Source organism: Oceanisphaera litoralis, assembly GCF_016907015.1.
Lineage (GTDB): Bacteria > Pseudomonadota > Gammaproteobacteria > Enterobacterales > Aeromonadaceae > Oceanimonas > Oceanimonas litoralis.
Genome location: NZ_JAFBBE010000022.1, coordinates 1 through 55,089 on the forward strand (window position 1 = coordinate 1; position 55,089 = coordinate 55,089).

Here is a 55,089-nt window from a genome sequence, read left to right on the forward strand (position 1 = left end):
GATCATGAGCTGCCGTGCCGTCGAGTTTGGTTCAAAGACGGGTAGTCTACCCGCGAGGCCGCGCCAGCTCTAGCTCATATGAGGGGATGGCTAAGGTTTTAGCGATTGCTGGTTTCGGATGCGACGGGATAGTCGATCCCTCATCTAAGCAAGATAAAGCCAGAGAGCAATTTAGCTTAGGGGAGAAATATCATAACGGTGATGATGCACCAAAAAGCTACGAGAGAGCGATTAGCTATTACGAAAAGGCGGCCGAATATGGACATGCCGAGGCTCAATATAGCCTAGGGAAGATGTACCACACTGGAGATGGGGTAGAGCAGGACTTCCAGCTTGCGGAAGCATGGTACCGTAAATCTGCCGAACAGGGATTTGCTAAAGCGCAGAACAATCTAGGGGGGATGTACAGGGAAGGTAAAGGGGTACCACAGGACTTCCAGTTAGCATTGGATTGGTACCGCAAGGCTGCCGAACAGGGGCTCGCTCAAGCTCAATTTAACATGGGTGCTATGTACTGGACTGGTGACGGTGTCCCTCAGGACTTCCAGTTAGCATTGGATTGGTACCACCGGGCTGCCGAGCAGGGGCTTGCTCAAGCTCAAAACAGCTTAGGGGTGTTGTACTGGAATGGTGATGGTGTTCCGCAGGATTTCAAACAGGCAATGGATTGGCATACCAAGGCCGCCGAACAGGGCCATGTTGGAGCTCAAGTAATCTTAGGAGGCAGGTATTACATTGGTGGAGAGGTTCCGCAGGACTACCAGTTGGCGGTAAAGTGGAACCGCAAGGCTGCCGAGCAGGGGGTTGCTGGAGCTCAACTCATTCTGGGACTGCTGTATAGCAACGGGCTTGGCATCCAGCAAGACGATGAACAGGCAGTAAAATGGTACCGTAAGGCCGCAGAACAGGGGAATAAAGATGCCCAGCTTAACCTGGGGAATGCTTACTATGTGGGGAGTGGAGTCCCAAAGGATGCCCGACTGGCGGTGGATTGGTACCGCAAAGCCGCTGAACAGGGTGATGTAGATGCGCAGTTTAACTTAGGAGCATCTTACATCAGGGGTGATGGCGTACCGCAAGATCACAAACAGGCGTACGCATGGCTATCGACTTCTGTTGCTAATGGTAATGAGAAAGCCAAAAGAGACCGTGACCATGTAGCTAAGCAGCTTTCTTTTGATGGTTTAACAGAAGCGCAGGCTATCGCAGCTAAGTACTTTGAGTCGTATCGACCTTAGATGATGCAGTAAGCATGTATTTTTAGGAATTTAGCGTTCACTAACTTGGCATTTTAGGACTTGAGGGTTAATCTGGTTAGAAAACTAAATACATTAAAGCCGCCTTGTTAGGCGGTTTTTTTGAAGGTTTAATGTCAGGGGAAACTCACTCAATAGGGATAAAATGAAAATTATTTTAATAATCAAGTTATTAGTCATGGCCTTTGTTTTGTCTGGCTGTAGTAGCTCAGTAACAGAAAGTTTTTTAGATACTGTTTTATCTAAGCATAGGGTTGAAACTATATGCAATCCTAGTAATTTAGAGTGCACCTTAAGCTCTGAGCAATATGGTGATATATCCTTAACTTGTAATCCTGATTATTATAGTGTGCCAATAAAATCCTCGGGTCTATTTTCTACATCCAAATTCATACTTAGAGGAGGTGGAGTAGTACGCCACATAGTTATATCAAAAAACGGAAGCGATGATAATTTTTATAAAGCAATGATTAGCGACAAGCCAATAATGTTCTACCCTCCCAATGAATCAATCAAGGAAATAGTATTCGATAGAGGGGAATTAAATGAAATAGACAAGCTCTGTCGTGGTGAATTCGCCGAGAGACAAAAAATAATCGTAGAAAATAACAGGTTGCTGGCCATTAAAAAAAGGCAAGAAAAGGAAGATGCCGAGAGAGCCTTCCAAAATGAAATAAAAAAAATAGCAACCCGATATGGAGTAAAACCACTTAAAGAAAGATTAGAAGTTACTAAGTTAGTTATGAGTTCAAATTTACTAGCGAATAAAAATATTGCCTTTGCCAGTTACGGTGCCAGACTTTATAAAGTTAAGCAGGCACTAAACAACAACACATATCTCGTTATTGCAGATCACCCATGGGTGGCAACTAATACTATGCCACTAATGATAAAATCTAGTAAAACCTTATACGAAGGTACTCATATACATAACTTCATTGGAGTTTACCATGGGGTTACTACCTACAGAACTATTCGTGGTTCGACGAAACAAGCAGCAAAAATAACAATAGTCAAAGAGTTATAAAAGGACATTGTGATGCTTAAAAAAATAACTTCAGCTTTGTTTGTGTCGCTATTAATATCGTTCAGCAACCAAAGCTTCTCAGCTGGCCCACCTGATCATGGTGAGACAAAAGAAACATTAGAAATAATAAAAAAAGCAGATGATAAGTATAGATTAAAAGACTACAAAGGTAGCATTGAGCTATACCTATCCGCAGCAAAAAAAGGCAGCCCATCAGCTCCAATTAGAATTGCAAATCTTTACATGCGCGGGGTTGGTGACATTAATAAAGATTATAGGAAAGCAAAAAAATTTTATGAGATGGCCATAAAAAACGGTGACTTACGCTCATTTAATTTTCTTGGGTCTATGTATGAAAATGGTCGGGGAGTAGTGCAAAACTATGAAAAGGCAGTAGAATTCTACGAGCAAGGAGCCAATGCTGGAAACATGGTATCCTATGCAATATTAGCTAGATTATATAGTTCAGGAATTTATTACGATAAAGACGAAGAAAAAGCCACTGAGTTATACATTAAGACAGCAAAAGCAGGCGATAGTTACTCCCAAAGACGCTTAAGTTATCGCTATGAGCATGGGGTGGGCATCCCCAAAGACTTAGTGCAAGCCTACATTTGGGCATCATTATCTGTGGCCAACAGCAAGTCCCACCATAATCCTGACTTTGCTATTAAAGAGAGGGATAGAATAGCAAAAATGTTAGATTCAAAAACTCTTATTGAAGCTCAAAACTTGGCACTTAAATATCAGGAAGACATGAACAAGTAACACAACTATGGTGTGGTTGGGATTACTCCATGAAGGGAAGCCTCCTGTGAGTGCAGCAATCAGTGCTGATGTCATCAACCAGGCCTTGTTGATCAAATCAAAGCCGAGACAGCCTGTCCCTAAAGGGCTTTCCGCCCTTAACTGACCGGCTGACGAACAGGCATACCAAGACCTATGACTTTGTTCATGACCTTAACACCGGCCAGGATTTCACCGACTTGGCCGTTGTAGTTACGCAAGCTCAACTTGGGATTAACCAACTGCTTGTATCGGGACATCGCCGTTTCCGCCAGCGACCGCTGATGGTAGCCAGACGTGGTTTTCCAGTCGGACAGGTGACCTGATTTCAGCGCAGTAACGGCCTCGTTCCTTGGATGTCCTTCATCCCAATAACCGGCATTCTTGCGAGGTGGAATGGTCGCTTTGCTGCCTTTCCGGAGCAGTAACTGATGGCACTCCTTGGTATCGTAAGCTCCATCACCCGAGACCTGGTGCAACCGGCGCCGAAGCGGGTTGAGCAGCGTCGGCAGTACCTCGTTATCCGCCACGTTTTCCAGGCTGACTTCAGCGGCAATCACCTCGTGGGTTCGCGCATCGACCGCAAGGTGCAACTTACGCCAGACCCGGCGCTTACCCTTGCCATGTTTACGTTGTTTCCATTCGCCGTCACCGAACACCTTCAGCCCGGTGGCATCGATAACCAGATGAGTGACCGCGCCTTTACTCGGCAAGCGGTACTTCACGTCCACGGTTTTGGCGCGTTTGCTGATACTGCTGTATCCCGGCGAGGTCAGCGGCACGTCCATCAGCTGAAAAACGGAGTTGATAAATCCTTCCAATGCCCGCAACGGCAAGCCGAAGAAGGCTTTGAGCGTCAGCGCCGTTTCAATGGCACTATCGCTGTATTGGAAACCGCGACCCCAGCGGCCATGGTGCTGATGACAATGCCACTGTTCGATGGCCTGTTCATCAGCCCAGAAGGTAAGTGAGCGACGATTAATCAAGGCTCGATTGTACTGCCGCCAGTTACTGATGTTGTGTCGTGCCTTGCCCATTGTGCTGCTCCCGAGTCCGTTCGTCAGGAGATCAGATCACGGAAGAAGCAGATAGTTCCCTGATTTAGGAAACAACGCCACGATGACCCCCTACCTTCTGGGCTATCTGAGAAAACGAAATACCTTCTGCAAGAAGAGTCGATATTTGGTATCGTTTCCCCTCGGTCAACGGTTGGTAACTCATGGTAATTCAGCTTTGATTTGGGCGATGAGAAGCATACCACTATCAGCGGTTGGCCTCCTTTCGCCTCAAGCCATGAGTGTTGCACTTACTATATGCATTCCCAGGTTACTACAGTCGAGCCATAAAGTTCCGCTACATTGGAATGAGTAAGCTAGTCATTTTATATAGCCTCGCTTGGGTCTTTCCCCGCACAGGTATTACTTGGTTCATTAACCGGTAAAATCGTTCGCTATGGTTACACTTGATGCAGTGCACTGTCAGCGTGAGGCGCTGGAGAAAATTCAGGATAAAAAAAGCCCATGTGGTGGTACAGGTAAAGCACAATCAGCTCAAGCTACGGGAGGCGGTTCAGTCTCAGTTTCAGGCCGTTTTCGATGCCGGTAAAGAGAAAGTCGTTGTCGAGCACAAAGAAACTGGTCATGAGCGCAAGGAAGAGCGCTATGTCTTTCAATTGAAAGCGAAACTGCCTGAAGAACTGACAGAGAAATGGCCGACTATCCGCAGCATCATCGCCGTTGAACGGCACCGTACCATCAATGGTAAAGGGACAGTGGATACTTCTTACTATGTCAGCTCAATGTCACCCAAACATAAGCTGCTGGGACACTATATCCGTCAGCTCTGGCGTATAGAAAACGGCCAGTATTACGTGCTGGATGTCGTGCTCAACGAAGATGCTTCACGGATTGCCACAGGATACGCTGTCGAAAACATGGCCTTGTTCCGGCGGTTTATCATGAACATCCTCAAGCAAAGCGAGTGTGGCTCACCGAGTCAGCACAACAAGCTGAAACGGGCCAGTTGGAACGACGATTACCGGGCTCAACTGTTCTTTGGTTAAATTAACAGCAAAGTATGCTCTCGCCCTGGGTGTAGGGTAAGCCTTCCGTTAAGAGAGCAGCTTCCCTATTGGGTATGCATGGTCAGAATACGAAGGTGCGGGCGGTCTATTGCCCAAAGCGGCTGTACCAGCGTAGCCTCCAAACGTTTAGCTAAGATGTCTTTGGCGCGAAATTAACAGTGTTTATTATATGAGCAGGTCGAGAGGATTTAGATATGATTTGTTATCCAGCTGATGTGAGAGAAGATGAGATAAAAGCAATTAATGACTACTGGGTAACGTGTGATGCATCTGCCAGAGGGTTTTTATACACCGTAAAGGAAATAGATGCTTGCCATAAATCTGAAGGAGTTCGCTTCATTATGGCTTTAATAAGGAATTGTAGTTTTTTAACTTCCCATTCCGCTTTTAGTTGTGAGGAATGTCAGTGTAAATCTCCAGTTAATAGTAGAGCTGGCTACCGCGATCGAATGAGGAATTTTAATGGCTTCGTATGTCGTGAATGTTTAGATGTAAGAGAAAATAAATTACTTGGAGATGCCCGTCAGACTATACAGCGATATAAAAATGACCACCTTCAAGAAACATTTAATTTGGAATCTCTTTCATTTGAAGAAACTCTTTTCTTGTTAGCACTCTTAGCTGGTAGAGTTAAAAATGATGATTGTTTCTTATATGAGTCACCGGAGGATATTTTAATAACAGGCATTTCTACAATTGACATGGATATGCTGACTTCTTTTCTTCGTAAGGGGGTCATAACTTATATATATGAATTGCCAGTAGAGGTTAAAAGTGCAAGTAAGTTGCTGCATGGTGACTCTGAACGGTTGATATATGATAAGAAATATAAAAGATATCGTCATCCTGAACGGGTGAAAATAGGTATATATCTTAACCATCCAAAACTAAATGGTGAGGTTGTGGTGTCGAATGTAAATGCCATACTTTATCAAAAACTACAGTCAATCACTTTATCTATTAATGAAGTGGCAAGCATTAATAATATTATTAAAGAAATTCAGTTGTATAAATTATATCAACTTGTACAGGAGATCAGTAAAGAGTATGTGCTGCCAATCGATAATTCAAATGTGCTAAATGCTCTTTTAGAACACTTGTCAAAAAAGTATTCTCCTCTCAGTGTTAATTTTACGTTTAATATGCAGGCCAAAGAAACCATCGTTTACATGCGAAAAAAACCTGCACCTGATTATATTGAAAAAAATTACTTTACAAAGTTTGTCGGAGACTATGTCCAGCACGTAGAAAGTAAGGGGTGGAAATTGATGAAAAATTGGTCTTTACCACCCACTGTCCTTACTTCATCTTTTGAAGCCATTTTTTCTAAGGTCTACCTCAATGAGCATTTTAATTGGAACATGCTCTCAGCCAGCGAGGTTGTTGCGCTTTGGCTGAAAAATGTGCGCCTTTCAGAAAGCGCACAAAATTTACTTACCGAGGATGATGGAACTCAATAAAAAAGTATACTTAATTGGTATTGTACTATTTTTTATTTTAATAAAAACAATAAGTTAAATGTCATAGTATGGTTTTTGGGGTTACTTCCGTATTTCGGCGTTCTCGCTGCGATCGCCGAGGGCGGCGGCTTCCGACACCGACTGGGTGACGGCGGGGCGTTCCACCTTCCACAGATGTTTGAGCTCTTCGTCCAGCTTGTGCCAGCCGGCGCGGGTGATCAGGTTGGTTTTCATACGGGTATGTTCAATGGCCTGACAGGTGTCGGCTATTGTGTCCCAGCAGTGCAGAAGAAGAAAGCCCTGAGGGGGTAAGCAAGGGGGATCGTGCTATGGCGGCTAATGCCGTGTCATCAATGGGGCTTGATGTGATTCGTGAGGCTGAAGTGATAAGGGTCATACACTGAATGTATGCCCCTTCTATTTTGTAAACATGATTTCTGTCAACGATGCTTAGTTATAGTCGTACTTCTGTTCAATCTCTCTTTTTGCCTTGACGTACCCTATGCTATCCAGCTCACCGGTGGTTACTTTATCATCAAGCATGGAGATTTCTTTTCTTTTGTCTCTCAGGATTTTTTGTTTGGTGATGTCATAGTTGATTGCCATGGCCCCTTCATATCCGCTGACGGGATCCCACAGTGCAGAAAGGGGCCATAGCAAGAGGTTGACGACGCCAAGAGCGGGCTCACGGGCATAAAAGGATCCGCCGCCGGGAAGGATGCCCAGCGCGGCACCAGCAGAGGGGTTCTTTTCTTCTATCAAGACGTTGTCATACTTGAACGCTTGGTACTCCCGCTTTTGCATGGAGTTTAATTGTGATGCACATCCTGTGGTCAGTGATGTAACCAGAGCGAGCGTTAATAAAGATTTCATTTTCTCATCCCGAAAAAGTGATTTTTATATGGTGAACAGCTTGGTTGCTGAAATAAAACTCCATTTTATGTCAGGTAATCAGTGGTTTTAATAAAACAGAAAGTCAGGACCAGGATTGATCCCTTATTTAAGTGGTGCGCAAATTCCGTTACATGACTGATTTCGCCATATGGAGTCATTCGAATATTATCCAAAGTGTAACGATGAGTCCATGGCCTCTATGGATTCGTCATGAATAAATGATTGGAATAGTCCCTGCTTTACTTCCAGATGGACACTTGTTGTCAATCAGCCAGGCCCGGTTGGCGACGTAGCTTGATGCGGACTACGGCAGCCGAAACGGTCAGCCCATGGGCAGGAAAATCGCCGGTCATCTGGCGTCGCTGGCCCGCCATCTCAAGTTTGTTCTATTACGACAGCAGTCGTTTCTGCGGCCAGGGCTCGACCAAAAATCCGGTGTAGCCCCGGCCCTCATGCCTTCTGTGCCGCGGTTTGATGCAGGCACAGCTCGGCAATCTGCTGTGCCTTGGCAATACTGATGCCGTGTTTGAAGTCGTGAATCAGCTCGTGATCCGCTTCGTGCAGCGTAATACAGGGTCTGTGGTTTGCATCGAGGGGGTGAACGCTGGTGGCCAACGCATAGGTGTTTGAATACCAGGGCAGGGAATTGCACAGCCAGCCAAAGTAGGCGGCATTGATGTCGGGTTGGGCATGGTGGGCCCGATAGTGCTGATAGCTTTGTCGGCTTAGCGACACCCAAACGCCCCAGATAAAGGGCTGGGCCATTCCGTGAATAGGAATATCCAGCACCACCCGTATAAAATAATGCTCACCCTCTTCATCCTGGTAATGACACAGATCCTTTCCCAGGCTGCCACGGGCCTGAACGTCCGGCGGCTGTTCCAGATAAGGATCGGGCGCCCTAAAGGCAAAACTGGGTGAGCCTTCATGTCGCTCGCCACAAGATGTGCATGTAAAGCCAAAGATCCCTGACATATGAAAATTCCTTTTCAATCAAAATGATAAATCCGTATCATCTTTTTCCATGGTGACGTTCGGGTCTCAGTCAGCCCGGAGGAGATCGAAGACCCTGAATCGTTATGTTTGTTTGAGTCCCATTACCATAGCAAGTGGATGACAGATGGCAACTCAATCGAAGCTGATTACCCGAAAGTGCGGGTTGTCGATATTGGCCGTCATGCGGCTAATGGTTGCCAGGGGCACCAGATGCTCCGCGTCATGGTCCCGTATCCTGATGCACTCCTGTCGTAGCTCGTTACGGGCGGTATCGAGGGCGATGCCCACCAGTTCGGCTCCGGATGTGAGCGTCAGGATCACCGGATACCGGTACAGGCAGGCAATCTCGATATAATCGTGTTGTTCGCAGCTCATCATGGTGTCGTTCTCCAGAAAACCTCACCCCTCACCCCTCACCCCTCACCCCTCACCCCTCACAGCGTCAGCCCAAATGATCCAGCGGCAGGGCGGTGTCGTGCTTTATTCGCCGCAGTACGAAGCTGGAGCGCACGCCGGTCACGCCATCCAGTCGGGTCAGCTTGCCCAGCAAAAACTGCTGGTAGTGCTCCATGTCGCGCACTATTACCTTTAGCTGATAATCGGCCTCGGTGCCGGTGATCAGGTCGCATTCCAGCACCTCGGAAAAGCCGTTGATGGCCGTGTCGAAGGTCTCGAATCGTTCCGGGGTGTGCCTGTCCAGCGAGATATGAATATAGGCCAGCAGGCTCAGGCCCAGTTTGTTGGCGTTGAGCAGGGTAACGTGGTCGGCGATAAGGCCGGCTTCTTCCAGCGCCTTGACCCGGCGGGAGCAGGGCGAGGGCGACAGCCCGATGCGCTCGGCCAGCTCCAGGTTGCTGATGCGGCCGTGGCGCTGCATCAGCTCCAGAATACGCCTGTCGGTACGATCCAGTTGCAATGGCTTGCTCAAAATATTCACCTGATGAAATGATTGTTCTTGATATGGAGTATAAGGGGTGACTTGTTGCTTAAGGAAGGGGATTTGGCATTTCATTCGCAACCACTCACCCCGGCATAAGGGGTAAGATGGTTTCACCTTCTGGGAACAGACAGACCGATACCCTCGGAGCCTGTCGCAAACCGGGATACCAGACCGGTAAGCACCACAAAGGCCACACTCGAAGCGGGTGAAAGGCCGGGAGCCAGGGCCACAAGCCCCAAGCAGGACACAAAAAGCCAGCCGCCAGGGCTGGCTTTGGTGTTTCTGGGGGTGATGCGTAGCGATGAGCATGCCGGCCCGTTGGCCGGGGGCTGCTTTGACGTGGCCAGAGAGCTTTGGCAGCCATAAGCCCCGATGCACGGGGTATTCGATGATGTTCTATGATTGAGGCCTGACTTGGCTGTTTTTATAGATCCATGGCGAGTGAGCGGTCCGAACGACGTTGGCGAGGGGGCATGGTGGGCCAGGATGGCCTGTTCACCCGATAGGGCGGTAATCAGGATGAGCATGGATATGCGATTAAATCAGGATCAGGACGCATTGCCGAACGGAACGACAGATGTCGCCACCGAAGAGGCGCCGTACTGGGACTTCCTCTGTGCGCAGGCGGCCGCCGAGGCGAGCGCGGCACTGGCCTGTTTTGCTTTTTTTCACGATGGTGAGCCGGCGTCACCGCGAGTTGTGGGCAGTCGTTTCCGCTCCTGCTCCGCATGGCGGGACGCACATTACCAGACCCTCTGGCAGCAACAACGGTTTTATTGCGCCATTACCGGCACCGACATCGGCCTCGATACCCGTGCTTCTGGTCATTATCTGGCGGTACCGGTATCGCGTGGGCGCCTGCGCGGGCTGTTGTTGCTGGAGTATACCGAGCCGCCTGTGGCCCTGGCGCCGGCGAGGCGCCGGGCTCTGGACGTTCTGGCCGCGCATGGGGCCCTGCTTTGGCGCGAGTTGCGGCGCGAGCGGGAGCTGAATGCGCACCAGCATAAACGGGAGGGGGCTTCCCGGCGTCTGCTGAGCCGGCTCAAGTCGCTGTTCAATCAGGCTCCCATACTGATCAACGGTTTCAATGCCCGGGGACGCTGCATTTTATGGAACGACGAATCCGAACGGGTATTTGGCTGGAGTTTCGAGGAGTTGCAGCATCATCCGGCCCCCCTCAGCCTCTTCTATCCCGATCCGGAAGAGCAGCGTCGGGTGATGGAGACCTTTGGCGCCCATAACAGTTCGGAGTTCAGAGAGTGGCGGCCCTTTGACCGGGCCGGTCGCCGACTGACCACGCAGTGGGCCAACATCATGCTGCCCAATGGCGACATGCTGTGCGTGGGACACGACATCAGCGCACAGAAGGACATCGAAAACCAGCAGCGGCTGGCAGCCCTGGTGTTCGAGTTCAGTTATGACGGCATCATGCTGACCGATGCCGATAATCATGTGACCCATGTCAATCCGGCCTTTACCCGCATTACCGGTTACCTGCCCGAGGAGGTGGTGGGACGCCCCCCGGATCTGCTGCGGACCGAGGACGATGAAGACGACTTTGGTGCCGAGTTGCGTCGACACCTTGAAACCCGGGATGACTGGCAGGGCGAGTGCCGCAGCCGGCGCAAGAATGGTGAAGCCTATTCGTTGCTGCTGGCGGTGTCCGTGATCCGAGACAATGATGGCCAGGTGCTGCATCACGCGGCGATTTTCTCCGATATTACCTATCTGAAAGAACACGAAGCGGAGCTGAAGCGTCAGGCCTGCCACGATGTATTGACCCGGATACCGAACCGGTTGTTGTTCGGTGAACTGCTGGAGCGGGCCATTTCCTCGGCGGTGCGCAGCAAGGGCAAGCTGGCGGTCTGTTATCTGGATCTGGATGGATTCAAGCAGATCAACGACAGCCTGGGGCATGCGGCCGGTGATCGCCTGCTGGTCGAGGTAAGCAAGCGACTGGGCCTGATTACCCGTAGTTGTGATGCCCTGGCCCGTCTGGGTGGTGACGAGTTCGCCCTGCTGTTTACCGGGCTGCACAATGATCTGGAATGCGATGAGATTCTCGAACGGGTACTGGTCGTGATCCGTGAACCTCTGGAGCTGGATGGCCAGCAGGTCCGGGTATCGGCCAGCATCGGTGTGGCCCTGTATCCGCAGGATGCCGATGAAGCCGAGTTGCTGTTGCGCTACGCGGATCAGGCCATGTATCAGGCCAAGAAGCAGGGCAAGAATACCTATGTGTTCTTCGACGCCGAGCTGCATCGGCAGGAACATCAGCGGCAGCAGCAGCTGACACAATTGATCCATGCCTTCCGGCAGGGGGAGTTTCTACTGTATTACCAGCCCAAGATCGATCTGTTCAGCAGGCAGATGATAGGGCTGGAAGCCCTGCTGCGCTGGCAGCATCCTCGGAGGGGCATAGTGGAACCGGCGGAATTTTTGTCGATTATTATCGGCAGCGCCATGGAGTTCGAGCTGGGGCGCTGGGTGATCGAACAGGTACTGGAGCAGATGACGCACTGGTGTCGGCAGGGGGTGCAGTACCGGATCAGTTTCAATGTCAGCGCCGGCCAGTTGATGCACCCGGACTTTATCGATGAGCTGGGTCGGCTGTTGAGCCGGCATCCCGAGGTGTCGCCCTCGTTGCTGGAACTGGAGTTTCAGGAGAGCGCGGTACTGGCCGATATTCACGGTGCGGTCGCCGTGCTGGAGCGGTGTCGGCAGTTGGGACTGAGTATTTCGTTCGACAATTTCGGCACCGGTTACTCTTCGTTGTCCCACCTCAATCGACTGCCGGTCGATATCATCAAGATTGATCGCAGTTTCATCTGCGATCTCTTGTCGAATGCCCATGATGTCAGCATGGTGGAAAGCGTGGTACAGCTGGCCGCGGCGCTGAGAATGACGGTGATTGCGGAGGGGGTGGAGAAGTCGGAACAGGGCGAACGGTTGCAGCAGCTCGGTTGCCACTATGTGCAGGGCTATGGCATCTCACGACCCATGCCGGCGGAACAGGTGGGGGTCTGGTTGCAAGGGTGGAACGACAAGCTGCCGCCGCAGTGAAATGATAGCGAGCGTGGGAACCGAATCTAAAAAAAGACCCCAGCCTTGGCTGGGGTCTTTGTTGATAACGCGTTTAGCGGGAATTACAGCTGGGGGCCGGCGGCGACCAGGGCCTTGCCTTCTTTGGTGTCGGTGAACTTGTCGAAGTTGTCCACGAAGCGCTTGGCCAGATCCCGTGCCTTGACGTCCCACTCGGCCGGGTCGGCGTAGGTGTTGCGCGGGTCCAGAATGGAGGCGTCTTCCACACCGTTCAACGCGGTCGGTATCGCCATGTTGAAGTAGGGCAGCTGAACGAACTCGGCATCTTCGATGGAACCGTCGAGGATGGCATTGATGATGGCACGGGTTGCCTTGATGGAAATCCGCTTGCCGGTACCGTTCCAGCCGGTGTTGACCAGGTAGGCTTCGGCGCCGGCGGCGTCCATGCGCTTGGCCAGCACCTCGGCGTACCGGGTCGGGTGCAGGCTCAGGAAGGCGGCACCGAAACAGCTGGAGAAGGTCGGCGTCGGCTCGGTAATACCACGCTCGGTGCCTGCCAGTTTGGCGGTAAAGCCGGACAGGAAGTGGTATTCGGCCTGCTCACGGGTCAGCTTGCTCACCGGGGGCAGTACACCGAAGGCATCGGCAGTCAGGAAGATCACCTTCTTGGCATGACCGGCCTTGGATACCGGCTTGACGATGTTGTCGATATGATGGATGGGGTAGGAGACACGGGTGTTCTCGGTCTTGGAACCATCATCGAAGTCGATGGTGCCGTCTTCTTTAACGGTGACGTTTTCCAGCAGCGCATCGCGGCGGATGGCGGCGTAGATTTCCGGCTCGTTTTCCTGGCTCAGCTTGATGGTCTTGGCATAGCAGCCGCCTTCGAAGTTGAACACGCCGTCGTCGTCCCAGCCATGCTCGTCGTCGCCGATCAGCTCGCGCTGGGGATCGGTGGACAGGGTGGTCTTGCCGGTGCCGGACAGGCCGAAGAAGATGGCCACGTCGCCGTCTTTACCCACGTTGGCGGAGCAGTGCATGGAGGCAATGCCCTTCAGCGGCAGCAGGTAGTTCATCATGGAGAACATGCCTTTCTTCATTTCGCCACCGTACCAGGTGCCGCCGATCAGCTGTACCCGCTCGGTCAGGTTGAAGGCCACGAAGTTCTCGCTGTTCAGACCCTGTTCTTTCCAGTTGGGGTTACTGCACTTGGCGCCGTTCATCACCACGAAGTCGGGCTCGAAGCCGGCCAGCTCGGCGTCGGAGGGGCGGATGAACATGTTCTTCACGAAATGCGCCTGCCAGGCCACTTCGGTCACGAAGCGCACGGCCAGGCGGGTATCCGGGTTGGCACCACAGTAGGTGTCGACCACGAACAGACGCTTGCCGGACAGCTGCCTGGTGACCAGGGCTTTCAGCTCGACCCAGGTTTCCTGGCTCATCGGCTTGTTGTCGTTCTTGCCCTGATCGGCCCACCAGACGGTGTCGCGGGTGACATCGTCACGGACGATGTATTTATCCTTGGGAGAACGGCCGGTAAAGATACCGGTGTCCACGGCAACGGCGCCCAGGCTGGTTTCCACGCCTTTTTCGTAGCCTTCCAGATCCGCACGGGTTTCTTCTGCGAACAACAGTTCGTAAGAGGGGTTATGAAGGATCTCGGTAACATCGTTGATACCGTATTGCGAAAGGCCTAGTTGCTGAGCCTGGGACGTCATTATTATCTCCTGGTGCAAAGGGTTGGATAAGCAGAGTGAAGGAATAATTGATGGCGGCAGCCTATCAGGAATTGCGAGGCATTTAGGGGATCAGTGTCAAAATTTAGGGTTTAGCACGACAAATTAAATAAAAAGGGGCACAAAACCCCTCTTTATTGCACTGGGAATGTCAATGAAGTGTTGGCGAGTCATTAAACAGGTTTTGCAATGCGGCCTCATCGAACTGATATTGCTGGCCGCAATAATCACAGTGCATGTCGATTTTACCTTTTTCCTTCACTATATCGTGAGCCTCTTGCGGGCCAACCTGCAGCAGCGCCTGTTCGCATTTTTCCCGCGAGCAGGTGCATTGAAAGGTGACTGGCTGCGGATCGAACACCCGCACCGCTTCCTGATGATAGAGGCGATACAGAATCTCGTGCGCGTCCAGATTCAACAGCTCGTCGGCCTTGATGGTGTGAGTCAGGGCCTCGAGGTGGGTAAAGTCGCCGTTCTGGCCACCGGGCAATTCCTGCAGCAGCATGCCGGCACAGCGAGGCTGCTCGTGCTGCACATCGGTAAACAGCCAGATACGGGTGTTCAGTTGCTCGGACTGGGCAAAGTAGTTTTCCAGGCTCTCGCTCAGGGAGTGTTCTCCCAGTTCGACAATGCCCTGATAACGCTCGCCGTTATCGGGAGTAATGGTAATGGCCAGATAGCCCTTGCCGACGATGTCGGCCAGTTTGTCGCTGTCGGGTACTTCGCCTTCCCAGCGGGCCACGCCACGCAGCTGCTGCCGATGGTCGCCGTTGATCACGGCCAGAGACACGGGGCCGTCACCCTGCAGCTGTACCGTGATATGCCCTTCAAACTTGAGGGTGGCGGTCAGCAGGCTGGTGGCGGTGAGCAGCTCGCCCAGCAGCCGTTGCACCGGTGCCGGATAGGCCTGGGATGCCAGCACCTGATGAAAGCTCTGCTGCAACTGTACCAGCTCGCCCCGAACCTGATAGTTGTCGAACAGATAACGATGAAGTTGATCGATGTGAGTCATAAAAAATCCTGTATGGGCTGAGTGCCGTGATCGTCTGTATATTCGTTATATATAGTGTAAGTCGTTTGTCGCTGGTGGTTGCCAGACCCCGGCCGTTCGGTCTGCGGGGCGGAAGCCTTGTCCCCTGGCCGCATCAGTTATTCTGCTTGATTTTAAGCAGGGTGCGCCGCTCCTTTTTGTCCGGCCGGCGTTCGGGGCTGGGGGCAAACTGGCTGTTGAATTTGCGGGCCTCGGCGTTTTGATCGCGTTTCTTGACGCTGTCTTCGGTTTCCCGGTACAGACGCTGAGCCTGCTCTGCCTTGCCTCTGTGTTCCGACAGTGCCAGCACCACGACTTCCTTTTCATCGTTACCCTGACGCAGACGGATCAGGGCGCCGACTTCCACCTGCTTGCTGGGTTTGCTGCGCTGGCCATTGTAGTGCACCTTGCCGCCGTCAATCATGGTGCGGGCCAGGCTGCGAGTCTTGTAGAAGCGGGCGGCCCACAGCCATTTGTCCAGGCGGATGGATGGGTTTTCTCCGTTCATTGCGCTCGCTCTCGTTAAAACCGAGCCAGAATTATACCAGATGCCCGGGTCCGGAGCGTATATCGGTGCCGGCAAAACCCGGGTTCCGGCAACTTGTGGGCAGACGTTTACCGAGAGTTACGATAATCTCTGATCAGGGTGAGCGAAAAGACGGAAACAGCCATGGCGGACAAGAAACAAAAACCCGAGATACTGCATACGGAATTGGTGGCACAGAGCCGTCTTTTCAAGGTGGAATCGGTTCATCTCCAATTCAGTAACGGTGTGCAACGGGTGTATGAGCGTATGCGTAACAGCGGTCGTGGCGCCGTGATGCTGGTGCCGCTGCTCGATGAGCAGACGATATTGCTGATCCGCGAATATTCCGCCGGAACCCACAGCTATGAACTGGGTTTTCCCAAGGGATTGATCGATCCGGGTGAGGACGCCATGGAGGCGGGCAACCGGGAGTTGATGGAAGAAATCGGCTACGGTGCACGGCAACTGACGCCGCTGAAGCAGGTGACCCTGGCACCCGGTTATTTTGGCAGTCGTATGGATATTTTATTGGCGCGGGATCTGTATCCTGAACGGCGCGAGGGGGATGAGCCGGAGCCGCTCGATGTGGTGCCCTGGCCACTGGACCAGCTTGACCAGCTGATGGCCCGGCCCGATTTCAGTGAAGCGCGCAGCATCTGTGGCCTGTTTTTACTACAGGACTGGCTCAATAAAGAGGAGTAAGCATGGATATCTATGCCTTGTTGCCCGGTGTCATCGCGGCTGCCCGCGAATCCGGTAGGCTGATCCTGGCGCTGTACAACAGTGGACAGTACCAGGCCGAGAGCAAAGACGACGCCAGTCCGGTCACCAGTGCCGATCTGGCCGCCCACGATTATCTTCAGCAGACGCTGCGAGAGCTGGCCGATATACCGGTGCTGTCGGAAGAAGGAAACAAGGTGCCGCTGGCCGAGCGCAGCCGCTGGCCCCGTTACTGGCTGGTGGATCCGCTGGACGGCACCCAGGAGTTCATCGCCGGCAGCGGTGACTTTTCCACCATGATAGCGCTGATCGAAGACGGCAAGCCGGTACTGGGCGTGGTGTACGGGCCTGTGCATGACCTGATGTATTATGCGGTACGTGGCCACGGCGCCTTCAAGGAAGCGGACGGCAAGACCCGACGCATCACGGCACGGCATCATGATCCGGCCGAGCCGCTGACCGGGCTGCGCATCACCATCAGCCTCCGGCAGAATCTGGACTGGGTTCGCTCCCGGCTGACCCCCTCGCTTGACTATCAGTTGGTGCCGCTCGGATCTAGTTCGCTCAAGTCCTGCCTGGTGGCAGAAGGCGGCGCCGACATGTATATGCGCATCGGCCCCACCGGCGAGTGGGACACCGGTGCTACCCAGTGCATCGTGGAGGAGGCGGGTGGCCGCTTGCTGGATCTGAACCTTGAACCGCTCAGCTACAACCGGCGCGACAGCATGGTCAATCCCAACTTCATTACCCTGGGGGATGCGGGGCTGCCCTGGTCGCGGATTCTGGTTCAGCCGGCGTAACCGCCGAACACCACCACAGCCGAAGCAACACCAACAGCGACACCAACAACCACACCAAAAACAACGCCAACAACACCAACAACAACGCCGCCGCAGGCTGAACCTGCGGCGGCGTCATCATCGAAAGGCAGAACCGGCTCCGGCCCCCTGGTGAGGGGGCCGGAGCCGTTGTTTTAGCCGAACACGGACAGGGCGACGAAGGTGCCGCCGATGGCCACGCCGGAAATCATCAGCCAGATCACCAGGTAACCCATGATGTCACGGGCCGACAGGCCGGCTACGCCCAGCAGGGGCAGGGCCCAGAACGGCTGGATCTGATTGGTCCAGCCGTCACCCCAGGTGAAGGCCATGATGGTCTGGGCCGGATCCGCGCCGAGGGCATGGGCCGCCTCCATCATTATCGGGCCCTGGATGGCCCACTGACCACCGCCGGAAGGAATGAAGAAGTTCACTATGCCGGCCGAGAGGAAGGTCAGCAGCGGAAAGGTCTCCAGAGTGGCGATGGAAATGATGGCCTCGGAAAACTCGGTGACCAGGCCGGAGTTGGTCATCATGCCGGCGATACCGGCATACAGGGGAAACTGAATGATGATACCGCGGGCCGCGCCCACCGCTTTTTCGGCGGCATGCAGGTAGGCCGACGAATTCTTGTGCAGGAGCAAACCCAGGGCGAGGAAGATAAGGATAACGGTATTCAGGTTGAGGCTGAACCCCTTGGTGATCGCCTCTCCAACCAGGTAGGCCGCGGCCAGCAGTCCCAGGAACAGGGTCGGGAAGCGGCTGTTTTCAATGCGGTCCGAGGGGGTCATATCGGCGTTGCTCTGCGCGGCACTGCCGGCATCATCGCCCTTGTCCCGCAGCTGGACCAGGTCTTTTGGCTGCTTCTGCAGCATAAAGAAGATCAGCAGCAGCGCCAGCAGGGCGGCGGTCAGGGAGATATTCCACCAGGAATAGAGGGTCTCGGATACCGATACGATGCCGATGGCGTCTTCCATGAAGTGCCCCGGGGTGGCGATCACCAGAGGGATGGAGGTGGACGGCCCACGCACCAGCTCACCACCGTAAGCGGCGGCCACGATCAGCGGGAAATGCAGCCCGGCCACCCTACGTCCCATTTCACGGGCGAGGATGGCGCCAGCCACCATGCCGAAGCCCCAGTTCAGGTAGTAGCAGACAAAACTGACCACTATGGTCAGCACCAGTGCCTGGCGCGGGGTGCTGGCCTGTGCGGTCAGGCCGCTGAGCAGGGATTGCACCACAGGGGTCAGCGCCAGCACATAGCCGGTCAGCAATACCAGCACCATCTGCATGCCGAACTTGAACAGGGAAGAAAAGCCGCTTCCCCAGTAGCCGGCCATATTCATGGCGGATTCGCCGGTGATGGTCATGCCCATCAACAGGACAATCAGGGTCAGCATCACGGCCAGTACAAAGGCGCTGGGTAAATAGCGTTGTACCAGGCGGACTGAAAAGTTGGTTACCGCTTCCATATTTGGTTTATTCCTTAACTGTTAGATTCAACTCAATCCAGTTCCTGGCCTGACGACACCTCGACAGCGCCTCGCACAGCAGGACTCACGCTGCAGGATTGAAGGCGGGCAGCCGCAACTCGATGGCAATGGGTGGCATTCAGGATGGCATTCAGAATCAGTCTTGAGTGTTCGCTATGCGAACCATAGTTCGCAAGCCGGTTATGTTCTATGAAAGGGTTTATGAGCGTCAAGTTAAATTTATGCTGATTGCGGATTCGATAAAGACCGGATTCCATCAACACCACCAACACCAACACCTATACCAACACCACCAACACCACCAACACCACCAACACCTATACCAACACCAACAACCACACCAAAAACAACGCCGCCGCAGGCTGAACCTGCGGCGGCGTTGAGTTGTCAGCCATGGCCGGTTGCCGTCAGTGGGATTGCTTGGTCATTTTGTCGAGAAAGCCCATGGTAAAGGCCGACAGCACAAAGGTCAGGTGGATCACCACATACCAGAGCAGCTTGTTGTCCGCGATGTTCTGGGCGTTCATGAACACCTTCAGCAGGTGGATGGAGGATATCGCCACTATGGAGGCCGCCACCTTCATCTTCAGGGAGCCGGAGTCCATCTTGCCCAGCCAGTTCAGCTTTTCCTGGTTTTCATTAATATCCAGCTGGGAGACGAAGTTTTCATAGCCGGAGATCATGACCATCACCAGCAGGCCACCGACCAGCGCCATGTCGATCAGCGACAGTGTGACCAGGATCAGATCCGCTTCGGCGATGGCGAAGATATGGGGCAGCAGGTGAAAGACTTCCTGGAAGAACTTGATCGCCAGGGCCAGTACCGCCAACGACAGCCCGAAATAGATGGGGGCCAGCAGCCAGCGCGAGGCATACAGCAGGTTTTCGAAAATGCGTTCCATGGTGTCAGTTTGCCTCGTGGTTATTCTTCGTCGGCGGCGTAATCTTCTATCTCGATACCCAGCTCGGTCATGATGGCCCGGGCGTGCGCGGGTATCTGATCGGGTACGTCTTTGCGCAGGTCTTCATCCTGAGGCAGGGGCTGACCGGTATAGGCATGCAGAAAGGCTTCGCACAGCAGTTCGCTGTTGGTGGCATGGCGCAGGTTGTTGACCTGGCGACGGGTGCGTTCGTCGGTCAGTATCTTCAATACCTTGAGCGGTATGGACACGGTGATCTTTTTGACCTGTTCATTTTTCTTGCCGTGCTCGGCGTAAGGGCTGATATAGTCGCCGTTCCATTCAGTTTTCATTATTTACCCGCATCAAGGTTAAAAATCCGAGCCGAATTGTAACCCCTACATTTTTTATTGGCAATCCAACAGCAAAGACCTGTAGACGTCCGGAAGGCTTGACGGCTTGTTTCGGCTGGGTTACTGTGCGCGCTTTGGACGTTCAGTATCATCAGGTTGCCATAGTGCAAAGGAGAGGATATGCCAGATTACCAGACCCAGACTCACGCCGTTCGCACCGGCATCGATACCGATACTCAGCATGGGGCCGTGGTGCCGCCGGTTTACCTCACCAGCACCTATTCTTTTGCCGATTTCGATCAACCGCGTCAGTTCGATTATACCCGCTCCGGTAACCCGACCCGGCAGACGCTGATCGATGCCCTGACCCGGCTGGAAAAGGGCGCCGGTGCCGCCGTGACCTCTACCGGCATGGGCGCCATCAACCTGATCATTACCTCTCAGCTGCAGGCCGGCGACGTGCTGCTGGCGCCCCACGACTGTTACGGCGGCAGCCACCGGCTGTTCAACGCCCTGGCGAAGAAGGGCAACTTCAAGGTCGAATACGTGGATCAGACCGATACGGCGGCGCTGACGGCGGCCCTGGCCCAAAAGCCCAAAATACTGTGGATCGAGACGCCGTCCAACCCGCTGCTGCGGGTGGTGGACATAGCGGCGCTGTGCGCGGCGGCCAGGGCCGTGGGCGCCCTGAGCGTGGTCGACAACACCTTTCTGTCACCGGCACTGCAACAGCCGCTGACCCTGGGCGCCGATCTGGTGGTGCACTCCACCACCAAATACATCAACGGTCACTCCGACGTGCTGGGGGGCGCCGTGGTGGCCGCCGGTGCCGAACTGGCCGAAGAGCTGCGTTGGTGGGCCAATTGTCTGGGTCTGACCGGTTCGCCCTTCGACAGCTACCTGACCCTGCGCGGCCTGCGTACCCTGGGCGTGCGCATGCGCCAGCACTGCGAAAATGCCGAGGCGCTAATCACCTATCTGCAGGGCCGCCCCGAGGTAACCGCCATCTATCATCCCAGCCTGCCCGGCAACCCGGGTCACGAAGTGGCGGCGCGTCAGCAGCTGGGCTTTGGCGCCATGCTCAGCTTCGAGCTGAATGTGGACGAAACCGACATGAAGGCGTTCCTGAAGCAGCTGAAACTGTTCTGCCTGGCCGAGTCGCTGGGCGGGGTGGAAAGCCTGATTGCCCACCCGGCCACCATGACCCACGCCGCCATGACCGAAGAGGCCCGCCTCGTTGCCGGTATCAGCAATCAGCTGTTGCGGGTGTCGGTGGGTATCGAGGATGTACGCGACCTGATCGACGATTTCGATAATGCATTCAAGGTGTTAGGCAAGTAATGATCCAGCAGCAGAACAACAGCGACAGCCATCGGCGTCCGGTCCATAAGTTTGGCGGCAGCAGCCTGGCCGATGCCGCCTGTTTCCATCGGGTGGCCGACATCATCCACAGCCAGGGGCAGGTCGATGCGCTGATCGTGGTGTCGGCATCGGGCAAGACCACCAACCGCCTGATTGAGCTGCTCAACCTGTTTGTCAGCGGTGACAACGCCGCCGCCGCCACCCTGGAAGGGGTATACAGTTTTCAATGCGGGCTGATCGAAAGCACCCTGAATGAGGCCGAGGCCGCGCCCCTGCTGGCGGCGCTGGCTGAAGACATCGGCACCATCGCCACCGTACTGGAAAACCACCGCCTGGATGACTATCAGCGCAGCCTGATCCAGTCATTCGGTGAACTCTGGTCTTCCCGACTGCTGGCCAGCCTGCTCGGTAGCCGGGGCCTGCCCGCGGTCAGCCTGGATGCGCGTCGCTTTCTGCGGGTATCCGGCTCGCCGGTGCAGGTGGACGAGGCGCACTCGCGCCGGCAGTTGCAGGATATTATGGCCGAGCATCCGGAGCAGATCCTGGTGGTCACCGGCTTTATCGCCGCCGATGCCGAAGGTCGTACCCGCCTGCTGGGACGTAACGGCTCCGACTTCAGCGCCACCCTGCTGGCGGCACTGGCCGACAGCCCGCACACCACCATCTGGAGTGATGTGCCCGGGGTGTTCAGTGCCGATCCCCGCCGGGTAAAGGAAGCGCGGCTACTGACCCGGTTGTCGCTGCCGGAAGCCGCCGAGCTGGCCCGGCTGGGGTCGCCGGTATTGCACAGTCGCACCCTGGGGCCGGTGGGCAGCAGCCAGCAGCAATTGATGCTGCGTTGCAGCTATCATCCGGACGACGGCCATACCCGTATCCTGCGCCAGCACCCGCGGGAGCCGGGCGCTCGCATCGTCACCTCGGTAGACGATGCCGTGCTGGTGGAAATGACCATACCCGACCGCTATCAGGACAGGGTGAATGCCCTGACCGAGTGGCTGACCCGACGCGAGCTGGCACCGCTGGCCTGCAAGCGTCGCCCCGAGCACAAGCTGTGGCAGATTGTCTACACTCGGGAGCAGGCCGAACAGGCCTTCTCGCTGCTGCGGGATCATCAGCCCGGCGGCGGCTTCGAAGGCCTGCAGCAGCGGGAAGGTTTCTCGCTGGTGGCGCTGGTAGGCAGGGACGTGACCGCTCAGGCCGAGCAGTGCCTGCACTTTTATCATGCCCTGAACGAACAGCCGCTGGAGTTTATCCAGCCGGCCAGAAACGGCCTCAGCCTGGTGGGAGTGGTGCGCAAAATCGTGCTGGAGCCGCTGTTGTTACGGCTGCATCAGAGTTTGTTCAGCCGGCCGAAGCGCGTTGGCCTTATCCTCTTTGGCCGGGGCAATATCGGTCAGGCCTGGCTCAAGCTGTACCAGCAAGAGAAGGCGCGGCTGGAACAGACCCTGAACGTGCAGCTGACCCTGTACGGGGTATTCGACTCCAAAGGCGCCATGCTTGCCAGCCAGGGGCTGGAAGTGCAGCAGGTGCTCAACGACTTTCAACCCGCATCCATGGTCTGGCCCGACTGGCTGGAAAACCTGGCAGAGCACGGGTTCGACCAGCTGGTGGCGCTCGACTTCACCGCCTCCGACACCCTGGTGCAGTATTACCCGGATCTGGTGGAGCAGCATGTGCACCTGATTGCCGCCAACAAGCTGGCGGGGGCGGCGGAGCAGGGCTTCTACCTTCGTCTGAAGCAGAGTCTGGCCGAACACAGGGTGCAGTTCCTCAGCAACGCCACCGTTGGCGCCGGATTGCCGGTGCAGAGCAGCCTGCGACAGCTGCTGCAGTCGGGCGAACAGATCCGCACCATCAGCGGCATTTTTTCCGGCACCCTGAGCTGGCTGTTCCAGCATTATGACGGCAAGCAGCCCTTCTCCGAGCTGGTGTTGCAGGCCTGGCAGCAGGGGCTGACCGAGCCGGATCCGCGTCAGGATCTCAATGGTCGGGACGTGCAGCGCAAGCTGGTTATTCTGGCCCGGGAAGCGGGCTTCGATCTGGACCCGGAACGGGTCGAGGTCAGCGATCTGGTGCCCGCCTCGCTCGCCAATCTGGAAAAAGACGCCTTCTTCGACCGGCTGGCCGAGCTGGATCAGCCGCTGGGCGAGGCCCTGGATCGGGCCCGGGAGCAGGGTGGTGTGCTGCGCCATGTCGCCCGCTTCGATGCGGCCAGTGGCGAGGCCAGCGTGGGCCTTGAAGTGGTGGCCGGCGATCACGCCTTCGCCCATCTGCGCCCCGGCGACAATGTCTATGCCATCGAAACCCGGCACTATCGGCAGAATCCGCTGGTGATCCAGGGACCGGGCGCCGGGCGGGAAGTGACTGCTGGCGCTATGCAGGCGGATCTGTGGAGCCTGCTGGCCGGCCTGTGAGCTGATGTCGCGCTACTGATCCCAAAAGGGGCCCTGGGGCCCCTTTTGTCGTTTTACTTCCTGATCAGCCGGTAGACGAACAGCAGGGCCAGGGCGCCGATAATGGCGGTGAAGAAGCTGCCGAGGTTGAAACCGGTGACAGAACCAAAGCCGAGGCGGGTGCCGATCCAGCCGCCCACGAAGGCGCCGGCGATGCCCAGCAGCATGGTCGTGATGAGACCACCGCCGTCCCGTCCCGGCATCAGCCACTTGGCCAGCATGCCCGCCAGTAACCCGAAAACAATCCAGCTTAATATACCCATGTGATCTTCCTTGTGTCGACGATAGGAGTAACAGCCGTTCCCATTAAACGGGGACGGCTGTTACTACAGCCTAGTGGTAGTCAGGCGGCAATCAAAGCCCGGTGATTATCCCATTGATAAGCCGAATAAAAGCCGAATAAAAACGTTGCTGCGCCTCACTCGGCAATATCGGCGATGACGGCGTCGAGCAGGGTCTGCAGGCTATCGGCGGTCATGCCGAGCGACAGCCCCCGCTTGCCGCCGGACACCAGAATAAAGGGAAATGCCTGCGCCGAGGCGTCCAGTACCGTGGGCAGCCGCTTCTTCTGGGCGAAGGGGCTGATGCCGCCCACCTTGTAACCGGTCAACCGCTCCGCCTTTGCCGGCGGCATCATCTCCAGCTTCTTTACCCCGGCGGCCCTGGCCAGCCGCTTGAGATTCACCTTGCCGGACGCCGGCACCAGAGCCACCACGGCGCCCTGCTCGCCTTGGGTGAGCAGGGTCTTGAACACCTGCGCCGGGGGCACTTTTAACTGTTCGGCGGCGTGGGCACCGAAGTCGTCCAGGCTGGTGCACTCATAGGGGTGCAGGGTAAAAGTGGCCTTTTGCTGTTCCAGAAACAGAATGGCGGGGGTCATGGCGGTTCCGTGAATTGAACGGGAGGTATCAATCAGCTTACTTGATTATTACATCTCATTAACGCACCCTGTTCAATCAAAGCTCAGGACCCTTGTCCCTGGTACTGGCTGCGCCTCCTGATGGGTGCGGGTCTCGAGAAAATGGCCGGCCCCCTTGTGGTTGGGCTGGCCCGGTCAGGGGAGATGACACCTTGAACATACCAGAAGGAATCCGGTTATGAATAATTCCGCCTGTCTGAGTGACTGGGAGCAAAGCTCACCAGGCATTTCGGAAGTGGCTTCGCGGCTGCGTTTCTCCTTTCAGAGCGGCCAGATATGGCTCGATGAAGAGCGTATGGTGCTGATGCATTCCTCGGCGCTGGTGGCCCTGCGCAAGGAGTTGATCGATTCCCTGGGCATGGAGCGCGCGCGCGGCATTCTCACTCGCGTCGGTTATGCCTCCGGGCTGCGCGACGCCGAGATCGTGCGCAGCAGCTACCAGGGCCTGTCCGATCTGGAACTGCTGCACAAGGGAACGCTGTTTCATGCCCTCGAGGGTATGGTCAAGGTGGAGTTACAGGCGGTCGAGATAGACATCCAAGCTGGCCGCTATTACATGGATGCGCTATGGCAAAATTCGTTCGAGCTCCATATTCACCATACCCTGAACGGCACCGGCGATGGCCCTGTGTGCTGGAACGAGCTCGGCCATGCCACCGGCTATGTCAGTGGCATCATGGGGCGCTTTATTCTGCACAAGGAAGTGGAGCGGGGCCCGGATGGCTGTCGTTTCATCGGCATGCCGGTGGAGGACTGGGATGATGTCGAGGATGAGCTGCGCTACTACCAGCTGGATTCGGTGGTGGAGCAGATCCTCACGCTGCAGGGCCAGGTGGAGGATTTGCGCTCGGCACTGCCGGAGCGGTTGCAGCCTTCCGACATGATTGGCGAGTCGCCCGCCTTCAAACAGGCATGGGCGCTGGCCGAAAAGGCCGCCGCCAGCCCGGTTACCGTGTTGCTGCTCGGGGAAACCGGCGCCGGCAAGGACGTGTTTGCCCGGGCCATCCATAATGCCAGTCCCCGTGTCGACAAGCCCTTCGTTGCCGTCAACTGTGGTGCCCTGCCCAATGACCTGATCGAGTCGGAGCTGTTCGGCATCGAAAAAGGCGCCTTTACCGGGGCCCAGTCTTCGCGGCCCGGCCGGTTCGAACGGGCCGATGGCGGCACCCTGTTTCTCGACGAAGTCGGCGAGCTCAGCCTGGGGGCGCAGACCCGGCTGCTGCGGGCGTTGCAGTCAGGGGAGATCGACCGGCTGGGCGATACCCGCACGCGCAAGGTGGATGTGCGGGTCATTGCCGCCACCAACGTCGACCTGTCCGACGCGGTGGCCAAGGGCACCTTTCGCAAGGATCTCTATTACCGGCTGAATATCTTTCCGGTCTCGCTCCCGCCGTTGCGGGAACGGCCGGAGGACATTCTGCCGCTGGCGGAGCGCCTGCTCGACAAGTTCGCTACCCGTGAAGGAAAACGGGTGCGCGGCCTGACCGACAGGGCACGGCATGCGTTGCTGAGTCACGACTGGCCCGGCAACGTGCGGGAGCTGGAAAATGTTATGGAGCGGGGCATGATCCTGGCGGCGCCGGACAGTCTGATTGACGTCTCGACACTGTTCCTCTCGTCCGGTGATCCGCTGCAGTATGATGTGACTACCGGGCTCAACCGGGATGGGTGCCTCGGAAAAGGCGCGCGGGACGGCAAGGTGGATGCCTTTCTGGATCATGTCCTCGATCAGCGCATCCCGATGGAAGATCTGGAAGCCGTGGTGGTCAAGGCCGCCATTGAACGTTGCGAGGGCAACCTCAGTGCCGCCGCGCGACTGCTGGGGATCAGCCGGGCCCAGATCGGCTACAAGCAAAAGAAATTCGAGTTGTAGTGGTGGCGGCGGGGGCATGATCCGGGTCGGGTTTCCCGGCCTGCGGCAGAGCAACCAGTTCGGCGAGAGAAACAAAAAAGGGGTGAACGCGAGGCTCACCCCAACAATGGCTGCGCGTTAGCGGGTGCGCAGCATATCCAGCGCCACGTCGACGATCATGTCCTCCTGGCCTCCGACCATGCGTCGCTTGCCCAGCTCCACCAGAATATCGAAAGCCGACAGCCCGTATTTCTGCGCAGCCGCCTCGGTGTGGCGCAAAAAGCTGGAGTAGACACCGGCATAACCCAGCGCCAGGGTTTCCCGGTCAACCCGCACCGGGCGCTCCTGCAGCGGCCGCACTATATCCTCGGCGGCATTGATCAGCGCCTTGACGTCGCAGCCGTGATTCAGCCCCATGCGTTCGGCGACGGCAATAAACACCTCCAGCGGCGCGTTACCGGCCCCGGCGCCCATGCCGGTCAGGCTGGCGTCGATGCGGTTGCAGCCGTGCTCCAGTGCCACCAGGCTGTTGGCCACACCCAGGCTGAGGTTGTGGTGGGCGTGCATGCCGGTCTCGGTGGCGGGGTCGAGCACCTTCTTCAGGGCCTTGAAACGTTCGGCGATGTCATACATGTTCATCGCACCGCCCGAGTCCACCACATAGATGCACTGGGCGCCGTAGCTTTCCATCAGCCGGGCCTGCTCCGCCAGCCCTTCGGGCGTATTCATGTGGCTCATCATCAGAAAACCCACCGCATTCATGCCCAGTTCACGGGCATACTCGATATGCTGGCGGGACACGTCGGCCTCGGTGCAGTGGGTGGCCACGCGCACGATACGGGCGCCGGCGTCGTAGGCGGCCTTGAGGTCGTGCACTGTGCCGATGCCGGGCAGCAGCAGGGTCGCCACCTGGGCTTGTTTGAGCTCGCCGGCGACCGCCTCGATCCACTCCAGATCCGTGTGGGCGCCAAAGCCGTAGTTGAAACTCGAGCCCTGCAGGCCGTCACCATGAGCGACTTCGATGCTGTCGACGCCGGCGGCATCCAGTGCCCGGGCAATGGTACGGGCCTGGTCGAGGCTGTACTGGTGGCGCACTGCGTGCATGCCGTCGCGCAGGGTGACATCGGAAACATAAATCTTGCGGGTGGTATCGATCATTTCTGCTCTCCTCGCGCGGCCGCCTGGGCCTGGTGACGGCCGGCAAACCGCTCGGCGGCCGACAGCGCAGCGCTGGTCATGATGTCCAGGTTACCGGCATAGGCCGGCAGGTAATGGGCGGCACCTTCGACTTCGAGGAAGACAGATACCTTGAGCCCCGAGAGACGCCCGAGCCCCGGTATATTCAGCGGGCGTTCGGCGGTGATGCGTTCGAACTGCACCTCCTGCTTGAGCCGGTAGCCGGGCACGTAGGCCTGCACGGCCCGGGCCATTTCTGCCACCGAGGCCCGAATGGCGTTTTCGTCGGCCCCTTCCTCCGCCAGGCAGTAGACGGTATCGCGCATCATCAACGGCGGCTCGGCCGGGTTGAGGACGATAATCGCCTTGCCCTGCCGGGCACCGCCCACCTCGACGATGGCGCGGGAGGTGGTCTCGGTGAACTCGTCGATATTGGCGCGGGTGCCGGGGCCGGCCGATTTGCTGGCGATGGAGGCGACGATTTCGGCGTAGTGCACCTTCGCCACCTGGGATACAGCGCGCACCATGGGAATGGTGGCCTGGCCGCCGCAGGTCACCATGTTGATGTTGGGGGCGTTCAGGTGTTGTTCCAGATTGACCACGGGAACCACATAGGGGCCGATGGCCGCCGGCGTCAAGTCGATCACCTGCACGCCATGGGCCTGCAGTTTTTCGTTGTGGCGGGCGTGGGCGCCGGCCGAAGTGGCATCGAAGACGATGCGGATATCCTTGAAGTTGGGCAGGGCCAGCAGCCCGTCGATGCCCTCGGCGGTTGTCGGCACGCCCAGGCGGGCGGCCCGGGCCAGGCCGTCGGAGGCCGGGTCTATGCCCACCATGGCGCCCATTTCCAGGTATTGGGCATGGCGCATGATCTTGATCATCAGATCGGTGCCGATGTTGCCCGAGCCAATGATGGCAACGGGAATGCGTGCTTGTTTCATGTGTCAGCTCTCCAGAGTTGAGAAACGGGTGCGGACACGACCCAGCCCCTCGATGTCAGCGTGATAGGTGGCGCCGGCGCGTACCGCCTGCATCGGGCCCAGGGCCCCGGTCAGCAGTATGTCGCCTGCCTGCAGCGGGGTGCCGAGCTGCACCATGCGATCGGCGAGCCAGCAGGCGGCGTTCAATGGGTTGCCCAGGCAGGCACTGCCCTGGCCCCGGGAAACTTCGGTGCCGTTTTCGGTCAGGCGCATGGTGCAGTCGACTAGGTCGAAGCGGCTGAGCGACACCGGTCGGCTGCCGAGCACGAACAGGCCACAGGAGGCGTTGTCGGCAATGGTGTCGGTCAGGCCGATGTTCCAGTCGGCGATGCGGCTGTCGACGATCTCCAGCGCCGGCAGGGCGTAGGCGGTGGCGCCGATCAAATCGGCAACGGTGTGGCGTTCGCAGCTCAGGTCACGCTCCAGCACCAGCACGATTTCCGCCTCCACTTTCGGCTGCAGCAGCCGACTCAGGGGGATTTCCTCGTTGTCGCCACAGGCCATGTCGGCGAACAGGCAGCCATAGTCGGGGGAGTCGACGCCGAGCTGGCGCTGCACCGCCACCGAGGTCAGGCCTATCTTGCGGCCCACGATGCGGGCACCGGCATCGAGCCGACGCTGCACATTGGACTGCTGAATGCGGTAGGCCGCCTCGATGGCGTCGCCCTGGTGCAGGCGGATGTCTTCACGCAGGGGCGCGCAGGGCTGGCGCTTGCGCTCGGCGTCCACCAGGCGCTCGGCCAGGTATTCCAGATGGGATAATGTCATTGGGTTGTCCTGTATGCGGGGCCGCGAGGCCCCGGTTCATGTTCCGTCACTCCGCGAGGAAGTCACTCACCAGGCGGCGAAAGCGCTCGGCGTGCTCGATCTGCGCCCAGTGGCCGCACTCGCCGAACACATGCAACTGTGCATGCGTCAGCCAGTCGAGCAGAGTCAGCGAGTTTTGCAGCGGAATGACCTGGTCGTCACGGCCGTGGATGATCAGGGTCTCGTGCTGCAGGGCGCGGATATCTGCCTCCGGGCTGGTCAGGGCATCGACTCCAGCCTGGCGCGGCGCCGGAAACATGGCCGAGAAGGACTCCTGAAAGCCCGGGCGGATGCTCGCCTGATAGCGCAATTCGGCCAGTTCGTCGGTCACCAGTTCCCGGCTATGGGCAAAGACGTCGAGCAGCCCGCGCATGTTGTCCAGCGAAGGGGTATAGCCCCAGACGGCGTCCAGTCCGGGGGTGATGTCGAAGGGCACGCCCACGCTGCCCATCAGCACCAGCCGGCGCACACGGTGCGGGTAGGCGATGGCGAAGGCCAGGGCGATACTGCCGCCGAAGGAGTTGCCGACCAGGTCAACCTGTGGCAAATCCAGGGTGTCGAGCAGATCGAGCAGCTGGCGTACCCAGACGTCCTTGCCGTAGGTGATGCCATCGGGGCGTTCGGTATAGCCAAATCCAACCATGTCGGGGGCGATCACCCGCCGCTCCCTGGCCAGCTCGGGCATAAGCAGCCGCCAGTTGGCCCAGGCGGTGACGCCGGGGCCGGAGCCGTGGATCAGCACCACGGGATCCCCCGTGCCGAGGTCGTGACAATTGGTGGCGATATTGCCGGCCTGAATGCTGCGGCCCAGTTCCGGATTGTTGCTCATCATGTTCATGGGTTTCTCCATTAGGTGGTTAAAAAAAAAAGCGAGTTGACTCAGGTCACGACGGTGAGGAAGGTTTCGTTAAGCTTGCGTTCGGTGAAGAACAGGGCCTTGGGCATTTCATCGACGGTCCAGGTCAGTGTCGGGCGGTCCGGGTACCAGATGTAGCCGCCGCTGAAGACTTCGTTGCGGTTGCCGGACGGATCGAAGAAGTAGAGGGTTTCACCCCGGGTGATGCCGTGGCGGGTGGGTCCCACTTCGTGGGGCACGTCGTTGCTGGCGATAATATCGGCCGCATCCAGCACCTGGGCCCAGGAGTCGACGAAGAACGACATGTGATGCAGCTTGCCCTTGACCGGTCCCTGAATGAAGGCCACATCGTGCGGCTTGGTGCTGCAGCTCAGAAACACAGCCCGCTTCTCGTCGCCGTCCACCACCTGCTCGGTCAGATCGAAGCCCAGCACCTCGGTAAACAGCCGGTAGCTGCCTTCCACGTCGTCGCCGATCAGCGCGCAGTGGTCGAAGCGGCTGGGGTGGATGCCCTTGAGATCATCTGCCCGTATGCCGGGGTTGGTAGTCGGCATGCCGTTGCCATACAGCCCCTTGTGCGCATACAACTCGAACACATGGCCGGTGGGTGCGGTGAAGCGCAGCCGTTCACCGGTAAAGGGGTGCTCGCCGGCGGAAACCCATTCAACATCCAGCCCGAACTCGGTGATGGCCTTCGCCAGATCATGAAGGGTGGTTTCGTCCTCGACCTTGAAGGCCATGTAATCCATGCCCGGGGCGTCGGCTTCGCGCAGCACCAGGCTATGATGGTCATGCTCGTCCCAGGCCTTGAGAAAGACTCGTCCCTGCTCGTCCCGGGCGGTTTCCACCATGCCCAGCACCTTGACGTAGTGCGTGATTGCGGCACCCAGATCCATGACCCGGATGGCAATATGTCCCGGACGAAGCACTGTTTTCATACCCATAATCATCACCTCTTGTTGTTGTTTTCGGAGGAACGTTTAAGCCCCTTTCGCCCAAGTACCGCAATGGCCAGATCGGTTTTCGGATACAGCCTGCACGCCAGGGCAATGCCGGCATCTTCATCGGACTCGCTGACCTGCTCGCGGCTCATGCGCGTACAGTGATAACGGCCACTCAGCACCTGCACCCGGCACACCCCGCAGCCGCCACCCCGGCAGCCCAACGGAATCCCCTTGCAAGCCAGTCGCTGCATGCCCTCAAGGAGGTTGCGCTGGTCATCGCAGTGAAACTGTTCATCAGAGCCCTCTAGTCGGATCAAAGGCATGGTGATCTCCCTAGATGTTGCGGAACAAGGGGCTGCGGGTGGCCTGGTTGGCGGCATCCGCGGCACTGATAAATTTCTCCATGTGGATGTCGCGTTCGAACAGGCGGCCACGTATCAGGCTGCGGATCGACGCCTCTATCATCGGCGGCGGGCCGCACAGGTAGGCCTTGTGGTTGTGGAAGCCATCGGCATAGGTGCGCTCCGCCGCCTCGTGAGCGAAGCCCCGCTCGCCTGCCCAGTTGCTGTTATCGGGCTCGTCGGAGAGCACCGGCAGATAGCGGAACTGCGCATGTTCGCGGGCCAGCTGCTCGAACAGTTCGACGTAATACAGTTCGTCGCGGTTGCGCGCCCCATGGAACAGGGTGATGGGACGCGGGTCGCCGGCCTCCAGCAATTCGAGGATCATCGACTTGGGGCTGGACAGCCCGGAGCCGCCGGCAATGAATATCACCGGGTTGGGATCCGAATGGCGGGTGAAGAAGCGGCCCAGGGGCCCGCTGAAGGTCAGCTTCTGGCCGGTTTCCAGCGCTTCGTGCAACCAGGTGGTGACGGCGCCGCCCGGCACCTTGCGCACATTCAGTTCGATCAGGTTCGACTGGGACGGCGCGCTGGCGATGGAGAAGGCTCGGGGTTCGGCCACGCCGGGTACATACAGGTTGATGTACTGGCCGGCCTGGAATGCGATCTCCGCGTTGTCGACCCTGAGGAAGATGCCGCGAATGGTGGGCGTGAGCTCGACGATGGATTCCACCGTCGCCTCGAAGTCGCGCAGCGGAATGACTTTCGCGTCCGGGTCTTCGTCGATGTCCACCTCTATGATCAGATCCGACTGGGGCACGGCACAGCAGGCCAGCGCCTTGCCCTCGCTGCGTTCCATATCCATCAACGCGAAGGGCGACGCCTCGCCGAGGTCCACCTCGCCCTCCGACACCTGTACCTTGCAGGTGCCGCAGAGACCGTGGCCGCAGGCATGGGGCAGCCAGATACCGGCGCGCAGCGCGGCGTCGAGCAGGGTCTGCTCTTCCTCCACCTCGATCACCTGGCCGAGGGGTTCGATCGTCAGTTCGTAACTCATGGCAGCCTCCTCAAATTCCGTTCAGATCCGGTGTGTGCAGGGTGAGGAAGGCCTTGTGGCCTACGCCCAGGCTGGCAAAGGTCGCGCCGGGTTCGATATGCAGTGGCCGGCGCTCGAAGCGCCACCGGGCCTGCTGCCAGTCGATGGCCGGCCAGTCGGAGTGGGAGGCGAAGGCGCTCTGCTGCAGGGTGCTGTCGATAAAATCGGCAAAGGCTTGTTCCGGGTCGACCAGCACCGCGATGGGGGCGCTGATGCTCAGGTGGCCGCTCCATTCGACAAAGAGTAATTGCTGACCGTTGAATTGATCCGCGGCGTCGCGCACGGCACCACGGTAATCGGGTTTCAGGGCTACTACAGGCATACGATTCTCCTTGGCAGCGCCCGCCGGCGCCGCCTTGTTGCTGTTTCAGTCATGGTTTAAACGGGTCTTGAATGACGCTGGCGTCAGTCCTGCGCTCGGGGCACCGCTTCCTGGCCTTTCCAGGACGCCCAGTTGCGCGCGTCTTCCGATGTCTCGAAGGGCCCGGTATCGACACCTGGTTCCAGGTGCGACCAGCGAACCACGTCCTCGATCTCCGGACCGCCGGCCTTGCCCTTGAGGATCTGCTGTACCGGCAACCAGGCCTGGACGTATTTTTCCGGCTCGTCGTCGAAGATGTCCTTGCAGCCGTCGGAGCAGAACTGATAGCGCTCGCCCTGGTACAGGCTTTCACGTTGGCTGCGGGTCTGCGGGTCGCCCGGCTCGGTGAAGATCATGGGGAGCTGGCAGGTCTGACACAGGCAGGGCAGGCTGGTGTTGAGCCAGCGTTTACCGGCGTCTTCCTGTTGCTTCCAGTGCTCATAACGCGGACGGTAGGTTTGCTCGAAGCTGTTCGGATACTGTTCGGCAAGCCAGGCCATCTCTTCTTCCTTCGGCAGCCAGGCATGCACACCCGTGCCCCAGCAGTACTGATAAAACATGCTCCAGGCCTGGTGAGTGATGTGATCCTTTTCCTTGACCGTATCTTCCCAGTACTTGGGCTTGCGGATGCCATAGCGTTCGAGATCGGCGAACAGGGCGCCGCCGCTTTGCTCGAAGTAGATCTCCCAGCCTTCGCGCCAGGACATGATTTTCTTCGGCAGCATGTAGTCCATCATCATGCCGACCAGGGTCAGCAGGCGGTAGCCGCGCCAGAACCACTTGTCGATCCATTTCTGCACTATCGGCACGTTGTCCGGGTCCTGCTCCAGGATGAACTTGATCGCCTCGAGCCCCAGGGTCATGTGGCGCGCCTCGTCGGACTGGGCGGAGAAGCCGAAGGTCACGGTGGCCATGTCGCCGTTGTAGGCGGCGCCGGACATGAACGGCATGAACAGCAGGTTGGTCAGCACGTATTCGAAGGAGAACGAAATCGATACCAGGTATTCGAATGGTCCCGCTGACATGGCATCGTTAACGAACGACTTGGGCACCGAGAGGTACCAGAGGCGATCGAAATTCTGCGGCCAGGAATGGAAACCGTTGAAATAGCGGTTGTAGTGGCTGAGGGTGTGCACCTGGGTCTGGCAGTGACGTAATTCGTCAATCGACTGCATCTGGCAGGCTATGCGGGGTCCGACACCGCGAAACTGCCGGCCGGCCATGGCGAAACCACGATGGGCGTTGTACTCGATCGGGGTGACCGCGGTCAGGAACAGCTTGATGGCGTTGACGTAACGCGCATCGCTGACATTCAGGTGGCCGTTGTTCTGCGAGAAGGCGTCGATGATGGCGTAGAGCTTGCGCTCCTTCTCGGACTGGTATTTCCAGTAGGCATCCATGGTCAGGCGGAAGGGATCTTCCCACTTTTCCCAATCGTGGATCTTGATGCCCTCGAACTGATCGAAAGGAAACACCTCGTCCATCGAAACATAGCTGGTTTCCCAGCCCAGCCCGCGGGTCATCATGCCGTACTTGTCCTTCAGACTGAGCTTGCGTGCGGCGGTGGAAGTGGCTTGCGAGTTCATGGTCTATCTCCGTTGTCGTTCTTGTGCAATGACAGGCATTCGCTCAGCGAAACCAGCCCACGGTAAAGCTATCTTCGGTTTCGTCGATGTTGCCCGAGATGCTGATCAGGTTGATCTGTATCTCCTGCAGATCCCAGGAACGGCCGAGCATCTCTTCGACCGACTCCCGGCGGATCACCAGCTGATCCGGGGCGTCGATCTTGACCATCGCTGGCAGGTACTGAATGCTGGCGTGCGGGTTGTCCTGTTCGATGGCCTCAATGATTGGCCGGGTATCGTCGTTGGCCTGAAAGGCGATAAAAACGTTGTTGCTCATGCGGTTTTTTCCTCCATCGACAGGCCTATTTTGGTCAGACGCTGCGCGAACGCGGCATCGAACTGTTCCAGATCCCGAGCATCGCCGCCCGACTCGGCAATCAACACCCCCACGGCTTCACGGGCCGGGCCCTGCCAGGTCTCGATCCAGCGGCTTAACAGCTCGCGGTTGGCGTCGGACTCCGCGGCCACGGTTTTCAGCACCGAGTTCACCCAGGGCTGGGTCTCGTTGAACCACTCGCTCATGAAGGCCGTGAGCATGCCCATGGTCGGTGCCCCCTTGGCGACCAGCTCGCGGTCGACGATCTGCTTCGCCAGCGGATAGAGGTAACCATCAAACACCAGGTTTTGCGCCACGAAGAGTTCAAACCAGTCCTTGACCACAAACATGCGCTCGACGCCTTGGCGCAAGGGCTGCCAGCAAGGCGCCTCCAGCCACTCCTGCCTGGCCTGCTCCAGTGAGCTGCCCTGGTTGCCATCCAGCAGCAGGCCGATGCGCGTCAGGTACTGGGCCGAGCCAAGGCGGTCCATGGTGGCGAACATGGTGGCGTTGGTCAGGGTGGCGCCATAGCCGTAACCGGTGATGAAGCTGTTGTTCATGTTGGCGCCCCACTCGTAATGGCGCAGTGGCACCAGTAGCTTGAGGGCAGCGGTCAGGGTGTCGGCCGGCATGCTGGCCAGCAGACCGTTCTTGTCGACGAAGGTGAAATTACTCTCCAGCACTTCCTGCTGGCGGGCACGGATCTGGGTGTAGGTGCCGTAATAGAGTTGGCGCGGATCCTTGAGCTGGTACCAGTCCTGCATGGTGATGGCCGTGCGGGTACTGTCGTAAATGTCGTGTTCTGGCTGCCACAGCGGCCGGTAATGGAAGTTGATTTCCTCCTGAATATCGTAACTGGCCTCCTGATAACGGGACGCCGGCTTGTCGCCAAATCGCTTTTGCACATAGGCATAGGTGCTGCGTATGGGTTTGACGGACGATGTCTTGATATCGATCTGCATGTATAAAACCTTCCTTGTTGCTTTATGTAACGTTGGACGAAATTATTCGCTGATACCGGGCTGACCGAAGCGCCACTTCAGTCGGTCGTACTCAACCTGAGCCACCTGCTCCGCGCTCAGGTGTTGTACGCCGTGACGGGCGCAAAACTCCTCGAATGCCTGCAACGGCATGATCATGTCGACGGCCAACTCCGGATCACCGACCGAGAATTCGAATTCCACGAAACGCTGCCGTTGAGTGCCGGTGACGCGGATAAAGCAGGCGGATTCGGTAAGTGGCTGTTGAAGACTGTACATAAACGTAACCCCTTGTGTTTCCTCCATGATAAGAAGGCAAAGGGCGTGCCAAAAAATAATCTAGATGTTTATCAGTAACTTAACAGATGCACGTAAATCATCTGTTAATTTTATGTTTGTTATATTCGAAAGGTGAAAAGGGGGGTTAAGAAAATTCGCAAGGCGTTTTTAGCGGTGAAGACCATGAGGAGTAGCCGCAGGAGGCCTGCGTTACAGGCCGTGATGAAGGTTCAGGGCAGGGGAGGGAGGGTAAATTAATTGTTGGTTTATGGTTTTGTGCTGGTGAGTCACTCGCGGGAGGGGGGATATGGGGGCTGGGGGACTGGAGATTGCAGGCACGGCTCCGTGCCTGCAATCTCCGCCGGACGGCTTAAAGCCTGTCAGCCGGTAATCAAAGCCTGGTGATTATCCCATTGATAAGCCGAATAAAAACGTTGCTGCGCCTCACTCGGCAATATCGGCCATCACGGCGCCGAGCAGGGTCTGCAGGCTGTCGGCGGTCACGCCGAGCGACAGCCCCCGCTTGCCGCCGGACACTAGCACGAAGGGATGCAGTGGCGCCGAGGCGTCCAGCACCGTGGGCAGCCGCTTCTTCTGGGCGAAGGGGCTGATGCCGCCCACCTTGTAACCGGTCAACCGCTCCGCCTTTGCCGGCGGCATCATCTCCAGCTTCTTTACCCCGGCGGCCCTGGCCAATCGCTTCAGGTTCACCTTGCCGGAAGAGGGCACCAGTGCTACCACGGCGCCCTGCTCGCCTTCGGTCAGCAGTGTCTTGAACACCCGCGCCGGCGGCACCTGTAACTGCTCCGCCGCATGGGCACCGAAGTCATCCAGAGCGGTGCACTCATAGGGGTGCAGGGTAAAGGCTACTTTTTGCTGTTCCAGAAACAGGATGGCGGGGGTCATGGCAGGGTCCGAAATAATGAGGCGGCAGTATGGCTCGATTATGCAATGTTTTATTAAGCGATTGAATTGGTGATAACGGCCTCCCTTGTGACATAAGACAACTACCTTGAAAATCTCCGCGCCCTGATGGGCTTCGACAAGAAAGTCTGCCGTACCATCGCCTTCGAAGTGGGACTGCAAAACTCCGGTCTGGCGGCGGCACTGGCGATGAAGTTCTTCACCCCCACGGCGGCCCTGCCCGGCACCCTGTTCAGCGTGTGGCACAACATTTCCGGTTCCCTGCTGGCCGGCTACTGGGCCAAGAAGCCTCTGGCCGAGCCAGTCGCATCGGGCGAAATAGTTAATGAAGCAGTAAGTAAAGGCTAAACTGACTCGCCTGATAGCCAAGTGATAAAAAGCCCCAGAGCCTGTCGGCTCCGGGGCTTTTTATCATGTTCACCAGGTGGCTCAGAGGTTAAAGAGAGGTGACTGGGATAGCCTCAGCCGACTATCAGCTTCGAGTCCCTCTGGATAAAGTTGCAGGCACGAAGTCGTGCCTGCAATCTCCGTCGAGCTACTTACAGCTGATAGCTTAAAGCTGACCGCTTACAGCTTGTTTACCCCGTATTGCGCATGCCGGCGGCGATACCGGCGATGGTGACCATGAGCGCCTGATCCAGGGCAGGGTGAATATCACCCTGCTGGCGCGAACGCTTGAGCAGCTCGGCCTGCAATACGTTGAGCGGATCCGTATAGGGATTGCGCAGCGTGATGGATTCCTTGATCCAGGGCTCGTCGGACAGTAGCTCCGCTTCTTCTTTAAGCTGCAATACCAGCGTCATGCTGGCCTGCAGCTCGTTGCGCAAACGCTTGCCCAGCGGCTTGAGCTCGGCCGGTACCAGCAGGCTGTCGTAGTAGGCGGCCAGGCCGGGGTCGGCCTTGAGGAACACCATCTCCAGCATGTCGAGTCGGGCGCGGAAGAAGGGCCAGCGTTTGTTCATGGCGACAAGGGTGTCTTCCTGCCCGTCGGCGATCACCTTTTCCAGCCCCTTGTGGGCGCCGAGCCAGGCGGGCAGCATCAGCCGGTTCTGGGTCCAGGCGAAAATCCAGGGAATGGCGCGCAGGCTTTCCACCCCGCCGTTGGGCTTGCGCTTGGCCGGACGCGAACCCAGCGGCAGCTTGCCCAGTTCCAGCTCGGGGGTGGCGGCGCGGAAATAAGGCACAAAGTCCGGCTCGTCGCGGATCAGCGAACGATAGTGGGCACAGGAGACCTCGGCCATGGTGTCCATCAGCTCGCGCCATTGGGGCTCGGGTTCGGGCGGCGGCAGCAGGTTGGCCTCCAGTACGGCGCTGGCATAAAGCGCCAGACTGTCGATGGCCACCTGGGGCAGGCCGAACTTGAAGCGGATCATTTCGCCCTGCTCGGTGACGCGCAGGCCGCCGAGGGTGGAGCCGGGGGGTTGAGCCAGAATGCCCTGCCGTGCCGGACCGCCGCCGCGACCCAGGCTGCCGCCCCGACCGTGAAACAGGGTCAGCTTGATCTGTTCCTGCTCGCTGATGGCCACCAGTTTTTCCATGGCACTGTACTGGGCCCAGCCCGCAGCCAGCATGCCCGCGTCCTTGGCCGAGTCGGAATAGCCGATCATCACGAACTGGCGACCCTGCAGGTAACCGCGATACCAGGGGAGATGGTACAGCTGCTCGATCACCTCGGCGCCGTTGTTGAGATCGTCCAGAGTCTCGAACAGGGGCGCCACCGGCATCGGGAAGTCGACGCCACATTCTTTCAGCAGCAGTTGTACCGCCAGCACATCGGACGGCGCGCCGGCCATGGAGATGATGTAGATGCCGAAGGCATCTTGCGGATGCTCGGCAATCATCTGGCAGGTATCCAGTACTTCTCTGGTGTCGTCCGAGGGTTGCCACTGGCCCGGCAGCCCTTGCCGCGGTAATAAGGGGCGACGGGAATTCAGTTCGTTGAGCAGAAACGCCTGCTTGTCGGCTTCGCTCCAGTCGGCGTAATCGCCGAGACCGAGGTAACGGGTGATTTCGGCCAGGGCCTGGGTATGGCGTTCGCCGTCCTGGCGGATATCCAGTTTGAGCAGATGGATGCCGAAACAGGCCACCTTGCGGATCACGTCCAGCAGCAGGCCGTCGGCGATCTTGCCGAGGCCGCATTCCTGCAGCGAGCGATAGCACAGCTCCAGCGGGGCGCGCAACTGCTCTGTGGTGGTGATCAGATCCCGGGCGTCGGTGCTCTGACCCTGCACCCGGGCGTTGAGGTGCAGCAGGGTTTCGCGCAGATCTTCCCGCAGGATGCGCAGTATGGCCCGGTACGGTTCGTCGCTCTGATCGGCCTGGCGATAGAGTTCATCGTTGGCCTGGGACATCGACAGTTCGGACACCAGTTCCTGGATGTCGTTGAGAAACAGCGAGCTGGCCATCCAGCGACCGAGCAGCAGTACTTCCCGGGTCACCCTGGCGGTGACGAAGGGGTTGCCGTCCCGGTCGCCGCCCATCCAGGATGCGAAGCGCACCGGCGCCGCGTCCAGCGGCAGCCGGATGCCCAGCTGTTCCTTCAACTGGCTGTCGAGCTGGCGCATGAAGGTGGGCAGGGCGGGCCAGAGGCTGTTTTCGATCACCGCAAAGCCCCATTTGGCTTCGTCGACCGGGGTCGGCCGCTGGGCGCGGATTTCGTTGCTGTGCCAGGCTTGGGTGATCAGCTGCTCGATCCGGGCCAGCAGTTCGGCCTTTTCCGACTCGGGCAGGTCCAGTTCCAGCGCCGCCAGGCAGTCGTTGAGCTGAACATGCTTGTGGATAAAGGTGCGGCGGGTCACTTCGGTGGGGTGGGCGGTCAGCACCAGTTCGATATCCAGCGCGTCCACCGCCGCCCTGATGTTGTCTTCATTCACCTCGGCGGCCTTCAGCCGCTCGAACACCTGGCGGAGCGGGCCGGCACCGGCATGCTGCCGGGTCTCCCGGGAGATGGTATGAAACTGTTCGGCCACGTTGGCCAGATTGAGAAACTGACTGAAGGCGCGGGCCACCGGCAACAGCTCGTCATCACTCAGGTGCTTGAGGGTATCCAGTAATTGCTGCTGATCGTCATCGTTGCCCTTGCGGGCCGACTTGGCCAGCTGGCGAATGGTTTCTATCTTGTCGAGAAAGGCCTGGCCGTGGTGATCCTTGATGGTATCGCCCAACAGTTGCCCCAGCAGGCCGACATTGGCTCTGAGTGCCGCATGATTATCCATATCTGCCTCCTTTTTCCGTTAAATTACTACAATAAAAAATATTCTGGCTCATATGTAGCTATTTTTCTTATATCTGGTCAATCTCGTTGTGGACTGACCAGATATATGTAGTTTATTTACTTAAACAGAAACGGCTGACCAGCTGTTGCAGTATCTCTACGGTGGGTTTGACGAAGGACAGATCCAGATACTCGTCGGGCTGGTGCGCCTGGGCAATATGTCCCGGGCCCAGCACTATGGTCTGGCAGCCCAGCTGGTTGATGAAGGGCGCCTCGGTGCAGTAGTTGACCGCCTCGGCTTTATTGCCGGACATGGTTTCCGCCGCCTTGACCAGCTCGCCGTCCGGATCCGTACCATAAGGCGGAATCGGCTCATGCAGGTGGGTCAGTTCCAGCGCCTTGGGATACTGCTGTTTGATCGGCTCCAATGCGTGATGCAGCAGGCCCAGCAGTTCGTCGGGGCCCACGCCGGGGATGGGGCGCATGTCGAAGTGCAGTTCGCAGCAGGCACAGATGCGGTTGGGGCTGTCACCGCCACTGATATGGCCCAGGTTGAGGGTCGGCTGAGGCACCTTGAAATGGTGATTGCCGTAGTTTTCCTTCAGCTGGCGCTGGAGGTCCAGCAGTCGGCCCATTACCTGATGCATGATCTCGAGCGCGTTGACGCCGTTGGCCGGATCCGAGCTGTGGCCGCTCCGGCCTGTGATGCGAATGGCTTCGGACATGTGGCCCTTGTGCATCATGACCGGCACCAGACCGGTGGGTTCGCCGATGACCGCATAATCGGGCTTGATGGCCATGGCGCTGGCGATGGCACGGGCACCGGCCATGGTGGTTTCTTCATCGGCGGTGGCGAGAATGCGAATGGGCTTGTCGAGCTTGCTCAGATCCAGGTCTTTCAGCGCCTCGACGATAAAGGCGAAGAAGCCCTTCATGTCGATGACCCCGAGGCCGTAGAGGCGGTTGCCTTCTTCGGTGAGTTTGAAGGGGTCTTTGGTCCAGCGGCCCGGGTCGAAGGGCACGGTATCGGTGTGGCCGGCCAGCAGCAGGCCGCCGTCGCCTTCGCCTTTGGTGGCGAGCAGGTTGAACTTGCCGGGCAGATCGGGCAATTCGGTTACCTCGACGGAAAAGCCGAGCTGGCTGAACCAGTCAGCCAGCAGCCGAATCACCTGCTCGTTACTCTGATCCCAGCTGCTCTCTGTGCTGCTGATGGAAGGAAGGGCGATGATGCTGCGGTACATGTCCAGCAGTTTGAGCGATGTCATAGGATCTCCGTCGGAAGTTATCTAATTTAAATTCAGCACAATTGCATAAATATGTTTTTATTGCTAGGCTGCCAGCTTATTCATATCCGGGTAACCAGCGTAACAGATGGCCATGTATTTCCCCTCTTCGATACGGCGACGACGACAGCTCGCCTGAGCCTTTTCTTTAGGGTGACATAAGCCCTGAAAACACGCTAGGCTGACGCCTGCATCTATACCAAGCCGAATTCAAACTGACGGATACGCCCATGTTAAAAGCTGCAATTATTGGTGCCAGTGGTTATACCGGAGCCGAGCTGGCCGGCCTGATCCAGAGCCACCCCAACCTGACCCTGTCCGGCCTCTATGTGTCTGAAGGCAGCCAGGATGCACATAAATCCTTCGCCAGCCTGCACCCGCGCTGGCGCGGTGTGATCGACCTGCCGCTGCTGCCGCTGGATGATGAAGCCCTGAGCCGCATTCATACCGAAGCGGATCTGGTGCTGATGGCCACCGCCCATGAAGTGAGTCACGATCTGGCGCCGGGTTTTCTGGCCAAGGGGCTGCCGGTATTCGATTTGTCCGGTGCCTTCCGGGTTCCCGGCGACGGTTTCTACGAGCGCTTCTATGGTTTCCAGCATCAGCACGGTGACTGGCTGGCTCGGGCCGCCTACGGTCTGGCCGAGTGGAATCAGGACGCCATCAAGGCGGCGCAGCTGATTGCCGTGCCCGGCTGTTACCCCACCGCCTCGCTCAGCGCACTCAAGCCGCTGCAGGCCGCCGGCCTGATTGCCGAGGGCAGCAAGCCCATTATCAGCGCCGTGTCCGGCGTCAGTGGTGCCGGCCGCAAGGCAAGCATGGCCAACAGCTTCTGCGAAGTCAGCTTCAAGCCTTATGGTGTGCTCAATCATCGCCACCAGCCGGAAATCAGCCACCATCTGAGCAATCAGGTGGTGTTTCAGCCGCATCTGGGCAACTTCATTCGCGGTATTCTCGCCACCATCTATGTGCAGCTGAACGACAATGTCGGCGACGAACAGATTGCCGCCGCCTACCAGCAGGCGTATCAGGGCCAGAAAATCGTGCGTCTGACCGGCCAGTGGCCACAGATCAACGATGTGGCGGGTACGCCCTTCTGTGACCTGCATTGGGCCCGGGACGGCAATCAGCTGATTGTGGTGTCGGCGATAGACAACCTGCTGAAAGGCGCGGCCAGTCAGGCCATTCAGTGTATCAATATTCATCAGGGATTCTCGCCGCTGGCGGGCCTGGTTCAGGAGTAATCAAGGATGACAATCCAACAATCACAGCCATCATCGGCGCAGCAGCCGCTGATCATCAAGCTGGGTGGCACCCTGCTCGAAAGCGACACGGCCCTGGCGGCCCTGTTCACCACCCTCAAGGCTTTTTTCGATAAGGTTGGCCGCCCGCTGGTGCTGGTGCACGGCGGCGGCGTGCTGGTGGATAACCAGCTCAAGGCCATGGGCCTGACCTCCACCAAGAAAGACGGCCTGCGGGTGACCCCCTTCGACCAGATTCCGGTTATCGCCGGTGCCCTGGCCGGTACCGCCAACAAGTTGCTGCTGGCTCAGGCCATCGCGCACGACATCAAGTCGGTCGGTCTGTGCCTGGCGGACGGCGGCCTGTGCCGGGTCAGTCAGCTGGATCCCGAGCTGGGTGCCGTGGGCCAGATTGAAGGTGGCGATGCCACCCTGGTCAGCACCCTGCTGGCCGGTGGCTTCCTGCCGGTGGTCAGCTCCATCGGCATTACCTTCGACGGCCAGCTGATGAACGTGAATGCGGATCAGGCCGCCACCGCCATCGCCGAAATTCTGGATGCGGATCTGGTGATGCTGTCGGACGTGAGCGGCATTCTCGACGGCAAGGGTCAGCGTATCGCCGAACTGAACGAGGCGGACGCCCTGGATCTGATGCAACAGAACATTATCAAGGACGGCATGGCGGTCAAGGTCAAGGCGGCGCTCAAGGCCACCAAGACCCTGGGCAAACCGGTGGCCGTGGGTAGCTGGCGCTATCCGGAACAATTGTTGTCGCTGCTGGCCGGTGAGTCCGAGTATGGCACTCGGATTTCCCACTAAGGAGGCGTTATGCAGCATTTATTGAGTTTGAAAGATTACAGCAAAGAACAGATCGAACAGATCCTGATCCTGGCCAAAGACCTCAAGGCCAATCCGGACAAGTATGCGGATGCCCTCAAGGGCAAGAGCGTGGTGACCCTGTTCGAAAAACCCTCGCTGCGTACCCGGGTGACCCTCGACATCGGTATCAACCGGCTGGGCGGCCATGCGGTGTACCTGGACAGCCAGAACGGCGCCATGGGCAACCGGGAAACGGTACAGGACTTTGCCGCCAACCTGTCGCGCTGGTCCGACGCCATAGTGGCGCGGGTCTACGAACACCAGACTCTGGTGGAAATGACAAAATATGCGCAGGTACCGGTGATCAACTCCCTCTGTAACCTGTATCATCCGTGTCAGGCGCTGGCGGACTTCATGACCATTGCCGAGCATCATGAAGATCTGAGCAAGGTGCACCTGGCCTATGTGGGCGATGGTAACAATGTGACCAACTCGCTGCTGCTGGCCGGTGCCATTCTGGGCTCCACCGTCACTGCCGTGTGCCCTCGGGGCCACAACGTGGATGCCCAGATCCTGAAGGAAGCCGAGGCACTGGCTGCCGTGAGTGGTGCCAGGGTTCGGGTGACCGACAACCTCGATGAGGTGGAAGGCATTGATGTACTCTATACGGATACCTGGGTGTCCATGGGCGACGAAACGCCACTGGAACAGGTGAAGGAAATCTTCATGCCGTATCAGATCAATCAGGCCATGCTCGACAAAACCGGAGCCAAACAGGTTCTGCATTGTCAGCCTGCCCACAGGGAGTGGGAAATAACTTCCGAGGTAATGGACGGCCCCGCCTCCTTTATCCTCGACCAAGCTGAAAATCGCATGCACGTCCAGAATGCCGTGCTGCTGACATTGATTAACAGGGATATTCACTCATGAGCCAATTCAAAAAAATTCTGCTGGCCTACTCTGGCGGTCTGGACACTTCTGCCATCATTCCGTGGCTGAAAGAGAACTACGAAGGGTGTGAAATCATCGCCTTCGTGGGTGATGTGGGTCAGGGCGAGGAAGAGCTGGAAGGCATCGAAGCCAAAGCCCTCGCCTCCGGTGCGGTCAAGTGCATCGTCGCCGACCTGAAAGACGAGTTCGTCAATGACTATGTGTATCCTACCCTGAAAACCGGTGCCATCTACGAAGGCACCTATTTGCTGGGTACCTCCATGGCGCGGCCCATTATTGCCAAGGCCATGGCCGAAGCGGCCCTGGCCGAAGGCGCCGAGGCGATTGCTCACGGTTGTACCGGCAAGGGTAACGATCAGGTGCGTTTCGAAGGTGCCGTCGCGGCACTGGCTCCGCAGCTGGCGATTATCGCCCCCTGGCGTATCTGGGACATGCGCAGCCGCGAAGACCTGTTGAACTACCTGGCCGAGCGCAACATCAAGACCACCGCCAGCGCCACCAAGATCTATTCCCGCGATGCCAATGCCTGGCACATCTCCACCGAAGGTGGCGAGCTGGAAAGCACCTGGAATGAGCCGTCCGAGCAGGCCTGGACCTGGACCGTGTCTCCCGAGCAGGCCCCCGACAAGGCCGAAACCCTGTCGTTGACCATTGAGCAAGGCCGCATCGTCGCCGTAGACGGCGAGCAGATGAGCCCGTATCAGGTGCTGGTTACCCTGAACGAGCGCGCCGCCAAGCACGGCGTGGGCCGGGTGGATATCGTCGAAAACCGTCTGGTGGGCATGAAGTCTCGTGGCTGCTACGAAACTCCGGGCGGCACCGTCATGATGGCCGCCCTGCGCGCGATCGAAGAGCTGGTGCTGGACAAGCCGACCCGAGCCTGGCGTGAAAAAGTGGGTGCCGAGTTCTCTCACCTGGTCTACGACGGTCGCTGGTTCACCCCGCTGTGCAAGGCGCTGCTGGCTTCTGCCAACGCCATTGCCGAAGACGTATCCGGTGAAGTGGTACTGAAGATGTACAAGGGGCAGGTAACGGCGATTCAGAAGTCTTCGCCCAACAGCCTGTACTCGGAAGAGTTCGCCACCTTCGGTGAAGACGAAGTGTACGATCAGAGCCACGCCGAAGGCTTTATCCGTCTGTACTCGCTGGCCAGTCGCATCAAGGCGCTGAACAGCCTGAAAAAATAAGTGTAACTGTTCAGGTTAACGCTTAACCGCAGGGGGCTTTATGCCCCCTTTTTGCTTATAGAAGGAAGCAGTCAGCCGTAAGCTGTAAGTTCAAGATAAAACACAAACCCTACAAAATCGGTCGAATGAATTCGACCCTACGAGTGGTTCGAGTCTTTTTGTAGGGTCCAATTCATTGGACCAAAAACCGTAGCACGACCTCAAAGGGATCGATAGGTTTGGATGTTTTCTTTAGCTCTCAGCTTAAAGCTTACGGCTTACAGCTCCGTTTTAAGTATAATATCGAGCAACAATGAGCCCGGCCGGGAGTGGCCTGGTTAACCATAAAATTTTAGCAATGTCGTTTAGGAGTTCAGAGGTTATGGCACTTTGGGGTGGACGTTTCAGTCAGGCGGCAGATGCCAAGTTCAAGCAGTTCAATGATTCTTTGCGTTTCGATTATCGCCTGGCGGAGCAGGATATCGTCGGCTCCATTGCCTGGTCCCGGGCCCTGTGCAAGGGTGGGGTGCTGACGGCACAAGAGCAGCAGAAAATCGAGTTGGCACTCAACGACCTGAAACTCAAGGTGATGGAAGATCCCGAGCAGATCCTCCGGTCCGATGCGGAAGATATTCATTCCTGGGTTGAAGGCCATCTTATTTCGGCGGTCGGTGACCTGGGCAAGAAGCTGCATACCGGTCGCAGCCGTAACGATCAGGTGGCCACCGATCTCAAGCTGTGGTGCAAGCAGCAGGTTCCGCCGCTGCTGACCAAGCTGGATGAACTGCAGAAGAAGCTGGTGAGCGTGGCCCGCGAGCAGCAGGCCACGGTACTGCCGGGTTATACCCACCTGCAACGGGCCCAGCCGGTGACCTTTGCTCACTGGTGCCTGGCGTACGTCGAGATGCTGGAGCGGGACTTTACCCGACTGCAGGACGCGCAGAAACGCATGGATACCTGCCCGCTGGGCTCGGGCGCCCTGGCCGGTACCGGTTTTCCGATTGATCGCCACGATCTGGCCCACTCGCTGGGCTTTTCGTCGCCGACCCGCAACAGCCTGGACTCTGTGTCCGATCGCGATCATGTGCTGGAGCTGATGAACTGCGCTGTTAATTCCATGATGCACCTGTCGCGTTTCGCCGAAGATCTGATTTTCTACAACTCCGGCGAGTCCGGTTTCCTCGAGCTGTCCGACCGGGTCACTTCCGGCTCGTCGCTGATGCCGCAGAAAAAAAATCCGGATGCGCTGGAGCTGATCCGGGGCAAGACCGGTCGGGTATTCGGTGCCTATGCCGGCATGATGATGACCCTGAAGGCGCTGCCGCTGGCCTACAACAAGGACATGCAGGAAGACAAGGAAGGCCTGTTCGACGCGCTCGACACCTGGCACGACTGCCTGGAAATGGCCGAGATGGTGTTGCACGACATCAAGCTCAATGAAGAAAAAACCCGGGAAGCGGCTCAGGGCGGTTACTCCAATGCCACCGAAATGGCCGATTACCTGGTGGCCAAGGGTATTCCGTTCCGCGAAGCGCACCATATTGTCGGTGCCATAGTGGTACACGCCATCGGCAAGAAGCTGCCGATGGAAGAGCTGCCGATGGACGATTTCAAGCAGTTCAGTCCGCTGATCGAAGAGGATGTCTACGGCAAGCTGTCGCTGGAGTCCAGCCTGGCCAGCCGTTGCGCCCTGGGTGGCGTGGCGCCGGATCAGGTGGAGTTTGCCCTGAGCAGCGCCGAGCGTCGCCTCACCCAGCGTGATACCTCCGGTATTCATGTGCGCGGCGCCCGGCTGACCGATCTGGATGCCATCGAGCGCATGGTGAACTACTGGGCCAACATCGGTGAGAACCTGCCCCGTACCCGCAAGGAGCTGATTCAGGCGGTGGGCGAGTTTGCGGTGACCGAGACCCAGGGCCAGATCAGTGGCTGTGCTTCCCTGTATGTCTATGACACCGGGTTGGCGGAAATCCGCTCTCTGGGGATCGAGCCCGGCTTCCAGAATCAGGGGCAGGGCCGGGCGCTGGTGGAGAAAATCCTCAAGAAAGCCGAGGACATGGCCATCGAGCGGGTCATAGTGCTGACCCGGGTGCCTGAGTTCTTCATGAAGCTGGGCTTCAGTTCCACCAGCAAGAGCCTGCTGCCCGAGAAGGTGATGAAAGACTGCGATCTCTGTCCGCGTCTGCATGCCTGTGACGAAGTGGCGCTGGAAGTGGTACTGAAAGGCAAGGCCGGTCTGATCGGCAAGAACAAGGTTGCCTGAAACCCAAACAGGCCACCTGGCATTCATGGCAGGTGGCTTAACGCAAGTGGCTTGACACAAGTTGCTTAAAAAATGACACGACCGGCTTGCATGCGCCGGTCAAATCCGTATAATTCAGCTCGCTTGGTGTATTACCGAGCGAGCCGAAAGGCTCCTGTCAGGTAGCTCCTGGCGATACAGGCCCCCGATATGGTGGGCACCGTTGTTAAATCACACCCCCTCTTTTATATAAAGGAGCAGGCGGTGCTGATTTTATGTTCTTTATCCAATTGGAGCTCTGGTAATGCAGAACCAAAGAATTCGTATCCGCCTGAAGGCCTTCGATCACCGTCTGATCGATCAGTCTACTGCGGAGATCGTAGAAACTGCCAAGCGCACTGGTGCTCAGGTTCGCGGTCCTATTCCGCTGCCGACGCGCAAAGAGCGTTATACCGTACTGACATCTCCACACGTGAACAAAGATGCACGTGATCAGTATGAAATTCGTACTCACAAGCGTCTGGTAGACATCGTTGAGCCGACTGATAAAACAGTTGATGCTCTGATGCGTCTGGATCTGGCTGCTGGCGTCGACGTCCAGATCAGCCTGGGCTAATAACGGAGGTTTTATCAATGGCAATCGGTCTAGTAGGTCGTAAGCTGGGTATGACCCGTGTCTTCACCGAAGACGGCGTGTCCATCCCGGTCACCGTTATCGAAGTAGATGCCAACCGTGTTACCCAGGTTAAAACTCTGGAACTGGATGGCTATCAAGCCGTTCAGGTGACCACTGGCATCAAGAAAGCGAATCGTATCACCAAGCCTGAAGCGGGTCTGTTCGCTAAAGCTGGCGTGGAAGCGGGTCGCGGTCTGTGGGAATTCCGCCTGGGTTCAGGTGAAGGCGAAGGTATCGAAGTCGGTTCCGAGCTGAAAGTAGACATCTTCAACGATGTCAAGAAAGTAGACGTTACCGGTACTTCTAAAGGTAAGGGCTTCGCTGGCGCTGTTAAGCGTTGGAACTTCCGTACCCAGGACATGACTCATGGTAACTCCTTGTCACACCGCGCTCCGGGTTCAATTGGTCAAAACCAATCACCGGGTAAAGTGTTCAAAGGCAAGAAAATGGCCGGTCACATGGGTGCTGAGCGTGTCACCACGCAAAACCTGGAAGTGGTCCGCGTTGATGTTGCTCGTAACCTGCTGCTCATTAAAGGTGCAGTACCGGGTGCGACTAACGGCAACGTCATCGTTAAACCTGCCGTTAAAGCGTAACGTCTGAGGAGATAGTAATGGAATTGGTAATGAAAGACGCGCAAGGCGCTCTTGAAGTTTCCGAAACTACCTTCGGGCGTGAGTTCAACGAAGCGCTGGTGCATCAGGTTGTAGTAGCCTATGCCGCCGGTGCTCGTCAAGGTACTCGTGCTCAGAAGACCCGTTCCGAAGTGTCTGGCGGCGGCAAGAAGCCGTGGCGCCAAAAGGGCACTGGCCGGGCCCGTGCCGGTACCATCCGCTCGCCGATTTGGCGCGGTGGTGGTGTGACTTTTGCTGCTAAGCCGCAAGATCACAGCCAGAAGGTCAACAAGAAGATGTACCGTGGTGCCATCAAAAGCATCCTCTCCGAGCTGGTACGTCAAGAGCGTCTGATCGTGGTTGAAAAATTCGGTGTGGAAGCGCCGAAGACTAAAGAACTGCTGACCAAGCTGAAGCAATGGGATCTGACTGATGTTCTGATCGTCACTGCCGAAGTGGACGAGAACCTGTTCCTCGCCTCACGTAACCTGTACAAGGTTGACGTGCGTGACGTGGCTGGTATCGACCCGGTTTCTTTGATCGCGTTCGACAAGGTATTGGTAACTGCCGACGCAGTTAAGCAAATCGAGGAGATGCTGGCATGATCCGTGAAGAGCGTATTCTGAAAGTTCTGAAGGCGCCGCATATCTCTGAAAAAAGCACCATGGTTGCCGAAAAAACCAACACTATCGTGTTCAAGGTTGCCAAGGATGCTACCAAAGCTGAAGTTAAAGCTGCGGTCGAGAAGCTGTTCGAAGTTGAAGTTAAAGATGTTCGCACGTTGCTGGTGAAGGGTAAAACCAAGCGCACCGGTAACCGCATGGGCCAGCGTTCCGATTGGAAAAAAGCCTACGTGACCCTGAAAGAAGGTCAGGACATCGACTTCATCGGCGGTGCCGAGTAAGAGAGGAGTAATTCAAAATGGCAATCGTAAAATGTAAGCCTACTTCTCCGGGTCGCCGTCATGTCGTCAAGGTCAGCAACCCGGAACTGTACAAAGGCAAGCCGTTCGCCGCCCTGCTGGAGAAAAAGTCCAAGTCAGGTGGTCGTAACAATGGTGGCCGCATTACCACTCGCCACATCGGTGGTGGTCACAAGCAGCACTACCGTCTGGTTGACTTCAAGCGCAACAAAGATGGTATCCCGGCCAAGGTAGAGCGTCTGGAATATGATCCTAACCGCTCCGCTAACATCGCCCTGGTGCTGTATGCAGATGGTGAGCGTCGCTACATCCTGGCACCGAAAGGTGTTCATGCTGGCGATCAGATCCTGTCTGGTGATGCCGCTCCGATCAAGGCCGGTAACTGCCTGCCGATGCGCAACATCCCCGTTGGTAGCACTGTGCACGCCATCGAGATGAAGCCTGGCAAGGGCGCGCAGATTGCTCGCTCCGCCGGTACTTCCGCCCAGATCCTGGCGCGTGAAGGCACCTATGTCACCCTGCGTCTGCGTTCCGGTGAAGTACGTAAAGTACTGGCCGAGTGTCGCGCTACCCTGGGTGAAGTAGGTAACGCCGAGCACATGCTGCGTCAGCTGGGTAAAGCCGGTGCTACGCGCTGGCGTGGTATTCGTCCTACCGTTCGCGGTGTGGCGATGAACCCGGTAGACCACCCGCATGGCGGTGGTGAAGGTCGTACCTCAGGTGGCCGTCACCCGGTTACTCCTTGGGGCAAGCCGACCAAGGGTGCCAAAACCCGTAAAAATAAGCGTACCGACCAGTTCGTGGTACGTCACCGTAACAAGTAATAGTTTTTTAGAGGTATCACCATGCCACGTTCTCTCAAGAAAGGTCCGTTTATCGACCTGCACTTGCTGAAGAAGGTAGAGAAAGCGGTGGAAAGCGGGGAAAAGAAACCAATTAAGACTTGGTCCCGTCGTTCAATGATCATTCCGAACATGATCGGTTTGACCATCGCTGTCCATAATGGTCGTCAGCACGTGCCTGTCTTCGTTTCCGAGGAAATGATCGGCCATAAGCTGGGCGAATTTGCACCGACTCGTACTTATCGCGGCCATGTCGCAGATAAGAAGGCCAAGAAGCGTTAAGGGGTAAAAGATGGAAGCTATAGCTAAACACCGCTTTGCTCGCACTTCTGCCCAGAAGGCGCGCCTGGTAGCCGATCAAGTCCGTGGTCTGACCGTAGACAAGGCACTGAATGTCCTGACTTTCAGCCCCAAAAAGGCTGCCGTTCTGGTTAAGAAAGTACTTGAATCTGCCATTGCCAATGCCGAGCACAATGAAGGTGCGGATATCGATGAGCTGACAGTGGCCAAGATCTTCGTTGACGAAGGTCCTACCATGAAGCGTATTCGTCCTCGTGCCAAGGGCCGCGCGGACCGTATCATGAAGCGTACCAGCCACATCACTGTGGTTGTGTCCGACCGCTAAGAGGCTAGGAGATAAGCAATGGGCCAGAAAGTACACCCGAACGGTATTCGCTTAGGTATCACCAAGCCTTTTAATTCGACCTGGTTTGCGAATACCAAGGACTTCGCTGATAACTTGCACAGCGATTTTCAAGTGCGTCAGTACCTGAAGCAGGAACTGAAAAACGCTTCTCTTTCTCGTATCGTGATCGAGCGTCCGGCCAAGAGCATCCGTGTGACTATTCACACCGCTCGTCCCGGCGTGGTTATCGGTAAGAAAGGCGAAGATGTGGAAAAACTGCGCAAGCACGTAGCCAAACTGGCTGGCGTTCCTGCACAGATCAACATTTCCGAAGTGCGTAAACCTGAGCTGGACGGACAGCTGGTGGCCGATTCTATCGCCTCCCAGCTCGAGCGCCGTGTCATGTTCCGTCGCGCTATGAAGCGTGCGGTACAGAACGCGATGCGTATCGGTTCCAAAGGCATCAAGGTGGAAGTTAGCGGTCGTCTGGGCGGCGCTGAAATCGCGCGTACCGAATGGTACCGCGAAGGTCGTGTGCCTCTGCACACCCTGCGTGCCGATATCGACTATGCAACTTCTGAAGCATCTACCACTTACGGCATCATCGGCGTAAAGGTTTGGATATTCAAGGGTGAAGTTCTGGGCGGCCTGCAAGCCGTAGCTCAAGAACCAGCTCCGTCCAAGCCCAAGCGCAAAGGCCGCGGTAAGTAAGGAGACTCGGATATGTTGCAACCAAAACGTACGAAATTCCGTAAAGTCCACAAAGGCCGCAACCGCGGTGTGGCGACCTCAGGTAACCTGGTTTCTTTCGGTACCTTTGGTTTGAAGGCGACCACTCGTGGACGTATTACTGCTCGCCAGATCGAAGCAGCACGTCGTGCCATGACCCGTCACGTCAAGCGTCAAGGTAAAATCTGGATCCGTATCTTCCCGGACAAGCCGATTACCGAAAAGCCCCTCGAAGTTCGTATGGGTAAAGGTAAGGGTAACGTGGAATACTGGGTTGCCCAGATTCAGCCGGGTCGTGTCCTGTACGAGATGGACGGTGTACCTGAGGCTCTGGCTCGCGAAGCCTTTGCACTGGCCGCTGCCAAGCTGCCGGTTAGGACCACTTTCATAACTCGGACGGTGATGTGATGAAAGCACAAGATCTGCGTGAAAAGAGTGTTGAAGAACTGAACCAGGAACTGCTGGGCCTGCTGCGTGAGCAATTTAACATGCGCATCCAGGCAAGCACCGGTCAACTGGCTCAGACTCACAACATCAAAAATGTACGTCGCGACATCGCGCGTGTTAAGACTGTTTTGAACCAAAAGGCAGGTGCGTAAGATGAGCGATTCTAACGTTCGTACTCTGCAGGGCAGTGTGGTTAGCGACAAGATGGACAAGTCCATCACCGTAGCTATCAGCCGTTTCGTGAAGCACCCGATCTACGGGAAGTACATGAAGCGCACTACCAAGCTGCACGTGCATGACGAAAATAATGAATGTTCTACCGGTGACGTCGTGACTATTCGCGAATGTCGTCCGCTGTCCAAGACCAAGTCCTGGACTCTGGTAAAAATCATCGAGCGTCCGGTTAAAGCCTAACGTTCTCTGATATACTTACCTGGTCAAACGGCCCTGCTTGGGGCCGTTTGTTTTTTTATTGTACTCTTTCGGTTTGGCAGTGCTATAATGCCGCGCCTTCAAAGGCAGCCAATATCCCGAAAGGGTTTTAAAGTAGTCACTTTAGCGGAGCACTAACATGATCCAAATGCAAAGTATGCTGGACGTGGCCGACAATTCCGGTGCGCGTAGCGTAATGTGTATTAAGGTCCTGGGTGGTTCGCACCGCCGCTACGCCGGCATCGGCGACATCATCAAGGTTACTGTCAAGGAAGCAATTCCGCGCGGTAAGGTTAAGAAAGGTGATGTAATGAACGCGGTGGTCGTTCGCACTCGGAAAGGCGTTCGTCGTCCGGACGGCTCTGTCATCCGTTTCGACCGCAATGCGGCCGTGATTTTGAATAGCAATCAACAGCCGATCGGAACTCGTATTTTTGGTCCTGTGACGCGTGAACTTCGTAATGAGAAGTTCATGAAGATTGTTTCACTGGCACCTGAAGTACTGTAAGGAGTCAAACGATGGCAGCTAAAATCCGTCGCGATGACGAAGTCATCATTCTTACCGGCAAAGACAAGGGCAAGCGTGGCACCGTCACCAAAGTTCTGGTCAATGAAGGTAAAGTAATCGTTGCAGGTATCAACCTGAACAAGAAACACCAAAAGCCGGTTCCACAACTGGGCCAGGCTGGCGGTATTATTGAGCAGGAAGCGCCTCTCGATGTATCTAACGTAGCGCTGTTCAACTCTGCCTCCGGCAAGGCTGATCGCGTTGGTTTCCGGTTTGAAGACGGCAAAAAAGTCCGTTTCTTCAAGTCCACCGGCGAACTTGTGAAGTAATTGGAGTTTATACGATGGCGAAACTGCATGGTTACTACAATGAAACTGTAGTAAAAGAACTGTCTAGTCAGTTCGGGTATAAGTCTATCATGCAAGTCCCTCGGATTGAGAAAATCACCCTGAACATGGGTGTGGGTGAAGCTCTGGCTGATAAAAAGATCCTGGATAATGCTGCTGCCGATATGGCTGCCATTTCCGGTCAAAAGCCATTGATCACCAAAGCTCGTAAATCCGTTGCTGGCTTCAAAATCCGTGAAGGCTACCCCATTGGTTGTAAAGTAACTCTGCGCGGCGAGCGTATGTGGGAGTTCCTGGAGCGTTTGATTTGTATCTCTATCCCCCGGATCCGTGACTTCCGAGGCCTGAACGCCAAGTCGTTCGATGGTCGTGGTAACTACTCCATGGGCGTGCGTGAGCAAATCATTTTTCCTGAAATCGATTATGACAAGGTAGATCGTGTGCGCGGTATGGACATTACCATTACCACCACTGCCCAGTCTGACGAAGAAGGTCGTGCTCTGCTGGCTGCCTTTAACTTCCCATTCCGTAAGTAAGGTGTAGGGTTATGGCAAAACAATCAATGAAAGCTCGCGAAGTCAAGCGCGCAAAGCTGGCTGATAAATTTTCGGCCAAGCGTCAAGCACTGAAAGAAATCATTTCTAACGTGAACACTTCTGACGAAGCACGTTGGGATGCAGTGCTGAAACTGCAGCAATTGC

60 protein-coding genes and 2 pseudogenes (1 of these 62 only partly in view) are annotated in these 55,089 nt (G+C 56.9%); 32 read left to right on the forward strand and 30 right to left on the reverse strand.

Features of this window, described 5'->3' with window-relative positions:
• Positions 1-86 precede the first annotated feature (86 nt).
• The 3 genes from HNR62_RS13090 (at position 87) to HNR62_RS13100 (ending at position 3,051) form a co-directional block, all read left to right on the forward strand.
• Positions 87-1,238, forward strand: a complete 1,152-nt coding sequence (locus tag HNR62_RS13090; protein ID WP_204796538.1) for an SEL1-like repeat protein — start codon at positions 87-89, stop codon at positions 1,236-1,238.
• A 163-nt stretch (positions 1,239-1,401) separates the two neighbouring features.
• Entirely contained in the window at positions 1,402-2,283 is an 882-nt protein-coding gene (locus HNR62_RS13095; protein ID WP_204796539.1) for a hypothetical protein, read from the forward strand.
• Between the two features lie 12 nt (positions 2,284-2,295).
• Complete coding sequence (locus HNR62_RS13100) at positions 2,296-3,051, forward strand: tetratricopeptide repeat protein (RefSeq protein WP_204796540.1); 756 nt, start codon at positions 2,296-2,298, stop codon at positions 3,049-3,051.
• A 137-nt stretch (positions 3,052-3,188) separates the two neighbouring features.
• Here HNR62_RS13100 and HNR62_RS13105 read toward each other — a convergent pair whose 3' ends face one another.
• Together HNR62_RS13105 and HNR62_RS13110 are read right to left on the reverse strand one after the other, a co-directional pair.
• Positions 3,189-4,106 carry an IS5 family transposase gene (locus tag HNR62_RS13105; protein ID WP_204796541.1) on the reverse strand — a complete coding sequence of 306 codons (918 nt, stop codon included), beginning with the start codon at positions 4,104-4,106 and terminating at the stop codon, positions 3,189-3,191.
• A gap of 70 nt (positions 4,107-4,176) precedes the next feature.
• Positions 4,177-4,290: pseudogene (locus HNR62_RS13110) on the reverse strand (IS30 family transposase); the annotation flags it as partial.
• A gap of 228 nt (positions 4,291-4,518) precedes the next feature.
• Between HNR62_RS13110 and HNR62_RS13115 the strand changes: the two are divergent.
• Both HNR62_RS13115 and HNR62_RS13120 read left to right on the forward strand, forming a co-directional pair.
• Positions 4,519-5,131 (forward strand): annotated as a pseudogene (locus HNR62_RS13115) (ISAs1 family transposase); the annotation flags it as partial.
• A gap of 215 nt (positions 5,132-5,346) precedes the next feature.
• Positions 5,347-6,612, forward strand: coding sequence for a hypothetical protein (locus HNR62_RS13120; protein WP_204796543.1), 1,266 nt, complete (start codon positions 5,347-5,349; stop codon positions 6,610-6,612).
• Positions 6,613-6,693: 81 nt separating this feature from the next.
• Here HNR62_RS13120 and HNR62_RS13125 read toward each other — a convergent pair whose 3' ends face one another.
• From HNR62_RS13125 to HNR62_RS13145, 5 genes are all read right to left on the reverse strand, one after another.
• On the reverse strand, positions 6,694-6,846 hold the full coding sequence (locus HNR62_RS13125; protein WP_239552804.1) for a hypothetical protein: 153 nt from the start codon (positions 6,844-6,846) through the stop codon (positions 6,694-6,696).
• A gap of 216 nt (positions 6,847-7,062) precedes the next feature.
• Positions 7,063-7,485 (reverse strand): hypothetical protein, encoded by a 423-nt coding sequence (locus HNR62_RS13130; protein ID WP_204796544.1) that lies wholly within the window; start codon positions 7,483-7,485, stop codon positions 7,063-7,065.
• A gap of 471 nt (positions 7,486-7,956) precedes the next feature.
• Entirely contained in the window at positions 7,957-8,481 is a 525-nt protein-coding gene (locus HNR62_RS13135; protein ID WP_204796545.1) for a DUF2199 domain-containing protein, read from the reverse strand.
• 153 nt (positions 8,482-8,634) lie between these two features.
• The gene (locus HNR62_RS13140; RefSeq protein ID WP_204796546.1) at positions 8,635-8,880 is read right to left on the reverse strand and encodes a Rho-binding antiterminator; all 246 of its coding nucleotides are present in this window, start codon (positions 8,878-8,880) and stop codon (positions 8,635-8,637) included.
• Between the two features lie 64 nt (positions 8,881-8,944).
• Positions 8,945-9,430 (reverse strand): Lrp/AsnC family transcriptional regulator, encoded by a 486-nt coding sequence (locus HNR62_RS13145; RefSeq protein ID WP_204796547.1) that lies wholly within the window; start codon positions 9,428-9,430, stop codon positions 8,945-8,947.
• 537 nt (positions 9,431-9,967) lie between these two features.
• Here HNR62_RS13145 and HNR62_RS13150 point away from each other — a divergent pair.
• Positions 9,968-12,505: a putative bifunctional diguanylate cyclase/phosphodiesterase gene (locus tag HNR62_RS13150; protein WP_239552805.1), complete on the forward strand. Its 2,538-nt coding sequence runs from the start codon at positions 9,968-9,970 to the stop codon at positions 12,503-12,505.
• Between the two features lie 83 nt (positions 12,506-12,588).
• On the opposite strand, the gene pckA is transcribed toward HNR62_RS13150, so the two are convergent.
• The 3 genes from pckA to hslR all read right to left on the reverse strand — a co-directional run bounded on the left by pckA (position 12,589) and on the right by hslR (position 15,758).
• Positions 12,589-14,202, reverse strand: coding sequence for a phosphoenolpyruvate carboxykinase (ATP) (gene pckA / locus HNR62_RS13155; RefSeq protein WP_204796548.1), 1,614 nt, complete (start codon positions 14,200-14,202; stop codon positions 12,589-12,591).
• 169 nt (positions 14,203-14,371) lie between these two features.
• Positions 14,372-15,232, reverse strand: coding sequence for an Hsp33 family molecular chaperone HslO (gene hslO / locus HNR62_RS13160; protein ID WP_204796549.1), 861 nt, complete (start codon positions 15,230-15,232; stop codon positions 14,372-14,374).
• A 133-nt stretch (positions 15,233-15,365) separates the two neighbouring features.
• Complete coding sequence (hslR, locus tag HNR62_RS13165) at positions 15,366-15,758, reverse strand: ribosome-associated heat shock protein Hsp15 (protein WP_204796550.1); 393 nt, start codon at positions 15,756-15,758, stop codon at positions 15,366-15,368.
• A 162-nt stretch (positions 15,759-15,920) separates the two neighbouring features.
• On the opposite strand from hslR, the gene nudE reads away from it, so the two are divergent.
• Positions 15,921-16,478 (forward strand): ADP compounds hydrolase NudE, encoded by a 558-nt coding sequence (nudE, locus tag HNR62_RS13170; RefSeq protein ID WP_204796551.1) that lies wholly within the window; start codon positions 15,921-15,923, stop codon positions 16,476-16,478.
• A 2-nt stretch (positions 16,479-16,480) separates the two neighbouring features.
• Positions 16,481-17,296, forward strand: coding sequence for a 3'(2'),5'-bisphosphate nucleotidase CysQ (gene cysQ / locus HNR62_RS13175; RefSeq protein ID WP_204796552.1), 816 nt, complete (start codon positions 16,481-16,483; stop codon positions 17,294-17,296).
• 173 nt (positions 17,297-17,469) lie between these two features.
• Here the strand turns inward: cysQ and HNR62_RS13180 are convergent, their stop codons facing one another.
• The 3 genes from HNR62_RS13180 to metJ form a co-directional block, all read right to left on the reverse strand.
• A complete protein-coding gene (locus HNR62_RS13180) occupies positions 17,470-18,786 on the reverse strand; it encodes a short-chain fatty acid transporter (RefSeq protein WP_204796553.1) in 1,317 nt (438 codons plus the stop codon).
• Positions 18,787-19,214: 428 nt separating this feature from the next.
• Positions 19,215-19,709: a TIGR00645 family protein gene (locus tag HNR62_RS13185; protein ID WP_204796554.1), complete on the reverse strand. Its 495-nt coding sequence runs from the start codon at positions 19,707-19,709 to the stop codon at positions 19,215-19,217.
• Positions 19,710-19,729: 20 nt separating this feature from the next.
• The gene (metJ, locus tag HNR62_RS13190) at positions 19,730-20,059 is read right to left on the reverse strand and encodes a met regulon transcriptional regulator MetJ (protein ID WP_204796555.1); all 330 of its coding nucleotides are present in this window, start codon (positions 20,057-20,059) and stop codon (positions 19,730-19,732) included.
• 180 nt (positions 20,060-20,239) lie between these two features.
• On the opposite strand from metJ, the gene metB reads away from it, so the two are divergent.
• Complete coding sequence (metB, locus tag HNR62_RS13195; RefSeq protein WP_204796556.1) at positions 20,240-21,400, forward strand: cystathionine gamma-synthase; 1,161 nt, start codon at positions 20,240-20,242, stop codon at positions 21,398-21,400.
• Positions 21,379-23,835 carry a bifunctional aspartate kinase/homoserine dehydrogenase II gene (gene metL, locus HNR62_RS13200; RefSeq protein ID WP_420827163.1) on the forward strand — a complete coding sequence of 819 codons (2,457 nt, stop codon included), beginning with the start codon at positions 21,379-21,381 and terminating at the stop codon, positions 23,833-23,835. Before metB ends, metL begins: the two co-directional genes overlap by 22 nt.
• A gap of 53 nt (positions 23,836-23,888) precedes the next feature.
• Here the strand turns inward: metL and HNR62_RS13205 are convergent, their stop codons facing one another.
• Together HNR62_RS13205 and ybaK (HNR62_RS13210) are read right to left on the reverse strand one after the other, a co-directional pair.
• Complete coding sequence (locus tag HNR62_RS13205) at positions 23,889-24,137, reverse strand: GlsB/YeaQ/YmgE family stress response membrane protein (RefSeq protein WP_204796558.1); 249 nt, start codon at positions 24,135-24,137, stop codon at positions 23,889-23,891.
• A 155-nt stretch (positions 24,138-24,292) separates the two neighbouring features.
• Positions 24,293-24,754 (reverse strand): Cys-tRNA(Pro) deacylase, encoded by a 462-nt coding sequence (gene ybaK, locus HNR62_RS13210; protein WP_204796559.1) that lies wholly within the window; start codon positions 24,752-24,754, stop codon positions 24,293-24,295.
• 217 nt (positions 24,755-24,971) lie between these two features.
• On the opposite strand from ybaK (HNR62_RS13210), the gene HNR62_RS13215 reads away from it, so the two are divergent.
• A complete protein-coding gene (locus HNR62_RS13215; protein ID WP_204796560.1) occupies positions 24,972-26,666 on the forward strand; it encodes a sigma-54-dependent Fis family transcriptional regulator in 1,695 nt (564 codons plus the stop codon).
• A gap of 117 nt (positions 26,667-26,783) precedes the next feature.
• On the opposite strand, the gene dmpG is transcribed toward HNR62_RS13215, so the two are convergent.
• The 13 genes from dmpG to ybaK (HNR62_RS13280) all read right to left on the reverse strand — a co-directional run bounded on the left by dmpG (position 26,784) and on the right by ybaK (HNR62_RS13280) (position 37,312).
• Positions 26,784-27,803 (reverse strand): 4-hydroxy-2-oxovalerate aldolase, encoded by a 1,020-nt coding sequence (gene dmpG, locus HNR62_RS13220; protein ID WP_204796561.1) that lies wholly within the window; start codon positions 27,801-27,803, stop codon positions 26,784-26,786.
• Entirely contained in the window at positions 27,800-28,762 is a 963-nt protein-coding gene (locus HNR62_RS13225; RefSeq protein ID WP_204796562.1) for an acetaldehyde dehydrogenase (acetylating), read from the reverse strand. Before HNR62_RS13225 ends, dmpG begins: the two co-directional genes overlap by 4 nt.
• A 3-nt stretch (positions 28,763-28,765) precedes the next feature.
• Entirely contained in the window at positions 28,766-29,569 is an 804-nt protein-coding gene (locus tag HNR62_RS13230; RefSeq protein WP_204796563.1) for a 2-keto-4-pentenoate hydratase, read from the reverse strand.
• 46 nt (positions 29,570-29,615) lie between these two features.
• A complete protein-coding gene (locus tag HNR62_RS13235) occupies positions 29,616-30,446 on the reverse strand; it encodes an alpha/beta fold hydrolase (protein ID WP_275588105.1) in 831 nt (276 codons plus the stop codon).
• A 41-nt stretch (positions 30,447-30,487) separates the two neighbouring features.
• Positions 30,488-31,402, reverse strand: coding sequence for a catechol 2,3-dioxygenase (locus HNR62_RS13240; RefSeq protein ID WP_204796564.1), 915 nt, complete (start codon positions 31,400-31,402; stop codon positions 30,488-30,490).
• 11 nt (positions 31,403-31,413) lie between these two features.
• Positions 31,414-31,731: a 2Fe-2S iron-sulfur cluster-binding protein gene (locus tag HNR62_RS13245; protein ID WP_204796565.1), complete on the reverse strand. Its 318-nt coding sequence runs from the start codon at positions 31,729-31,731 to the stop codon at positions 31,414-31,416.
• Between the two features lie 10 nt (positions 31,732-31,741).
• Positions 31,742-32,806 carry an NADH:ubiquinone reductase (Na(+)-transporting) subunit F gene (locus HNR62_RS13250; protein ID WP_204796566.1) on the reverse strand — a complete coding sequence of 355 codons (1,065 nt, stop codon included), beginning with the start codon at positions 32,804-32,806 and terminating at the stop codon, positions 31,742-31,744.
• 10 nt (positions 32,807-32,816) lie between these two features.
• Positions 32,817-33,167, reverse strand: a complete 351-nt coding sequence (locus tag HNR62_RS13255; protein WP_204796567.1) for a phenol hydroxylase subunit P4 — start codon at positions 33,165-33,167, stop codon at positions 32,817-32,819.
• Between the two features lie 83 nt (positions 33,168-33,250).
• On the reverse strand, positions 33,251-34,792 hold the full coding sequence (locus HNR62_RS13260) for an aromatic/alkene/methane monooxygenase hydroxylase/oxygenase subunit alpha (RefSeq protein ID WP_204796568.1): 1,542 nt from the start codon (positions 34,790-34,792) through the stop codon (positions 33,251-33,253).
• 43 nt (positions 34,793-34,835) lie between these two features.
• Positions 34,836-35,108 carry an MmoB/DmpM family protein gene (locus tag HNR62_RS13265; RefSeq protein ID WP_204796569.1) on the reverse strand — a complete coding sequence of 91 codons (273 nt, stop codon included), beginning with the start codon at positions 35,106-35,108 and terminating at the stop codon, positions 34,836-34,838.
• Positions 35,105-36,109, reverse strand: a complete 1,005-nt coding sequence (locus HNR62_RS13270) for an aromatic/alkene monooxygenase hydroxylase subunit beta (RefSeq protein ID WP_204796570.1) — start codon at positions 36,107-36,109, stop codon at positions 35,105-35,107. Before HNR62_RS13270 ends, HNR62_RS13265 begins: the two co-directional genes overlap by 4 nt.
• A gap of 42 nt (positions 36,110-36,151) precedes the next feature.
• Positions 36,152-36,406, reverse strand: coding sequence for a phenol hydroxylase subunit (locus HNR62_RS13275; protein WP_204796571.1), 255 nt, complete (start codon positions 36,404-36,406; stop codon positions 36,152-36,154).
• 444 nt (positions 36,407-36,850) lie between these two features.
• Positions 36,851-37,312, reverse strand: coding sequence for a Cys-tRNA(Pro) deacylase (gene ybaK / locus HNR62_RS13280; RefSeq protein WP_204796572.1), 462 nt, complete (start codon positions 37,310-37,312; stop codon positions 36,851-36,853).
• Positions 37,313-37,438: 126 nt separating this feature from the next.
• On the opposite strand from ybaK (HNR62_RS13280), the gene HNR62_RS13285 reads away from it, so the two are divergent.
• Positions 37,439-37,678 carry a bile acid:sodium symporter family protein gene (locus HNR62_RS13285; protein ID WP_275588106.1) on the forward strand — a complete coding sequence of 80 codons (240 nt, stop codon included), beginning with the start codon at positions 37,439-37,441 and terminating at the stop codon, positions 37,676-37,678.
• Positions 37,679-37,908: 230 nt separating this feature from the next.
• Here the strand turns inward: HNR62_RS13285 and ppc are convergent, their stop codons facing one another.
• Both ppc and argE read right to left on the reverse strand, forming a co-directional pair.
• Complete coding sequence (gene ppc / locus HNR62_RS13290; RefSeq protein ID WP_204796573.1) at positions 37,909-40,545, reverse strand: phosphoenolpyruvate carboxylase; 2,637 nt, start codon at positions 40,543-40,545, stop codon at positions 37,909-37,911.
• Between the two features lie 112 nt (positions 40,546-40,657).
• Complete coding sequence (argE, locus tag HNR62_RS13295) at positions 40,658-41,809, reverse strand: acetylornithine deacetylase (RefSeq protein ID WP_204796574.1); 1,152 nt, start codon at positions 41,807-41,809, stop codon at positions 40,658-40,660.
• Positions 41,810-42,057: 248 nt separating this feature from the next.
• Here argE and argC point away from each other — a divergent pair, with 248 nt between their 5' ends.
• The 20 genes from argC to rpsN form a co-directional block, all read left to right on the forward strand.
• Positions 42,058-43,071 (forward strand): N-acetyl-gamma-glutamyl-phosphate reductase, encoded by a 1,014-nt coding sequence (argC, locus tag HNR62_RS13300; protein ID WP_204796575.1) that lies wholly within the window; start codon positions 42,058-42,060, stop codon positions 43,069-43,071.
• A 6-nt stretch (positions 43,072-43,077) separates the two neighbouring features.
• Positions 43,078-43,887, forward strand: a complete 810-nt coding sequence (gene argB / locus HNR62_RS13305; protein ID WP_204796576.1) for an acetylglutamate kinase — start codon at positions 43,078-43,080, stop codon at positions 43,885-43,887.
• A 9-nt stretch (positions 43,888-43,896) separates the two neighbouring features.
• On the forward strand, positions 43,897-44,817 hold the full coding sequence (locus HNR62_RS13310; protein WP_204796577.1) for an ornithine carbamoyltransferase: 921 nt from the start codon (positions 43,897-43,899) through the stop codon (positions 44,815-44,817).
• Entirely contained in the window at positions 44,814-46,025 is a 1,212-nt protein-coding gene (locus tag HNR62_RS13315; protein WP_204796578.1) for an argininosuccinate synthase, read from the forward strand. Before HNR62_RS13310 ends, HNR62_RS13315 begins: the two co-directional genes overlap by 4 nt.
• A gap of 361 nt (positions 46,026-46,386) precedes the next feature.
• Positions 46,387-48,267 carry an argininosuccinate lyase gene (argH, locus tag HNR62_RS13320; RefSeq protein ID WP_204796579.1) on the forward strand — a complete coding sequence of 627 codons (1,881 nt, stop codon included), beginning with the start codon at positions 46,387-46,389 and terminating at the stop codon, positions 48,265-48,267.
• 283 nt (positions 48,268-48,550) lie between these two features.
• Positions 48,551-48,862, forward strand: coding sequence for a 30S ribosomal protein S10 (gene rpsJ, locus HNR62_RS13325; RefSeq protein WP_104487277.1), 312 nt, complete (start codon positions 48,551-48,553; stop codon positions 48,860-48,862).
• Between the two features lie 17 nt (positions 48,863-48,879).
• On the forward strand, positions 48,880-49,518 hold the full coding sequence (rplC, locus tag HNR62_RS13330; protein WP_204796580.1) for a 50S ribosomal protein L3: 639 nt from the start codon (positions 48,880-48,882) through the stop codon (positions 49,516-49,518).
• 17 nt (positions 49,519-49,535) lie between these two features.
• Complete coding sequence (gene rplD, locus HNR62_RS13335; RefSeq protein ID WP_204796581.1) at positions 49,536-50,141, forward strand: 50S ribosomal protein L4; 606 nt, start codon at positions 49,536-49,538, stop codon at positions 50,139-50,141.
• Positions 50,138-50,440: a 50S ribosomal protein L23 gene (gene rplW, locus HNR62_RS13340; RefSeq protein ID WP_071473729.1), complete on the forward strand. Its 303-nt coding sequence runs from the start codon at positions 50,138-50,140 to the stop codon at positions 50,438-50,440. Before rplD ends, rplW begins: the two co-directional genes overlap by 4 nt.
• A 17-nt stretch (positions 50,441-50,457) precedes the next feature.
• Positions 50,458-51,282, forward strand: coding sequence for a 50S ribosomal protein L2 (rplB, locus tag HNR62_RS13345; protein WP_204796582.1), 825 nt, complete (start codon positions 50,458-50,460; stop codon positions 51,280-51,282).
• Between the two features lie 21 nt (positions 51,283-51,303).
• The gene (rpsS, locus tag HNR62_RS13350) at positions 51,304-51,582 is read left to right on the forward strand and encodes a 30S ribosomal protein S19 (protein WP_086964532.1); all 279 of its coding nucleotides are present in this window, start codon (positions 51,304-51,306) and stop codon (positions 51,580-51,582) included.
• Between the two features lie 10 nt (positions 51,583-51,592).
• Positions 51,593-51,925 carry a 50S ribosomal protein L22 gene (gene rplV / locus HNR62_RS13355; protein WP_104487232.1) on the forward strand — a complete coding sequence of 111 codons (333 nt, stop codon included), beginning with the start codon at positions 51,593-51,595 and terminating at the stop codon, positions 51,923-51,925.
• A gap of 18 nt (positions 51,926-51,943) precedes the next feature.
• Positions 51,944-52,636 (forward strand): 30S ribosomal protein S3, encoded by a 693-nt coding sequence (gene rpsC / locus HNR62_RS13360; RefSeq protein ID WP_104487234.1) that lies wholly within the window; start codon positions 51,944-51,946, stop codon positions 52,634-52,636.
• A gap of 12 nt (positions 52,637-52,648) precedes the next feature.
• On the forward strand, positions 52,649-53,062 hold the full coding sequence (gene rplP, locus HNR62_RS13365; RefSeq protein WP_204796583.1) for a 50S ribosomal protein L16: 414 nt from the start codon (positions 52,649-52,651) through the stop codon (positions 53,060-53,062).
• A complete protein-coding gene (gene rpmC / locus HNR62_RS13370) occupies positions 53,062-53,253 on the forward strand; it encodes a 50S ribosomal protein L29 (RefSeq protein ID WP_071473723.1) in 192 nt (63 codons plus the stop codon). The genes rplP and rpmC overlap by 1 nt, the downstream gene beginning before the upstream one ends.
• A 1-nt stretch (position 53,254) precedes the next feature.
• Complete coding sequence (rpsQ, locus tag HNR62_RS13375; RefSeq protein ID WP_204796584.1) at positions 53,255-53,515, forward strand: 30S ribosomal protein S17; 261 nt, start codon at positions 53,255-53,257, stop codon at positions 53,513-53,515.
• Positions 53,516-53,672: 157 nt separating this feature from the next.
• Positions 53,673-54,041: a 50S ribosomal protein L14 gene (gene rplN / locus HNR62_RS13380; protein ID WP_087036464.1), complete on the forward strand. Its 369-nt coding sequence runs from the start codon at positions 53,673-53,675 to the stop codon at positions 54,039-54,041.
• Positions 54,042-54,052: 11 nt separating this feature from the next.
• Positions 54,053-54,370 (forward strand): 50S ribosomal protein L24, encoded by a 318-nt coding sequence (gene rplX, locus HNR62_RS13385; RefSeq protein ID WP_204796585.1) that lies wholly within the window; start codon positions 54,053-54,055, stop codon positions 54,368-54,370.
• Between the two features lie 14 nt (positions 54,371-54,384).
• Positions 54,385-54,924: a 50S ribosomal protein L5 gene (gene rplE, locus HNR62_RS13390; protein ID WP_104487245.1), complete on the forward strand. Its 540-nt coding sequence runs from the start codon at positions 54,385-54,387 to the stop codon at positions 54,922-54,924.
• A gap of 11 nt (positions 54,925-54,935) precedes the next feature.
• Positions 54,936-55,089, forward strand: partial view of a 30S ribosomal protein S14 gene (rpsN, locus tag HNR62_RS13395; RefSeq protein WP_204796586.1) — the 5' portion only. It continues 152 nt past the right edge of the window; the window shows 154 of its 306 coding nt (coding positions 1-154); the start codon lies at positions 54,936-54,938; its stop codon lies beyond the right edge, outside the window.

Bases quoted from the DNA above. Each gene is read 5' to 3' on its own strand.
- ybaK (WP_204796559.1), bottom strand. From the start codon at position 24,754: ATGACCCCCGCCATTCTGTTTCTGGAACAGCAAAAGGCCACTTTTACC.
- hslR (WP_204796550.1), bottom strand. From the start codon at position 15,758: ATGAACGGAGAAAACCCATCCATCCGCCTGGACAAATGGCTGTGGGCC.
- metB (WP_204796556.1), top strand. From the start codon at position 20,240: ATGCCAGATTACCAGACCCAGACTCACGCCGTTCGCACCGGCATCGAT.
- cysQ (WP_204796552.1), top strand. From the start codon at position 16,481: ATGGATATCTATGCCTTGTTGCCCGGTGTCATCGCGGCTGCCCGCGAA.
- HNR62_RS13105 (WP_204796541.1), bottom strand. From the start codon at position 4,106: ATGGGCAAGGCACGACACAACATCAGTAACTGGCGGCAGTACAATCGA.
- HNR62_RS13225 (WP_204796562.1), bottom strand. From the start codon at position 28,762: ATGAAACAAGCACGCATTCCCGTTGCCATCATTGGCTCGGGCAACATC.
- HNR62_RS13090 (WP_204796538.1), top strand. From the start codon at position 87: ATGGCTAAGGTTTTAGCGATTGCTGGTTTCGGATGCGACGGGATAGTC.
- rpsC (WP_104487234.1), top strand. From the start codon at position 51,944: ATGGGCCAGAAAGTACACCCGAACGGTATTCGCTTAGGTATCACCAAG.
- rplE (WP_104487245.1), top strand. From the start codon at position 54,385: ATGGCGAAACTGCATGGTTACTACAATGAAACTGTAGTAAAAGAACTG.
- HNR62_RS13275 (WP_204796571.1), bottom strand. From the start codon at position 36,406: ATGTACAGTCTTCAACAGCCACTTACCGAATCCGCCTGCTTTATCCGC.
- HNR62_RS13100 (WP_204796540.1), top strand. From the start codon at position 2,296: ATGCTTAAAAAAATAACTTCAGCTTTGTTTGTGTCGCTATTAATATCG.
- argB (WP_204796576.1), top strand. From the start codon at position 43,078: ATGACAATCCAACAATCACAGCCATCATCGGCGCAGCAGCCGCTGATC.
- HNR62_RS13130 (WP_204796544.1), bottom strand. From the start codon at position 7,485: ATGAAATCTTTATTAACGCTCGCTCTGGTTACATCACTGACCACAGGA.
- HNR62_RS13310 (WP_204796577.1), top strand. From the start codon at position 43,897: ATGCAGCATTTATTGAGTTTGAAAGATTACAGCAAAGAACAGATCGAA.
- HNR62_RS13245 (WP_204796565.1), bottom strand. From the start codon at position 31,731: ATGCCTTTGATCCGACTAGAGGGCTCTGATGAACAGTTTCACTGCGAT.
- HNR62_RS13235 (WP_275588105.1), bottom strand. From the start codon at position 30,446: ATGAACATGATGAGCAACAATCCGGAACTGGGCCGCAGCATTCAGGCC.
- rplB (WP_204796582.1), top strand. From the start codon at position 50,458: ATGGCAATCGTAAAATGTAAGCCTACTTCTCCGGGTCGCCGTCATGTC.
- rplC (WP_204796580.1), top strand. From the start codon at position 48,880: ATGGCAATCGGTCTAGTAGGTCGTAAGCTGGGTATGACCCGTGTCTTC.
- rplW (WP_071473729.1), top strand. From the start codon at position 50,138: ATGATCCGTGAAGAGCGTATTCTGAAAGTTCTGAAGGCGCCGCATATC.
- ppc (WP_204796573.1), bottom strand. From the start codon at position 40,545: ATGGATAATCATGCGGCACTCAGAGCCAATGTCGGCCTGCTGGGGCAA.
- HNR62_RS13255 (WP_204796567.1), bottom strand. From the start codon at position 33,167: ATGCCTGTAGTAGCCCTGAAACCCGATTACCGTGGTGCCGTGCGCGAC.
- nudE (WP_204796551.1), top strand. From the start codon at position 15,921: ATGGCGGACAAGAAACAAAAACCCGAGATACTGCATACGGAATTGGTG.
- ybaK (WP_204796572.1), bottom strand. From the start codon at position 37,312: ATGACCCCCGCCATCCTGTTTCTGGAACAGCAAAAAGTAGCCTTTACC.
- pckA (WP_204796548.1), bottom strand. From the start codon at position 14,202: ATGACGTCCCAGGCTCAGCAACTAGGCCTTTCGCAATACGGTATCAAC.
- argC (WP_204796575.1), top strand. From the start codon at position 42,058: ATGTTAAAAGCTGCAATTATTGGTGCCAGTGGTTATACCGGAGCCGAG.
- rpmC (WP_071473723.1), top strand. From the start codon at position 53,062: ATGAAAGCACAAGATCTGCGTGAAAAGAGTGTTGAAGAACTGAACCAG.
- metJ (WP_204796555.1), bottom strand. From the start codon at position 20,059: ATGAAAACTGAATGGAACGGCGACTATATCAGCCCTTACGCCGAGCAC.
- HNR62_RS13230 (WP_204796563.1), bottom strand. From the start codon at position 29,569: ATGACATTATCCCATCTGGAATACCTGGCCGAGCGCCTGGTGGACGCC.
- hslO (WP_204796549.1), bottom strand. From the start codon at position 15,232: ATGACTCACATCGATCAACTTCATCGTTATCTGTTCGACAACTATCAG.
- HNR62_RS13250 (WP_204796566.1), bottom strand. From the start codon at position 32,806: ATGAGTTACGAACTGACGATCGAACCCCTCGGCCAGGTGATCGAGGTG.
- HNR62_RS13185 (WP_204796554.1), bottom strand. From the start codon at position 19,709: ATGGAACGCATTTTCGAAAACCTGCTGTATGCCTCGCGCTGGCTGCTG.
- rplD (WP_204796581.1), top strand. From the start codon at position 49,536: ATGGAATTGGTAATGAAAGACGCGCAAGGCGCTCTTGAAGTTTCCGAA.
- HNR62_RS13285 (WP_275588106.1), top strand. From the start codon at position 37,439: ATGGGCTTCGACAAGAAAGTCTGCCGTACCATCGCCTTCGAAGTGGGA.
- argH (WP_204796579.1), top strand. From the start codon at position 46,387: ATGGCACTTTGGGGTGGACGTTTCAGTCAGGCGGCAGATGCCAAGTTC.
- dmpG (WP_204796561.1), bottom strand. From the start codon at position 27,803: ATGATCGATACCACCCGCAAGATTTATGTTTCCGATGTCACCCTGCGC.
- rplN (WP_087036464.1), top strand. From the start codon at position 53,673: ATGATCCAAATGCAAAGTATGCTGGACGTGGCCGACAATTCCGGTGCG.
- HNR62_RS13135 (WP_204796545.1), bottom strand. From the start codon at position 8,481: ATGTCAGGGATCTTTGGCTTTACATGCACATCTTGTGGCGAGCGACAT.
- HNR62_RS13095 (WP_204796539.1), top strand. From the start codon at position 1,402: ATGAAAATTATTTTAATAATCAAGTTATTAGTCATGGCCTTTGTTTTG.
- HNR62_RS13240 (WP_204796564.1), bottom strand. From the start codon at position 31,402: ATGAAAACAGTGCTTCGTCCGGGACATATTGCCATCCGGGTCATGGAT.
- HNR62_RS13265 (WP_204796569.1), bottom strand. From the start codon at position 35,108: ATGAGCAACAACGTTTTTATCGCCTTTCAGGCCAACGACGATACCCGG.
- rpsJ (WP_104487277.1), top strand. From the start codon at position 48,551: ATGCAGAACCAAAGAATTCGTATCCGCCTGAAGGCCTTCGATCACCGT.
- HNR62_RS13205 (WP_204796558.1), bottom strand. From the start codon at position 24,137: ATGGGTATATTAAGCTGGATTGTTTTCGGGTTACTGGCGGGCATGCTG.
- HNR62_RS13140 (WP_204796546.1), bottom strand. From the start codon at position 8,880: ATGATGAGCTGCGAACAACACGATTATATCGAGATTGCCTGCCTGTAC.
- argE (WP_204796574.1), bottom strand. From the start codon at position 41,809: ATGACATCGCTCAAACTGCTGGACATGTACCGCAGCATCATCGCCCTT.
- rplX (WP_204796585.1), top strand. From the start codon at position 54,053: ATGGCAGCTAAAATCCGTCGCGATGACGAAGTCATCATTCTTACCGGC.
- HNR62_RS13120 (WP_204796543.1), top strand. From the start codon at position 5,347: ATGATTTGTTATCCAGCTGATGTGAGAGAAGATGAGATAAAAGCAATT.
- HNR62_RS13270 (WP_204796570.1), bottom strand. From the start codon at position 36,109: ATGCAGATCGATATCAAGACATCGTCCGTCAAACCCATACGCAGCACC.
- HNR62_RS13150 (WP_239552805.1), top strand. From the start codon at position 9,968: ATGGATATGCGATTAAATCAGGATCAGGACGCATTGCCGAACGGAACG.
- rpsS (WP_086964532.1), top strand. From the start codon at position 51,304: ATGCCACGTTCTCTCAAGAAAGGTCCGTTTATCGACCTGCACTTGCTG.
- HNR62_RS13180 (WP_204796553.1), bottom strand. From the start codon at position 18,786: ATGGAAGCGGTAACCAACTTTTCAGTCCGCCTGGTACAACGCTATTTA.
- HNR62_RS13125 (WP_239552804.1), bottom strand. From the start codon at position 6,846: ATGAAAACCAACCTGATCACCCGCGCCGGCTGGCACAAGCTGGACGAA.
- rplP (WP_204796583.1), top strand. From the start codon at position 52,649: ATGTTGCAACCAAAACGTACGAAATTCCGTAAAGTCCACAAAGGCCGC.
- HNR62_RS13215 (WP_204796560.1), top strand. From the start codon at position 24,972: ATGAATAATTCCGCCTGTCTGAGTGACTGGGAGCAAAGCTCACCAGGC.
- rpsQ (WP_204796584.1), top strand. From the start codon at position 53,255: ATGAGCGATTCTAACGTTCGTACTCTGCAGGGCAGTGTGGTTAGCGAC.
- rplV (WP_104487232.1), top strand. From the start codon at position 51,593: ATGGAAGCTATAGCTAAACACCGCTTTGCTCGCACTTCTGCCCAGAAG.
- HNR62_RS13315 (WP_204796578.1), top strand. From the start codon at position 44,814: ATGAGCCAATTCAAAAAAATTCTGCTGGCCTACTCTGGCGGTCTGGAC.
- HNR62_RS13260 (WP_204796568.1), bottom strand. From the start codon at position 34,792: ATGAACTCGCAAGCCACTTCCACCGCCGCACGCAAGCTCAGTCTGAAG.